Consider the following 56,303-nt stretch of genomic DNA (forward strand, 5'->3'; position numbering starts at 1 on the left):
ATGGAGTGGGTGGCGAACGCCATCTGCGACTGGTGGTCGATCAGGATCAGGGTGTGGTCGGTCGGGGTCAGCAGTCGCTTGCCGGGAGTCGGGGTGGCGGTGGGCATCGGAGGGGTTCCTGTGGCGAACGGGGACGGGGTGGCGCCGGGATCTTTCGGCGAATCGCCCATGTCGACGGCTGCCGGATTGCGCCGGCGGGCCTTCGCTACACGATGCAGGCAGCGCGCGCGGATGGATTGGATGCGCGTGCTGTATGCGCATCGACCCGCGATGCGACACGTCGGCGGCGGCGTGCCGCAAACCGCAGCGCCGGGTACAGCGTCGGCGTGCAGAGGCAGTCGCCGGCGGCGAAGCGCCCCGGCGACTGCCCGGTGGCCCTGCGGAACACCCGGGTGAAATGGCTCTGATCGAAGAACCCCAGGGTCGTGGCGATGCGGCTCAGGCAGGGCGCGGGCTGGCGCAGCAAGCGCTTGGCCGCTTCGATGCGCTGCAGCTTCAGGTACTGCATCGGGCTCAGGCCGGTGCGGGCGCGGAACACACGGGCGAAATGGAACCGGCTGATGCAGGCTTGCTCGGCCAGGTGTTGCAGCGAAATGGGCATGGCCAGGTGCGCGTCGACGAAGGCTTGCACGCGGGCCATCGCCGCATCGCTCAGGCCTTCGGCCGTTGCCGGCGGCGGCGCGCTGCGGCCGGGTGCGGGGAGGCGGGACTGGACGTCGGTGCGTTTCACGGCCGGCTCCTGCGGTGATCGAGGGATTGCGCGCGGCGCGAGGCCTGGCGGTCGGCGCCTATGCTCGCCACTCGCGGGCTGCGGTTGAATCCCGGATCGGGCAAGCGTCCGCTCCCTCGATCGGGGGAGGCGAGACTCACGGCCTCCGTTCCGGCAGACGCAGCACGCGCCGGCCGAACAGATGCGCATCCATCGAGTAGGCGCCCGGACCGAGCAGGCTCAACGCCAGTGCAGCCAGCGCCAGCGCCAGCGCGCCCGGCGACACGGCCCATGCGCCCAGGCACCAGCCGATGCAGATCGATGCGCCGCTCAACAGGCCCAGCCATGGCGTCAACACGCCGCCGAGCAGGCCCAGGCCGATCGCGGCGGCGAACCAGTGCAAGGTCGGGGCCGCGGTGGGCCAGTAGGCGGCCGGATCGTGCTCGTACAGGCTCAATGCCGCAGCCACGCGCAATCCGACCAAGCCCAGACCCGGGAGGCCATGCGGAAAAAGGGAATAGAGACGCTGCACGCATCGAGCCTAAGCGGACCGTGCAGATTCGGCCAACCGCGGTCGGGGCAGGCGCAACTACCTCTTCCGGGGGATGGAGGGGCGCATGAATGCCGTAAATTTGTCGCCCGAAGGTTCAGCCAGGTTTACAGACGAGGGCACTGCGTGGAGTCGAGGGCCGTGCCAGCGCGAATTTTGACCGCAGTCGCGCTTATCGCCTGGCTGGTCTGCATGCCGCGCGGCGTCTCCGCCAGGCCGCGCTTCGACGCGCCGCAGTATCACCACAGCGCCTGGAGCCTGCGCGACGGCGCGCCGGCGGATATCTGGGCGATCGCCCAGGGGCGCGACGGCTATCTCTGGCTCGGCACCGGTACCGGCCTATACCGCTTCGACGGGGTCCAGTTCGAACCCTATCGCCCGTCCGGTCCCGAGTTCGCGTCCAACAACATCACCGCCTTGACCGTCGCCGGCGACGGCAGTGTGTGGATGGGGTTTCTGATCGGCGGCGTCAGCGTCGTCCGCAACGGCCGCGTGCACCACTACGGGCCGGCCGAAGGCGCGCCGACGCAGCTGATCATGGACTTGGCCGCGGACCGCGACGGCGTGGTGTGGGCCGCCGCCGCCAGCGGTCTGGCGCGATACGAGCGCGGGAGCTGGCGCAGCATCGGCGCCGAATGGGGTTATCCGGGCCCGCGTGCGGACGCGTTGTGGCTGGATGCCCGCGGTACCTTGTGGGTCACCACCGGCACCCGGCTGGTCTACCTGCCGCGCGGCGCGCGGCGTTTCCTGGACAGCGGCGAACCGGCCGGCCTGTACGCATCCCTGGCCCAGGACCTGCAAGGCCGGATCTGGATATCCGACGGCGAGCACGGCACCCGCGCGGTCGCCGCGACCCCCGCCCTGAGCGCGCGTTTGCGGCGCACGCCCACCGCTTATGCCCGGCTGGCGCGCATGCGTGTGGATCGTCATGGCGCGTTGTGGGGCACCGACCGCAGTGGCGGCGGCGTGGTCCGGACATCGGCGTTGCCGCGTTTCGGAACCGGCTACAGTCTGCGCGCGAACGACCTGGACGCCGCCATCGGCAAGCGCAACGGCTTGACGTCCGACCGTGCGGTGCCGGTGTTCGAGGACCGCGAAGGCAACGTCTGGGTCGGCACCAATCTGGGCCTGCACCGCTTTCGCTTCAACCGCATCAACGCGCTGCCCGACGAGCGCCTGAACCAGCAGAACACCTATGCCATCGGCATCGACGGCGCCTCCGGCCGCCCGCTGGTCAGCGCCGGCGAGCAGTTGTTCCGGATCGATGCCGACGATTTGGTCCCGCTGGCGCGTTCCGGCCGCGGCGAACTGTTCGATGCGATCGCGCGCGGGGACGGCGGCCGCGCCTGGATCGCGACGCGCGCGAGCCTGTGGCGCCGCGACAACGGCGCGATGACCGCCTTGCCCGCCCCCATACCCGGCGCCGGCCCGCGTCTGCTCGCGCCCGCGCCGCACTCGCAGCTGTGGGCGATCTGGGAGCCGGGCGGGCTGCAGCACTTCGACGGCGGACATTGGCGCGCCGCGGGCGCCGGCGTGCTGCGCTGGCGCGACGCGACGGTGCTGGCCGGCGCCAGCGACGGTGCGGTCTGGATCGGCTACCCGCGCAGCGAACTGGCGCGCTGGGACGGCGTCGCCCAGCGCCGCTACGGCAGCGCCGACGGTCTGCGGATCGGCGCGCTCACCGCGATCGCCGAGCTGTCGCCGGCGCCGGGCTCGGCCGCGGGCGAGCCGGACATGCTCGTCGCCGGCGAGACCGGCCTGGCGCTGATCCGCGAGGGCCGGGTGCGGTCGTTGGCGGCGGACCGTCCGCAACGGCTGACCGGCATCACCGGCATCGTCGCCGCCGCCGACGCGGCGCTGTGGCTCAACGGCATGCGCGGCCTGGTCCGGATCGAGCGCGACGAGCTCGAACGCGCCTTGGCGAAGCCGGGCCATGCGCTGCGCACCCAGCTGTTCGACGACGACGACGGGCTGCCCGGACTGGCCCAGCAGGCGGTGGTGACGCCTTCCGCGCTGGCCACGGCGGACGGACGCCTGTGGTTCGCCACCAACCAGGGCGTGGCGACCGTGGACCCGGCGCAAGTGCGCGCCAATTCGGTGGCGCCGCCGGTGACGATCCGCGGCCTGGCCGCCAACGGCCGCCGCTACCCTCCCGGTCCCCGGCTGAAACTGCCCGAGCAAGCGCGCGATCTGCAGATCGACTACGCCTCGCTGAGCCTGAGCATGCCCAGGCGCGCGCAGTTCCGCTATCGCCTCGTCGGCCTGGACGGACGCTGGCGCGACGCCGGCAACCGGCGCCAAGCCTTCTACACCAACCTACCGCCGGGGGACTACCGCTTCGAAGTGATCGCGGCCAACGAAAGCGGGCTGTGGAACCGGCGCGCGGCGACGCAAGCCTTCTCGATCGCGCCGCGCTTCACCGAAACCTGGTGGTTCGCGATGCTGTGTGCGATGGCCGCGGCGGCGGCACTGTTCGGCGCGTACCTGCTCCGGTTGCGGCAGATTTCCGCGCGGCTTCACGCACGCCTGGAAGAGCGCCACCAGGAACGCGAGCGCATCGCCCGCGAACTGCACGACACCCTGCTGCAGAGTACCCAGGGTCTGATCCTGCGCCTGCAGGGCGTCGCCAACAAAGTCCCGCACGGCGATCCGACCCGCGCAGCGATCGAGAGCGCGCTCGATCGCGCCGACGAAGTCATCGCCGAAGCCCGCGATCGCGTGCGCGACCTGCGCGCCGGCGGCGCCGGCCTGCCGCAAGGCCTGGCCGACGCCTTCGCCTATGTCGGCGCCGAGCTGGCCGAACAGCACCCCGCCGAGTTCAAGGTGGTGGTCGAAGGCCGGCTGCCGGAGCTGGACCCCTTGCTGCGCGACGAGTTGTTCCGGATCGGCCGCGAAGCGCTCGCGAACGCCTTCCGCCATGCCCGCGCGCGGCATATCGAAGTCGAACTGGCCTGCGATCGCAAGCGCTTGCGCCTGCGGGTGCGCGACGACGGCCGCGGGATCGACGAGGCCGTCCAGCGCGCTGGCGGCCGCCCCGGGCACTGGGGCCTGTCGGGCATGCGCGAACGCGCACTCGGCGTCGGCGCGCAGTTCCGGCTCTGGAGTCGCAGCGGCGGCGGCACCGAAATCGAAGTAACGCTGCCGCTGGCGGCCTGTGCGGGACGCCGCAACACCCACTGGCGGCGCTGGCTGCGGCGGATCCGCACAGCGATCCGGAGGAACCCGACCGATGCCCCCTAGACCGACCCGAATCCTGGTAGTCGACGACCATCCGCTGCTGCGCGAAGGCATCGCCAGCGTGCTGGAGAGCGAATCGGACATGCGCATCGTGGCCGAAGCGGCCAACGGCCGCGAGGCCGTCGACGCATTTCGCGGCAGCCTGCCGGACGTGGTGCTGATGGACCTGCAGATGCCGGAACTCGACGGCGTCGCCGCGATCGAAGCGATCCGCGCCGAGTTTCCGGCCGCGCGCATCATCGTGGTGACCACCTACCGGGGCGACGCGCAGGCGGTGCGCGCGCTCAAGGCCGGGGCGCAGAGCTATCTGCTCAAGAGCTCGCTGCGCAAGGAGCTGGTCGAGACCATCCGCGCCACCCTGGCCGGGCGCCGCCGCATCCCGCCGGAGGTCGCGGCCGAGATCGCCGCGCATTCGGCCGACGCCGAGCTGACCTCGCGCGAACTCGACGTGCTCAAGGGCGTCGCCGGCGGCAACTCGAACAAACTCGTCGCCGCGCAGTTGAACGTGACCGAGGAAACGGTCAAGGCGCACATGAAGAGCATCCTCGCCAAGCTCGGCGCCAACGATCGCACGCACGCCGTCACCATCGCCTTGCGGCGCGGCATCCTGCAACTGTAACCACCGCAAGAAAGGAAATGCCGCAATGAGCCAAGCATCGACTCCGGCGCCCGCCGAAGGCCCGTGGGCGCCGCTGCGCGAGCCCGACTTCCGTGCGCTGTGGCTGGCGATCCTGGCCGGCAACATAGGCACTTGGATCCACGACGTGGCCGCGGCCTGGGTCATGGCCGAAACCACCCGATCGCCGCTGATGGTGGCCGCCGTGCAGGCGGCGACGACGCTGCCCGTGGTGGTGTTGGCCGTGATCGCAGGAACCCTGGCCGACATCGTCGATCGGCGTCGCTACCTGATCGTCGCCCAACTGTGGATGTTCGCCGCGGCAACGGTCCTGGCCCTGCTCGCCCATTTCGACCGGCTCGGCCCCTGGGGCCTGGTCGCGCTGACCTTCCTGCTCGGTTGCGGAGCGGCGATGGCGATGCCCGCGCAGCAAGCGACCACACCGGAATTGGTGCCGCGCCGCTTGCTCGGACAGGCGGTCGCGCTGGGCTCGCTGAGCATGAACATCGCCCGCGCGATCGGGCCGGCGCTGGGCGGCCTGATCGTGGCGCAGGCCGGCGCGGGCTGGGCGTTCGCGATCAATGCCGTCAGCTTCCTCGGCGTGGCCGTGGTGCTGGCGCGCTGGAAGCGCAACGCCGCGACCGCGGCCTTGCCTCCGGAGCATTTCGGCGCGGCCCTGCGGGCCGGCCTGCGCTATGCACGCCAAGCCACGGTGCTGCAGGCGGTGCTGATCAAGGCCGCCGGCTTCTTCTTCTTCGCCAGCGCGCTGACCGCGCTGCTGCCGATCGTGGTCAAGCAGGAACTGGGCGCCAGCGCCGGCACCTATGGCCTGTTGCTGGGTTGCATAGGCGCCGGCGCCATCCTGGGGGCGATCGGCTTGCCGCGCGTGCGCCGGCGGCTGGACGGCGACCGATTGGTGGCGCTGGCGACCTTCGTCTACGCCGGCTGCATGCTCGCGATGGCGCTGCTGCGCGACGTTCGCCTGCTGTATCCGCTCGCCGTCCTCAACGGGCTGGCCTGGATCAGCGTGCTGTCCTCGCTGCAGATCGCGGCCCAGATTTCGGTGCCGGCGTGGGTGCGGGCGCGCGCGTTGTCGCTGTACATCGTGGTGTTCTCCGCCGGCATGGCCGCCGGCAGCCTGGGTTGGGGAGCAATAGCCCAGCACTGGGGCAGCGATCGTGCGCTGACGATCGCAGCGGGCGGCGCAGCCGTCGCGGCGCTGGCGCTGCGGCGCTTTCGCCTCGGTGCGGCGGCGCAGCTCGACACCGCCCCCTCGGGTCATTGGCCGCAGCCGCTGCCGTTGGCCGAGATCGCGGGCGAGCGAGGTCCCGTCCTGGTCACCATCGAGTACACGGTGCGCCTGGATCGGCGCGGCGAGTTCCTCGAACTGATGGCCTCGCTGGGTCGAAGCCGCCGCCGCGACGGTGCGATCGCCTGGTCGGTAGTCGAGGACACCACGGCGCCCGGCGTGTATCTCGAGTACTTCGTCGGCAGCTCGTGGCTGGAGCACCTGCGCCTGCACGAACGCGTGACCGAGGACGAACGCAGCCTGCAGCAGCGCATCGCCGGCCTGCTGGAACCGGACTCGCGCCCGCTGGTACGCCACTTCGTGGGCGGCCCGCCCGGTGCGCCGGTGGCGCAGCCCGAGCTCGACGGCGGCCGCGCGGTCTGAACCAGCGCATCGCGGCGCCGCGATGCGGCGTCGACCTCGGCGAAGAGCTCGCGGATGCGCGCGCGGCCCGGGCGGAGTAGGAACCGGCCTGTCGCGCATCGAACGGCGAACGCCGAACGCGTTCGACGCCGCCGCGCGGGTGTTTCCGGCCCGGTCGGAGTGATAGCGTTGGGCGATCCCGGCGCCGCCCGACGACGGCATGCGCAGGATAGTGCCGGTGACGATTCCGCCCCCTCCGGATCGACCGGTCCAGCCGGCCGGCGCTGGCCGCCTGCCTGCAGACATGCGACCTTCAGAGGAACTGAGCAATGTCCGACCCCGCCAAGACGCTTTCCGACCGGCTGATCCGCAACGTTCATGAGGTTCCCCTGGAACGCTTCGTGCGCGGCTCGACGTACGCGAGCGATCGCGTGCGGATCACCGAGGGCACGGCCGCGCGCAAGCTGGCTGCGGCTTATGACGTCGTTCCGGCGGGGATGCGGGTGTGCCCTTACCACCTGCACTACGCGCAAGAAGAGATGTTCATCATCCTGGAGGGCTCAGGCACGTTGCGCGTCGCTGGCGAAATGCTCCCGGTGAAGGCCGGCGACGTCATCTGCATCCCGCCCGGGCCGGAATACCCGCACCAGCTCATCAACACGTCAGCGCAAGACCTGAAGTACATCTCGATCGGAACCACCGACGATCCGGAGATCTGCGTCTACCCCGATTCGGGCAAGTTCATGGCCGAAGCCAATCTGGGCGGCGCGGCGCCCTTCGAAGCGATCGAGCGGATCGGCGACGGCGTGGACTACTGGAGCGGAGAGATCTGATACGGCTGCGTGCAGTCGCGTCGAAGCCGGAAACGGCCGGAAGAGGGCGACCAAGCGCGCAAAAGTATCAGGGCGTCTACTGGTCCGGCGGACTAAAAAGAGGGCGGCCGGCTGGCCGCCCTCGCCATCAGCTCAAGTTCGGCAGAACAAACGCAAAGACCGCGCCCAGCGCCGTGCAGGCAGCCGCCAGCGACCACAGCGCCACGCTGGCTCGGCGCAAGCGCCGGCATGCCGCAGACAGGCCAGGGTCCAATGGACAGGGCAACGTTCGTGCCCGCAGCAACGTCGCTCCGGACACGGCCAGCATCGTCGCTGCGAGCGCGAAGACCGCCGCCTTGTGTTCGGACAGCCATACGAGCTGCGGCACCGCCGTCGCCAGCCCGGCGAGCGCGGCCCCCGCGCCCAGCGCGACCATGACCGCGGGGAGCACGCAACACACCATGGCGCCTGCGCTGGCGATCAGGGTGAGGAGCGCCATGCCGAGATTGCGGCGTAGAGGCGTTTGCGACCGGGTCTCAGTCATCGCGCTTCGCCCTCTTGCGCAGTTCGTCGAGCGAGCGTTCGGTCCGCCGGATAGCGACTACGGTGTAGCCCGAATCCTTGAGCGCTTTGCGCAATACGGCGTCGTCGATATCGACGCCGTCCCTCAGCTTCACCGCCACCAGGCGGTTCTCCAGGCTGACGAACACCGCTTCTGTCGCGGGCAGTTTCTTCAGCGTCTTCTCGATGCCCTGGGCGCAGAAACCGCACACCAGTCCATTGACGTCCATCTCGACGGTACGGGCGGCGGCGAATGGAGACGCGATCGCCAGTGCGATCGCGATGAGCAGCTTGTATCGGTTCATGAGTTGGGTTCCTGCCGAATCAGAAATTGAACATCGCCATGGCTTGGAGCTTGCCGTCGGTCGTCGCGCCGATCTCTACCCAGGCGCCCTTCTTGAAGAAGCGAACCAGGACAGCGGTTTCGGTACCGTCGAACAGGTCTCCGGTGTAGCGGCGTCCCTGGACGACGAACCAGGTGGCCAAGGTGTCGTAGTCGTGCTCGTACGGCGCCCATCCCAGTTGCAGCGTGTCGATGCGGTGCGAGAAGCGATCGCTTTCCTGCAGGTCGGAGCGGAAGGCCGCGTAGATGCGTCGGGTTTCGTAATCGACCTGCGTGCCCACGTTGCGAGCCGATGTGTCGCCGGCGAAGTCGTTCCCGGTCGCCTGGCCGAGGCCGCCCCAGACGAAGGCGTTGGCCTGGGCGCCCGGCAGGTTCCACCGCTTGACCAGCAGGTTCGCGCGCATGTAAGCGATGTGGCGCTGCTTCGATCCGTCTTCGCTGGAAAGCTCCAGCCAGCCGCCGCCTACCGAGTACCAGTAGCGCGGCGCATAGAACAGCTGAGCTTCGTTCATGGTTCCGGCACCGTACTCGGCCATGACGGTCGTGCCTTTGGCGAATGCGATCGGTTTGGCTGCCGCGACTAACGGCAATAGACCGAGCAGCGGAAGCGCTGCCCGGAACAAGAGGCGTTTCATGGTGAGTTCTCCGTGATCGCCGCGCACGGCGGCGTGCGGACGCAATGCGTCCGAGGTGGTTCGCTACGGAGAAATCAGGCGATCGGCGGCCTGAACGGGGTGGCGATCGGCTGCGTGGGGCGCCCGGGGACATTCCAGGACGCAGGCGCCATGTGCAGCGGAATGGCGGCCGCAAGCCGGGGGAACTCGAGCAGGCAGGCCGTGCCCAGGCAGGCGGACAGGTCGCACGACGCCGGCGTGCAGCAGTCGCATGGTGGATCGCGAGAGTCCGCGGCTCGCATCCCTTCGCCGCAGGGGGTGTCCGCCATCGCGACGGCAGCCGGCATGGCCGCCGCTGGATGCAGGGCGGAGTCCATTGCCTGGACCGGCGCAGCGAACGACGTGGCGATCAGAGTGATGATCACCAGCCAATGCAGCGCCTGACGGGCAAGCGGACGGAACGTCATGGCCGGATTCTAGCGCTATCGATGCGTCTCTCCACGCCATTGGTCGGGGCGTCCGGTCCATTCAGCCGGCGCCGGGCGGGGTCGTTTGCCTGTTCGACGGCGGGCCTCCAGTGACCTTGGGTTCCGGCACATGCCAACATGCCCCCGTTGGACGCCGCAAAGCATCGCGGGTATCGGCCCAGCTATCTTGGGAGCGTGCCGGCCGACAGAACCCGAAAACAGAAGAGCAATGAGCATGTTCGATGACTTGAAGTTGCAAGACGAAGTGGTGACGGGGACGTGCGCTCTTCATGGCGGCGTCCTGGACGTGGAGTTCGATCTGGAGCAAGACGGCGCCGATATCGGCGACTTCGCCGAGTTGATTTCCGCGTCCGAACGCTGGATTGCGGAATTCTCGTCGGAGACGCTGAGCAAGTTGAAGGGTGCACTGGCGAAAGAACTGACCGATTCCGCCTACGAAGGCTGGGAGGAGGGCGCAACGGATCGGGACTACGCCGGTCTGGAAAAGGAGCTGACGCTGACGAAGATCCGCTTCTTTGCCGATGAGGCCGTATCGCTGGTGTTCGTGGCGAAGCGGGAATACGCCGATATGGACATTTATTGCCAGATCGATAAGGCGTTCGAGATCGAAGACGTCATGGTGGAGTAGCGGGCGCTACCGCACCCGGACCCGGTTATCGACCGCGCGGACCCCGGCGACCAGCCAGGCGGCGTCCTCGACGGCGTTGCGGGCCCGCCAATCGGCGACCTTTCCTTTCAGCACCACCTCGCCCTGCTCGTCCACTTCCACGCGCACGCGCTCCGACTCCAGGTCGGCGCGGCGGCGCATGGCGTCCTTGATCGAACGCTTTACGTCTTCGCGGCAGCTCACGCGTCGAATCTCGATCCGGTTATCGATGGACGAAACGCCCGCCAGGCGACGCAAGTCGGTTTCCACGCGGTTGCGCTGGTACTGCCAGTCCACCATGCCGGTCAACAGCACCCGCCCCTTGTCGACTACGACGGTGACCGAATCCTTCGGCAGCGTGGCGTCCCAGGCCAGCACTTCGACGGCTCTTCTGGCGATCAATTCGTCGTCGGGACAGGTTTCCGAAGCGCAGCGCACTTCCACGTCGACGATTACGCCTCGCACGCCTCTGACCCTGGCCGCCGCGCTGGCCACGGCGTACTTGTCGGCCAGGCTGGGCACGTGGCCGGTCAGTCGGACGAAGCGGTCTTCGACGCTGACGCCGATGCCGCTGGCGTCGACCCGCGGGTCGTAGCCCAATTCCTGCAGCACGTATCTGCGCAATTTCTCGCTGTTCATGACCGCCGCCCGAGGCCAGGGACTACAGTCGACGCCGCGACCGGGGGCCGGTCGCTGACTCCGATCAAGTCCGCCCCATTCAGCTTCTGGCGATGCGAAGATCTCTTGATCCAAATCATGCTTGCTCCTCGCCGCGGGCGTGCAATGGCTACACCCCGGCCGGCACGAGGAGCGGCGTCATGTACAAGAGTCTGTTGTTGCCCCTGGTCGACCGCGACGGCGACGCCGACGCGCTGGACTTGGCCGTCCGTCTGGCGGCGCTCCACGGCGCACATCTGTCGGTGTTGGTCATGATCGATCTGCCGCCGCCGGTGGTCGATCCTTGGGGGCTGATGCCGGACCCGGTGACCGCGCAATCGCATGCCGATCTGCGCGAACGCGGCAGCGCCCGGCTGGCGGCGCTGCGCGAGCGCCTGGCCGCCGAAACGATCGATTGGGAGGCCCGCACCGTCGAAGCGATGAGCATGGGCGCGCCGCGCGCAGCGACGCGAGAAAGCTACGATTGCGATCTGGTGGTGCTCGGTGGCGCGATCGGCGATACGGTGGAGTCGGCGGTGCCCCGCGAATACTTCTCCAGCCTGCTGCTGGAGGCCGGTTGCCCGGTGCTGGTGGTGCCGCCGCGCTGCGCGGCGGAAGTGCCGACCCGGTGCATCACGATCGCCTGGCAGCCGACCCGCGAGGCAGCGCGCGCAGTCCGCGCGGCACTGCCGCTGCTTCGTGCCGCAAAGACGGTGGACGTACTGGCCATCGACGACGGCAAGACGCCCGATGCCGAACCTTCCGGACGGCGGATGATCGCTTATCTTCGCCGGCACGGCGTCGAAGCGTCTTGGGTCGCGCGTCCGGCAGGCGAAGAGACCGTCGCCACGCGAGTGCTCCAGTTCGCCCGCCACAGCCGTTCGCAGCTGCTTGTCGTCGGCGGCTACGGCCATTCGCGCCTGCGCGAATGGGCGCTCGGCGGCGTTACCCGCGAGCTGCTCATCGGCGCCGACCAGCCCGTGCTGTACGCGCATTGAGCAAGCCGGCCGCTTGAACGCCATGTCGGCCGCCGCTCCGCCGTCGTTGGTCGGCCTCGGGGTCGCCCTCGGTGTCGGCCTGTTGGTCGGACTGGAGCGCGAACGCGCGCACCGCGGACGCGCCGCACGCCAACCGGCCGGGATCCGCAGCTTCGCCCTCAGCGCGTTGATCGGCGCCACGTCGATGCAGCTGGGCGATGTCGGCCTGTTGGTGGCTGGCGCCACTGTCGGCGCGCTGATCGTCGCCGGCTACCTGAGCACACGCGAGCACGATCCGGGACTGACCACCGAAGCGGCCTGGCTGTTGACCTTTCTTATCGGCGCGCTGGCCATGCGCGCCGCAGCGGTCTCCGCCGCGCTCGGCGTGATCCTCGCGGTGCTGCTGGCCGCGCGCGAACGCCTGCACCGCTTCAGCCGGCAATGGATAGGACGCGAGGAACTGCGCGGCCTGCTGCTGTTGGCCGCTTGCGCTTTCGTCATCCTGCCGCTGTTGCCCGATCGCGCGCTGGACCCGTGGGGCGCGGTCAATCCGCATCAACTGTGGACTCTGGCGGTCGGCGTGATGACGATCAGCGCCGGCGGCTATCTGGCTACGCGCGTGCTCGGCGCCCGGGCCGGGCTGCCGATCGCCGGCCTGGCGGGCGGTTTCGTGTCCAGTACCGCCACCATCGCGGCGATGGCCGAACGCGCCCGCGCCATGCCGGCGCAGGCGCCGTTGGCGGCCAGCGCCGCGCTGATGTCGAACATAGCGACCGTACTGCAATTGGCTTTGGTGCTGGGGCTGATCTCGCCGGTCTTGCTCGCGTGGGCGGCGCCGGCTCTGGTCGGCGCGGGCCTGGCCGCGCTGGCGGCGGCCTGGCTGGCTGCACGCGCCGCCGCAACCCTGAAGGACGAGGCGGCGCCGGTCGTGGCGGGACGGCCCTACGACCTGTGGGCTGCGCTTCGAATCTCGGCGCTGCTGGCTACCGTGCTGGTGGCCGCCGCGCTTCTGCGCGCCTGGCTGGGGCCCGCAAGCCTGCCGTGGGTACTGAGCTTCGCCGGGCTGGCCGACGTGCATGCCGGAGCCGCCGCCGCGGCCCAATGGGTCGCCCAGGGCGGCGAGGCGCGCTTGGCGCATTACGGCCTGTTCGGCGCGTTCGCGGTCAACGGTGCCATGAAGTGCCTGCTCGCGCTGGCGCGCGGGGGCTCGGCATACGCATGGCGAGTGACGGCCGGCGTGTCGGCGATGCAGGCGGCTTTCGTTCTCGGCGCGGCGCTGTCGGCCTGGTGACGCATCAGCCTTTTCGCGTTCGTTCGGCGAGTTCTTCGTAGCGGCGACGGAACGCATCCAGGGACTCCTCGTCCAGTTCCTCGATGTCCATCAGCGCGTTGTTGGCTTGCTTGGTGGCGCGAATGAGTTCGTCCAGCTTGATGTGGATCGCCTCGGTGTCCCGGCTCTGAGTGTTCTGTATCAGGAACACCATCAAGAACGTGACGATGGTTGTGGCCGTGTTGATCACCAGCTGCCAGGTATCGGAGAACCCGAACAGCGGTCCGACCGCCCACCAGATGCCAATGGCCACGCCGGCCATGCCGAACGCCGCGGGCCGTCCTGCGAATCGGGCGGCGTGCTTGGCGAGACGATCGAAGGCGCGCGTCGCGGACATAAGTCGCCCTCGCCGAGTCGAGCTCGGCGCTTACAGTACGAGTTCATGAATGATCAAACTTGCGTCGCCCGGGTCGACACGGGCGCGAAACCCCAAGTGCGACGCCAGTTCGCGCATATCGGCGTTGCCGGCGAGATCCATAGAGTACATCCGGCGCAGGCCGCGGGCTCGGGCTCGTTCGGCCAGGTCTCGGACGAGTGCCGTGCCCAGGCCCTGATCCTGCCAGTCGTCGGCGACCACTACCGCGCATTCGCCGTCGACCGCGTCCGGCGACGCCATGCTGAATCGCGCCGCACCCACGATGCGTTCGGTGCCCTCGTACGATACGACCGCCACCAAGGCGGCCTCGCGCCGGGCATCTATGTTCACCAACGAATCGAGCAGCTTGTCGTCCGGCGACTTCAGCTGGGCCAGGAAGCGATGGCGGCGCGATTCATCCGACAATCCTTCGATAAAAGCGCGCTCGGCGGACCGGTCGGACGGCGCGATGTCCCGGATGCGGACGACGCGGCCGTCCCGCAGCGTTTGCGCGTGCGGCGGACCGGAGGGGCGGGAACTGTCGGAGATCTCATTCATTGCATCGGCTCCGGGATCGACAAGGCGAGCGTAGCCTCCCGCGCAGCCGTGCGATTGATCCGCGTCAAATCCGGCGCCAGTCAGTTGTGTCCCTGCTGCCGACATCGGCCCGGCCAGCGTGCCCGCGCGGGCGCCGCCCGCCGGCCGCAGCCATCGGCGAGCTATTGGCTGCTGGCCGGCTTCTGTTCGATCACGCGTTCCAGCACCAGGCTCGCGCCGGACGAGGGGGTGGCCGGCAGCTCCCGGACTTGCAAGACGTAGTCCGATCCCGGGCGGTAGTCGAATCCATGCACCTTGGCGCAGCGGCGTATCAAGCGGTTGCCCACGCGCTCCCGCACTTGGTAGTGAACGTTCTCGATGCCGACGCAATCCCGGCTTTGAACTATCTGGACCTGTTTGCCGACGCCGCTCGCGATACGCGATGCATCGTGCGCGGGAGCGCCGTCCAGCAGGATTTGCGAAAAGCAGCCGCTGCCGGACAACGCAAGCGCGGCGACGGCCAGTGTTCGGATTCCCATGATCGATCTCCCGGGGATGTGGTAAAGCTCGGATCGCCGCTTCCCATCGCATTCCTGCGGACGCCCTACTTCCCGCCACCGCTGCGGAAGATCGCGGAAAGCAGCCATATGCCCAGCAGCGAAGCGCCGACGAACCCCAGCAACCCGAACACGGGAAGCCCCAGAAAAGTCGGCCCACCCTTGACGGTCATGGCGATCGACGAGCCGACGATCAGGGCCGAAATCACCATGCTTCCGGCCAGGCGATTGGCCGAATGCGCCACTTGGCGACTGAATTCGCCGACTTCGTCGAGATCGATGCGCAGCCGCGCGTGGCCCGACTTCAAGGAGCGCATCAGCTTGCCCAGGTCGCGCGGCAGCGCAGCGATCAGGTTCGCGGCGTCCGTGATGGTGCGCGCGCCGCGTCGTGCGAGTGCGGCAGGGCCGAACTGGGCGGCGATCGCGCGGCGCAGAAACGGCCGCGCTTGGCTGGCCATGTCGAACCCCGGATCCAGCAGCCGTCCCAGGCCCTCCAAGGTCAGGCACACCTTGACCAGCAGGGCCAGATCGGCCGGCAGGGCGAGGCCGTGCCGGCGCAGTATCTGCATCGTATCCAGCAGCATGGCGGACAGATCGAGTTGCCCCAGCGGCACCCCGTAATAGCGATCGACGAACGCATCCACGTCGGCCGACAATTGCTCTTCGTCGATATCGGACCGCTGGGTCCAATCCAGCAGGGTTTCCGCGACCCGGTGCGCATCGCGTTCAACCAGGCCGAACAGCAGGCAGACGACTTCCTCTCGCCGCTGTCTCGACAACCGTCCTACCATGCCGAAATCGATCAGCGCGATGCGGCCGCCTGGGAGAACGAGAATGTTTCCGGGGTGCGGATCGGCATGGAAGAATCCGTGTTCCAGAACCATCTTCAGCACCACCTGCGCGCCGGTGCGCGCGAGCTGCATCCGATCCGCGCCGATGGCCAGCAGCCCAGGAAGATCGGCGACCGGCACGCCATCGGCGAAGTCCTGAACATTCATGTGTTCATTGGTGTAGTCCCAATGCACCTTGGGCACCAGAATCCGATCGTCGCCGGCGAAGGCCGCGCCGACGCGATCGGCATGCCGGCATTCGGAGGCCAGATTGAGTTCGTCCGTCAAGGCCTCGGCGAACTGGCGCACCACCTCGACCGGATGGAACCGGCGCGCTTCCACGAAGCGCGCTTCGATTTTCCTGGCCGCATAGCGCAACAACCTCAAGTCGGCGGCGACGATGGGCGAAATTCCGGGGCGACGGACTTTCGCCACCACGTCCCGGCCCTGCGGCAGCTTGGCCCGATGCACTTGCGCGATCGATCCCGCCGCCAACGGCGCGGGGTCGATCCACGCGAAGACGGCTTCCGGTTCCGCCCCCAGCGCCTGTGTCATTTCGGCCCGGATGGCTTCGAACGGCACGGGGGGCACGGTGCTGTGCAGGCGGCTGAACTCGGCGATCCAATCCGGCGGGAACAGATCCACGCGCGTCGCCAATACCTGGCCCAGCTTGACGAAGCTCGGTCCCATTTCCTCCATCGCGCGCCGGACCCGCGTATGCGCCGGCAAGCTCACCAGTTCTTCCAGGTGCCCCAGCGGCAGCACTCTGCCCGCTCGGGCCAGCACCCGCACGAGCCCGAGGCGTCGGGCCAAGTCGCCGAATCCGTAACGGCTCAGGATCGCTACCAGGGTCTGCAGTCGGCCCAGGTCGTGCGCTGCTACCAAGGTGTCCCACATGGCGGCGACTCCACTGCGCGGCGACGGCCTCGCGCGCGCCACCGCGCCGTCCGGCCGTCATCGCGGTCAGTTGAGCGCCGTGGCCCGGACCCGACTTTGATCTGGGTCAATTCATCGGCTGCGGGCGTTATCGTCCCCCAATCCGCCGCTCGTCCGTCGCCGGGCCGCCCTCTCGGCGGTGGGTTGACCCAGGTCAAGGCAGCCAGGCCGGCCCGCTAGAACCATGTCTGCCTGGGCTTGTCGCCGCGCGAGTCGCTGCGGGCTTGTCCGGCCCCGCGAGTCGGCCCCGACTCGTGCCGACGGGTCGGCAGCGGCGCATGCGGAGTTGCGCCCACGGCCAGGAAGCGCCCCCCCGCCGGCTTTCCGGGCGCCGTTGGCCATCCGTGGAGCGAGCATGACGATCCCTGACGCCGCCAGCGAGCCCCCCGACCCGCCAGGGCTATCCAGTGCGGAAGCGGCGCTGCGGCTGGAACGCAACGGCCCCAATCGCCTGCCGCAACCGGACCGACGCAACGGCTTGCGCATCGCTCTCGGCGTGGTCCGGGAACCGATGCTCCTGTTGTTGCTGGCCGCGGCCGGGCTGTATCTGCTGCTCGGCGATCCACGCGAGGCATCGGTGTTGCTGGCATCGGTCGGCTTGGTGATCGGCTTGACCGTGATTCAGGAGTACAGATCCGAGCGGGCGTTGCAGGCGCTGCGAGATCTCAGCAGCCCACGCGCGCGGGTACTGCGCGACGGCGATGTGCGCGTTGTGTCGTCGCAGGAATTGGTGGTCGGCGACGTCGTCGCCGTTGCGGAAGGCGACCGGGTTCCGGCCGATGCGCGGGTACTGGACGACTACGACCTGATGCTCGACGAGTCGATGCTGACCGGGGAGTCGATGCCTGTGCGACGCCAGGCCGGCCCGGCGGCCGACGTGGAGACGAACCGGATACATGCGGGCACGCTGGTCGTGCGCGGGCATGGCATGGCCGAGGTGGTCGCCACCGGGAGCGCCACGGCAATGGGCCGCATCGGCGATCAGTTGCGTTTCCAGCGCTCTCCGCCGACGCCGATGCAACTGGAAATACGCCGCGCGGTCGTGCTGTTCGCGACGCTCGGACTGCTGGTCAGCGGATTGATGACTGGCTTGTATGTCGCGATCCATGGCGGATGGCTACAGGGCCTGCTGGCCGGCGTTACGCTGGCGATGGCCAATATCCCCGAGGAGTTTCCGGTGGTGTTGACCGTATTCCTGGCGCTGGGCGGATGGCGCATGGCGCGTCGCCGAGCGCTGGTCCGCCGGGCGCCCGCCATCGAGGCGCTGGGCTCGGTGACCATTCTGTGCACGGACAAGACCGGCACCCTGACCGAGAACCGGATGTCCCTGGCCGAGTGGGTCACCGAAGACGGAGCGGCGCCGCCGGACCGCTTGTCCTCTCCCTCGCAACACCGGCTGCTGGAGATCGCCGACCGGGCGTGCCCGGATCGGCCCTTCGACCCGATGGAGCTCGCCATCCGCGCGGCCGCGACCGGACTCGGACCATCGTCGGTTCGGGTACGGATTCACGAGTACCCGTTCGGCAAGGACTTGCTCGCGACCACGCACGTCTGGGAAGACCCGTATTCCCCCGAGCTTCTGATCGCCAGCAAGGGGGCGCCGGAGACGATCGCCGCCCTATGCCGCTTGTCGCCGGAACGGACGGACGCGGTATTGCAGGCGGTCGAGCGCATGGCCGGGCGCGGCTTGCGGGTCATCGCCGTCGCCGTGGCGGCCTGGCCTCCCGGTCCGGTGGCGCTTCCATCGACGCCGCGCGACTTCCATTTCGAATGGCTAGGGCTGCTCGGCTTCGTCGACCCGCTCCGCGGCGGGGTAGCCGATGCCATCGGCCAGGCCCGCACCGCCGGCGTGCGGGTGATCATGCTGACCGGCGACCATGTGGCGACGGCGCGCGCCATCGCCGCTCAAGCCGGCATGGACCGATGCGACAGCGTCGCCCTCGGGGCCGACCTGGAGCGACTCGACGACGCTGCCGTGATGCGTTGCATCCAGGACACGGACGTTTTCGCGCGCGTCAAACCCGAGCACAAACTCCGCCTGGTCGAGGCGCTGAAGCGCGCCGGAGAAGTCGTCGCCATGACCGGCGACGGAGTCAACGACGCGCCGGCGTTGATGGCGTCCCATGTCGGCGTGGCGATGGGCGGACGCGGAACCGACGTCGCCCGGGAAGCGGCGTCGATCGTGTTGCTCGACGACGACTTCGTGACGGTGGTGCGGGCCATCCGCCAGGGACGCGTCGTCTACGACAACATCGTCCGCGCGATCCGCTACATTCTGGCCGTCCATGTGCCCATCACCGGACTGGCGTTGCTGCCCTTGCTGTTCGGCGCGGCGCCGATGCTCATGCCCCTGCACGTGGTATTCCTCGAACTGATCATCGATCCGGCGTCCACGCTGGTGTTCGAGCGCGAACCCGCCGCCCCCGGGGTCATGCGCAGACCGCCGCGCCCGCCATCGCAACGCTTGCTGGATATGCGCACATTGTTCGGTAGCCTGGGCGTAGGACTTGCGGTGTTCGCCGCCGTCGTCGCCGTCTACGTGCTGGGTCGCTCGGCGGCGCTGCCCACGTCGCAGCTCGCGGCGCTTTGTTTCACCGCATTGATCTCGGGCAACCTGGGCCTGGTCGCACTGAACTGCAGGCGCGGCGATCGCCGCTGGACCTGGCGCTCGAATCCGGCGTTCTGGACGATCGTCGCATGCGCGCTCGGTACGCTGGTTCTGATTACGCGCATCCCTTCCTTGGGCATATGGTTCCGCTTCTCGCCGCCGCCGGTGGCCGGGTCCTTGCTCGCGTTTCTGGCGCCGCTGGCGGGATTGGTCCTGATCGAGGCCGCAACCCGCGTCCTGCGGCGCCGGCGCTAGCCGGCTGCGGAGTGCGCCTGCCGGCATTCCCGAGCGATTTCCGCTGCTTCGTCCACATCGACGCGCCATACCCGCGCCCTGCTCGCGGAGGCTTCGATCCGCAGGCTGCCGCGCGAATTGGCGGCCTCGTCCAGTCCGATGCCGAGCCAAGCCAGATACGCCACGATCGCCGAACGAACCGGCGCGGAACGGGCGCCGATGCCGCCGGAGAACACCAGATGCTCGATGCCCCCCAGGCGCGTCGCCATCGCGGCGACGGCCTGCGCGATGCGCAGGGCGAATACGTCCAGCGCCAGGGCCGCGGACGGCGCGGCGGAGGCGAGCAGCCGGCGTACATCGCCTGTTTCCCCGGATATCCCGCGCAGGCCGGAACGGCGATACAACCCCTCCTGCAGACTGTCGACGGTCATGCCGTGGCGCAAGAGATACAACAGCGCGCCCGGATCCAGACTGCCGCTGCGGGTCGTCATCGGCACCCCGTCCAGCGGCGTGACGGCCATGGTGGTGTCCAGACTGTTTCCGGCACGGACCGCGCACAGACTGGCGCCGCCGCCCAAGTGGGCGAGAACGATCCGGTCGTCGCCGATTTCGCTATCGGCCCGGCTCAGTTCCCGCACCGCCGACGCGAATGCGAGCCCATGAAAGCCGTATCGTCTGACGCCCCAGGCGTGCCACTCCTGCGGTACCGGCAAACGCCGGGCGTTCTCGGGAAGGCCGCGGTGCCAGGCGGTGTCGTAAGCCGCGTATTGGCGCGTGTGCGGCCACCGCTGCGACACCGCGCGTACCAACGCCAGCGCCGGCGGCTGGTGCAGCGGCGCCAGAAGCGCAAGGCGCTGCAATCTCGCGAGTTCGGCCGCGTCGAGCGCGCGCGCTTGCACGGCGTCTCCGCCATGGACGAAGCGATGCCCCACCCAGGCCGGCCGGCCGGGAAACGCCAGCGCGTCGATCGCCGATGCGAGCCGAGCGTCCGCGTCGTCGCCGGCGGCCAACCCGACATCGATATGTCTCACCGGAACCGGACGGCGGTCCGGCTGCGGGTCGAACCCCGCGTACCACGCGGCCTTCAGCGTCGCCGAGCCCAGATTGAGCACCAAGCAGGCTTCCGAAGCGGGCCGGACCGCATTCACCCGTCCTGGCTCCACAGCACGTCCGGCGTCGCCAGTCCGCGCGTCGCGGCATATTCGGCCGGCGACAGCCATGTGGACGCCTTTCGCCCCGTCAGCCCGGTCGCAGCGGCCAAGACGTGCGCCCAAGTGCAGCGATTGGCGAACATCAGTCCGGGGGTGTCGAGCGTTCCGCCACGGTTTCGATAGCCCAGCGCCGCGGTCAGCGCCGGCCCGTCGTCGAGCCGGCGCAGCGCCCCCAGGAACGGTTCCGGGCGCATATGGGTCAAGAACACGCGCGGCCGTCCGGGTGCGAACCAGTGCCGAACCGCCTCGTCGTCGTGAACATGCTCGAGTTCCTGTTCGTCGCGCGGCGTCCTGAACCGTCCGGGCTCCCCGAGATAGATCAGGTTCGCTCGCACGTCGTATGAGCGGAGCCGGCGCCAGGCTTTGACGATCTCGTCCAACTGATAGGCGCCGGTGGCCACAAGGTCGATCTCGGCGTCGGGCACGTGTTTCAGCAGCAAGGCGCCTTCGCTGAGCAGGGACTGCGACTGGTCGCCGTCCAGCAGGACGGGCAACTCGCGTTTGGGCACGACCAGGCCCACGATGCCGCCGTGCCCGGCGTAGGCCGCCTGCAATGCCGCCTGGGCGGCGTTGGCGTCGGGCGGAAACACGACGCGCACGGTGTCCTGCATCTCGCCGAGCAGGACTTCCGACAAGGTCGGGTCTTGGTGCGATTGTTCGTTCTTCGCGTTTTCCCAGGTATGCGAGGTCATCGCCAGCGGCACCGACAACCACCCGGGCGGGCGCCCGGCCCTGCGCAATTGCCGTGCGAAGATCAGTTCCTGCCGTATCGCACCCAGCATTTTCACCGCGAATGCTTCGTAGGTGACGATCAAGTTGATGCCGCCCTTGTTGGCCAACGCCGCGCAGGCCACCGCTTCCTCGTTGAGCGCGGTGATGACGGCGCCGTCCTGGGCCTCGGCGATGCCGGCCTCGGGCGACTGCACGCGGTGCTTGAGCGCGTCGAGGGTGCGATCCAGGCGATTGCTGCGCAGCTCGTCGGGGTTGCCGACCCGGACCCGCAAGTGCGGGTTGGCTCGGACCACCGACACGAAGCACTCGTCGAGCGCGGCCATGGGCGAGACGCTCTCGCCGAGCGCGCGCCAGACGGGCGGCGGCAGTTCCGGAATCGGCACGCGACGCGTCGCCAGCGCGTGGTCGCGTTCGAGCGGACGTCCCTGCGAGCGATGATTGTTCAAGGCCACAATCGCCTGCCGCAACTCCGCCTCGGGAACTCGCAGATGCTTGCAGGCCGCATTGAAGAGGCCCCTGGAGGCCTCGTCCTTGGCTGGATTTCCCGGCAAGGGCAGATTATGCGCACGGTTGCTTCCGGCGCCGGGGAAACCGAAGCCCTTCGGCGCCTCGGCCATTCCATAGCGTATCGGCGCGCAGGTATCGAAGCCGGCGCTCGCGTAGGACGCGATCCGGGTCAGCTGCCGCAGTTCGATCTCGTGGATGCCCCAGGCGATGCTCGCCGGGTCGCGGCCGTCCAGCCCGACCGGCTCGAACCCGTTGAGGCGCAGGTGGGCGCGAAGCCAATGGCCGCCTCCTTGTTGCGCGATCTGGCTGCGCTGCTCGATGCGGCGGCCGTTCAAGATCATGATCGGAGCGATCAGCCCGCAGTCCTGCGGTCGCCACCATCGCGGCGCCCAGTCGCTGCCGCGCTGTTCCTCGAACGCGCCGTCGCTGAGAAAGGCTACGAGCCGCTCGCCGGGCAACGGGGCGTGAGCGTAGTGCAGTTCGGCGAAGCCCAGATAGCCGCCTTCCTGGAGGCTGCCGGCGGTGAAGGCATTGACGTGCGATCCCAGAGGCGACTGCGGATGCCCGTCCGGCCGGATTCGATACGAATAGAAGTCGCCGACGAAACGCGTGAGGCCGGCCTCGTCCCAGCGATAGCGCTCGGCGTGCTCGGCGCTCATGTTTCCGACGATCAGGTTGACCGCATCGATCGCCGCCACGCAATGCCCCTGGCCCATCATCCAGGCGCGGGTATGCCCGGTCAGCGCGTCGAGGGCCAGGTAGGCGACGTAAGCCGGCACCATGTTCAGCGATCCGCCGGTATGTCCCTCCGGACTGGGTTTGAAATCGGCGCCCGCCAGGTCCGAGCCGTCGAGCCTGACCCGAGCGGCGTACGTCATGTGGACGACCAGCCAGATCGCGGCGCTGGCCAGCCGATCGGCCGCCGCGAGGATTCGATAGCCCGATTCGGCGTCGGCAAGCGTCCCTTCCGCCCGCAACGATTCGACTAGCGCGTGAATGCGGACCTGGGTCAGCGGATCATGGACGATGACGCCGTACCCGGCGGCCCAGGCGGCGAAGGCCGGGTCGCTGCGTCGATACGCCGCTGCGACGGCGGCGATCTGCCGACGTTGGGGCGGGGCCAGATCCGAGCTGGCGGCACAGGCCCTGAGTACGTCGTCCGGGGTTTCGTCGTAGGTCATGGCCCGATCTCGATGGACGTTGCGGCCAGGCGCGCGGCAACCGCCGCGGCGATCGGTTCGTCCAGCCGGATGGCGTTGCTGGAATGGGGAATGCTGTCGGTACTGACAACGAGGCCTGCGCCGGCCCGATACAGGGATTCGAACGCGTCGCCGACGAACAGCGGATGGATCACCACGCAAATCGCCGGTTCGCACCTGCCGTGCAGATGCTCGAGTACCGCGCACATGGTTTTTCCCGTGGAGACGATGTCGTCGACCAGGACCGGAGTGCGGCCGCGCAGCCTCCGAACGTCGGGCAGGCTGACTTCGACGTCCGTGGGCCCATGCCGTACCTTGCGCAGCAGCTCGTACGAAGCGCCCGCTGCGGATGCCATGCGCTCCACCCACTGCGCACTCTCTTCATCCGGGCCGATCAGCAGCGGCTGTTCGACATGATCGCGAATCCAACCGGCGATCGGCGCGGCCGCGGAAACGCAATCGGCCGGTATCCGGAACACGCGGCCCAGCGCCTTGATGCGGTGCAGATGCGGATCGACGGTGACCAGCCAGTCGACGCTCTCGTCGAGGAACCGCGCGAACGCCCTGGCGCTGACGGCTTCGCCGGGATGGAACCGGCGGTCCTGGCGCATGTAGGCGAGATAAGGGGCGACCAGGCCGACGCTGCGCGCGCCCAGCTCGCGGGCGGTATCCGCCGCGAACCGCAACGCAAGCGCTTTGTCGTCGGGCCGGTTGAGGCTGGCGACCAGTACCACGTCGGCGCCGTCCACCGACGGGTCGATCGCTATCAGCGATTCGGCGTCGGGGAAGCGGGTCCACCGCAGCGTACCGACCCGGGCGCCCAGCCGCGTGGCCAAGGCGGTCGCCAAGGGCCCGTCGTCCGCCAGCGGCAACAATACGGCGCTCATTCCGGGCCGCTCCGGATCGCGAGGATATCCGCGTGGCCGGCGGCATAGTTCAGCGCATAGGCCAGTTCGCCTTCGGCCTCGGCATGGACCACGAACAACGGAGCTCCGGTGTCGATCGGGTCGCCTTCGCGCAGGGTGCAGACCACGCCAGCGGTCGGATCGTTCGGCGCGCCGGCCAATTTGGCGACCCTGGCCAGCAGGCGGTTGTTGATGCAGGCGACCCGCCCGGTCGTGGGGGATACGAACGCCCTGGCGAAACGCGCTTTGCCCGGTTCGCGAAAGCCGCCTTGCGCTTCGCAGATGGCCATGAACTTTTCCAATGCGGCGCCCGAATCCAGAGCCACCGTCGCCGCTTCCCGACCTCGCCCGGGGCGCGATTCCGGTAGCAGCTCCAATACCGCTCCGGCGATGTCCAGCGCCCGCTCGCGCAAATCGCGCGGCGCGTCGGGCGCACAGCGCAGCACCGCCAATACGTCCCGGGCTTCGAGTGCGGGACCGATGCCCCAGCCCACCGGTTGCCGACCGTCCGACAGGCGGATGCCGACCCGCAACCCCATCGCTTCGCCCACCAGCGTGAGTCGGCGGGCGATCGCATCGGCCGCGGCCGGTGTGCGGATCTTGGCCGTCGCGCCGACCGGAATGTCGATCAACACATGAGTCGAGCCGGCCGCCGCCTTCTTGGACAAGATACTGGCGACCATCTGTCCACCGCTGTCGATGTCGAGCGGGCGTTCGACCTGGATGAACATGTCGTCGGCCGGGCTCAGGCGTATCCGACCGCCCGACGCCAAGCAACCGCCTTCCCGCTCCACCACCCGGCGCAGTTCGCCCAGGTTGAGATCCACCGCGGTCATCGTCGCCATCACGTCGGCCGTGCCCGCCGGCGAGGTGATCGCGCGCGAGGATGTCTTGGGAATGCGATACCCCAGCGCCGCAACGATGGAGACGATGATCGGCGTAGTCCGGTTGCCGGGCAGGCCGCCGACGCAGTGCTTGTCCAGCACCGGCCCGGCGCCCCAATCCAGCCGGTCGCCCACCGCGACCATTGCCCGCGTCAGGGCGATGCATTCGTCCAGGTCCATGCGGTCGCCGGCGCAAGCGGTCACGAAGGCCGCCAACTCGATGTCCGACAAGCGCGCCGCCAGCACGTCCCGCAGTACGGCGGCGAAGTCCTGCTCGCCGAGGCGGGCGCCGTAGACCTTGGCCCGCAACAGACTGCAGGATTCCGCTGGGTCGGCGTGCGCGAACTCGGCCAGGGCGCCGGGTTCGGGGCGCAAAGCCTGCCACGCGGCCTCGGACAGGGCGGCTTCGTGCGCGCCGAGCCAATCGCCCGTGACGACATTCAACACCGCTACCGTGTCGCGGCCGCCGCTGCCGATCCTGACCCGGGTCAGGGCGGCGAATCCCTCGGCTCGGCAAACCGGGCAATCCCTGTGCAGGTACAGCACCGGCTGCCGGTAGGTGTCGATGCCCGCCCTGCGCACGGGCAGTCGGACCGGCGCCTCCCACGGCGAAGCGGCAACGGGACGGGGGTCGATCGCGTGCATGAGGGCGCCGAGCGATGTTTTCGTCCGAACCTACCCGCTTCGCGATCGCCGCCATTGATCCTGATCAACAACCGCGGTCGCAGCCAGGCCCGGCGAAAGCGGGGCCGAATGCGGCCCGCTTTCGAAGGAAGGCCTGGCCGAACCGCGGGGTCGCTTGCGCCCGCCGACCCCATGCGATTCGCCGGCGGGCCATTACCGAGCGGTGTAGCCTCCATCGATCACCAGGCTCGCCCCGGTGACGAACTTGGACTCGTCCGAGGCCAGATAGACCACGGCCCAGGCGATGTCGTCCGTGTCGCCGACATGCCCCAGAGGGTGAAGCCGCCCGAGCTGCTCGCGGGCCTGATCCAGGTCGTCCACGCCATTGGCGCGCAGATGGTTCACTACCATGGGCGTCCAGATATAGCCGGGATGCACGCTGTTGACTCGAATCCGATTCGGCGCGTAGAGCAACGCGTCCGTTCGGCTCATCAGCGTGACCGCACCCTTCGACGCGTGATAGGGCGGTACGTCCGGGGCGCCGACCAAGCCGTAGATGGAAGACAAGTTGACGATGCTGCCCCGGCCGGCGCGCAGCATATGGGGAATCGCGTGCTTGGTGCACAGGAACACGCCTTTCACGTTCACTGCCTGGACTTGGTCCCATTCTTCCTGGGTAATTTCGTGGGTCGGTTTGTTCACCCCCGATATGCCGGCATTGTTGATCAGCACATCGAGGCCGCCGAAGGTCTCGCCGACCGAGGCCATCGCATCCCGAACCGATCCCTCGTCGGTCACGTCGACGTGCCAGTAACGAACCTGGACTCCGCGGAATCGCAGCTCTTCCATCAGCGTATGCCCGGGCTGATCCACGACATCGAACAACGCGACGTTCGCCCCCTCTTCGGCCAGGCGCCTGGCGCACGCGCACCCGATTCCCAGGCTGGCTCCGGTGACGATGCAGACTTTGCCTTTGACGCGATTCATGTCCGCTCCTGAAATTCGCGGCGAGACTGTGCCGCTCTGCGCGACGCCCCGCCAATCGGTCATTCGAACGACTCGAGTTCGTGAACGCGCTCTCTCAACGTCATCTGACCCAGATCGCGCATTTGCGCCGACAAGGCCGCGTAAACGTCGTCGGCGGTGATGAGTCCGATCGGACGGCCGGCGCCGCCGAGAACCGGAAGGCGGCGAACGCCGCTGGAGCGCATGATGTTGACAGCCTCCGCGATATCCTGGTCGTCGCGACAGATGACGACGTCCCGGGTCATCGCATCGGCGACCGGAACCGCCTCGGCAGATGCCCCCATCGCCATCACCTTCAGCACCAGATCCCGGTCGGTCACCACCCCAAGCAAGACCGGTTCGCCGGCGAGCTCGTCGGCGACCAGCAAGGTAGCGACGTGGGCGTCTCGCATGATTTCGGCGGCTTCGCGGGCGGTCGTGCTGGGCCCGATTACATGTATTGCCTGCCGGCATATGTCACGCACTCGCATAGCAAATCTCCCGATCGCCGCTACCGAGCCAAAGGACGCGGCCGATTCGTCCTGGATGCGCCAGCGCGACGACGACCCGGCACACCTTCGGCGCACGGCGCCATGGCGCGATACCGTTGCTTGCGCTCCATCGGCGTGCCTAATCGATCGCGAGCGTAGTGACCGGCTCGGCCTGGGGCGAATTCAGGTCGACCGAAGCGCCGAATTCGGGGACGAAAGCCCTCCAGCCCAGCTCGCGTTCGATGCGTATCCGCAGCCGATCGGCTGCCTGGGGCTCGCCGTGGGTGACGAACACACCGCGAGGCGCGGCCTTCATCGTAGCGAGCCAAGCGACGATTTCCGAGGCGTCGGCATGCGCCGAGGCCGATTCGAGTTGAAGCACCTGTGCCCTGACCGCTACCTCCTGCCCGTAAATACGCACGTACTTGGCCCCTTCGGCCAGCAGAGCGCCACGCGTGCCGCCGGCCTGATATCCGCACAGCACGATTGCATTGTTGGGGTCCGGCGCGAATGCGATCAGATGATGCAGCACGCGCCCGCCCGTCGCCATTCCGCTCGCCGATACGATGACCATCGGCTCTTTGCGGCGGTTGAGCTCTTTCGACTCCTCCGGACTGTTCACGATATGCGTGTTCCTGCGCATACGGTCCAAGTCCGCGGCGTTGAGCCGAAGATGCTGCGGATACTGTGCGTACAACGCAGTGGCGTCGGTGGCCATCGGGCTGTTCAAATACACCGGAGCGGGCGGCAAATCGCCGGCGTCCTGCAATTCGGCAAGCGTGTGAAGCAGCGACTGGGCGCGCCCCACCGTAAATGCCGGAATCACGGCGACGCCCCCGCGTTGCAGCACCGGGAGCAGGGCCGTACGAAGCTCCTGACGCAAGTCCACGGCCGGATGCTCGCGGTCTCCGTAAGTCGATTCGGTGACCACCCAGTCGGTGCGATCCAGCGGCTGTGGAGCGTTCATCACAGCGTCGCAGGGGCGGCCGATGTCGCCGCTGAAAGTGATTCGTACGCCGCGATACTCCAAGCTCACCGCCGCCGCCCCCAGGATGTGGCCTTGACTCCTGAAGCTGGCTTTCAGTCCAGCGGCCGGCTCGAAAGGGTGTTCGAACTCGACGGTTCGCATCAGGCGCAAACAGGCGAGCGCGGCCGCCTCGTCGTAAAGCGGTACCGCCGGACGGTGCTTGGTGGTCTGTTTGCGATTGGCGTAGCTCGCCTCTTCCGCCAATAAACGGGCCGAGTCCGGCAGCAGTATGCCGCACAAGCGCCGGGTGGCTGGCGTGCACCAGATCGCGCCCTTGAACCCCTCATTCACCAAGCGCGGGAGATAGCCGCTGTGATCCAGGTGCGCATGTGTCAGGACAACGGAGTCGATCGAAGCGGGCTCTACCGGCAAGCGTGCCCAGTTCCTGAGCCTGAGCGCTTTGTAGCCTTGAAAAAGGCCACAGTCGACCAAAATGCGCTGCTGGCCGGCGTCGATGAGATAGCGGGACCCGGTCACCGTTTGTGTCGCGCCCAGAAATGTCAGGCGGAAACGGGCGTCGGGTGGGTTGGAGGTCGCTTCCATAGGGATTCTTCCCAGGCGGCTGAGGCACCAGCGATTCCGGAGGCCGACCGGATACCGCGGGCCTTTTGAATGCCACCACCACTTAGCTCGTTCCCGTTGGGGGCGGGCTTGATCCAGATCAAGCTTATTGCACGCGGCGGCGCCGAGCGACATCGACGCGTAGACGCGATGCGGACGAATTTCAGCGGATGTCGGGATTCGTCGTACAGGTTTTGTTGACGGCAGACGGCCGCAATGACGTCGCGAAGGGACTCAAGCTATGACGCCTTCAGAGCTGGGAAGGCGGCCTATCTTGGCAGGCGTAGGTCGCGCGCGTCGTCGTTGCCATGCCGGTGCGATCGCTTATCGGACGAATCGACGAAGATGGGCCGGCGATCATGCCCCTGTGCCGGCCGCGCTTGTTCCAGGCCGCACTGCACCGCACGCGCCGCGATGCACCACGAGACAGAACAGCGCTCCGGCCGGCGATCGGACCGTCAAGTTGCATCCAGCCGCGCCGGACAAGACGAGAAATCGCGACTCGGCGATCGCAATGTCGGCAGGACGATATCTCGCGGTTCCATCGGCTGCCGATACGTGCGAACCGCATTGAACGACCTTGCGCTATGCGCCCGCAATCGGGGATCGCTGTTGGCTGCCGTCGCGATCGCTGCGATCCGGCGTCGCCGCTAGCCCGGCCATTGCCATCGGTTCCATCGGACCACTCGCGACCCGCCCGCCAATGGCAACGTTCGACCGCGGACCCTGTGATCGCGATGGGTTCGAGGGCGCTCGGATGCGCGTAGTCGCCGTAAGCGGCGCCCGTTGAATGCTTTCTTCGGAACGCCAGAAAATTGGCGATGCCATGGCGCGCGCGAGCGGGGCGCCGATAGGCGAGCGCCGGTTTCGGGGCGGTAGCCGCTGCGGCAGGGCGTTTGCGCCGCGTATGTGGGTTCCGGGGCGGGCGACGGTGGCGGTGTCCGTTCGCTATGCTGGCCGGAAGCCGGCTGACATAGGCCGGGCCTGGGGGCGCGACTGAGCCGTCTGGAGCCGGGGACTGAATGGATCGACGCGGATTCGTCCTGGACGCGTTGTTGTTGGGAGCCGGGCTGCCGTTCTTCGCCCGCGCCGCTTTTTCCAAGTGCCCGCTTTGCGCGGGCGCGGTCGTTTCCGCCTCCGACCTGGCCGACGACTTGAGCCGGCCCAGCCGGAATCTGGACCTCTGGAGCCGGGCGGCGGATTGCCTGGCGACTGCCGACGAAGGCGGCCCGGTCTGTACCCGTTGCTGGTACGTCTTCAGGAGCGGGAACTGGAGCCGTTCATCGGAGCGGGCGGACGATTTCCATGTGCCGTTGGGCGCCGCTGTCGCGACGTTTCCGGTGCCCGAGCGGCATCGCAGCGACGGCCGCTTGATCTATCGGCAAATACTGCTGGGGGCCGACGGCAAGGGCGGGGCGGTCGAAGAGATCGCATTCTGGGCGCGCGGGTCGGTTCGCTATCGGGCGGCCATCCGACGGCACGCCGAGGTGCATGGGATGCGCCTGGAGATCGAAGCGCATCCGCGCGAGCCGGGCCAGATCCATATCGTCGCCGAGTTCGATCCGCGTCCGCAGCGGACGTCCGCCGACTAGCCCGGTGCGCGGTGGGCGCCTGCGTCGGCGCCGGGAGCTGCGAGGGCGTTGTTGCGTTCCGGAGCGGCCGCCTGTCGGCGACCGCCCGGCCGCGCCGGGACCGCGGACCAGGCGCGCGCGATCCCGGGTGCGTGCTGCTTAGCGCGGCGCGTCCTGTAGCACGATGTCGTCGAGGTAGAAGCCGGCGTTGTGATTGGCCGCTCCGCCCGAGCCCACCAGCATCACCCACACGCTTGTCGTCTGCGCAGGCGGCTGCACGTCGGCGACGACCTGGGTCCAGTCGTCGCCGGCGGCACCCAACGATACGTCGCTGAACGACGTGTCCTCGTTGCCGGTTGCCGGCGTACCGTCTTCCTTGAGCCAGCGCAGGCGCACGCGCGCGTTGGCCGGCAGCGACGGCGTGCCGGCGACGTGCTTGGTCCAGAAGCTCAGCCGCTTGGCGCTGCTGTCGGACAGGTATCCGGGGTGATTGGCGACGGTCACGCCCCAGTAGCTGTCCTCAAGGGTCACCTGCAGGCTGTGCGCGCCGCTGTGGCCGCCTGCGGCGTGGGCGACGCGGCTGCCGTACCACGCGGCCCACAGGCCGACCGAACCTTCCAGGGTCGCGGTCGCCGGGTCGAGCACGTTGAAGGCCGAGCCGTCGGTGGTGCTGCCCGCGTCCTGCAAATAGGGCGCGGCGCGCCAGGCGTTGAAGCTCATCGTTTCGCCGTAACGCTTGGCGAAACGCCATGGGCCGTAGTAGTGGTTGTTGGCGAAGCGATTGTTGTTGTTGAACATCACGTCGTTCTGCACCTGCTGCACCGTGTACGGCGACCAGCTGAGATTGTTCACGCCGGTCGCGTACAACGCATGCGCGCCGCAGAAGCCGGAGCTGCCGCACGGCACCGTCGCCGGATCGAAGTAGAACTCGTTGCCGGTCACTTCGATGTTCTTGGCGTGCCAGCGGCAGTCGCGCTGCAGAGTCGGGTCGCCGTTGATCTGGGTGTAGCAAGGATGCAGGTGGCTGACCGGGTCGGGGTACTGGGTCGGGTTCTTCGGGTCGGGACGCACGATCAGCGCCGGATGGACGAAGGGCGTGCAGTAGACCTGGCTGGTGTTGCCGTTGGAGTTGCAGAAGCGGTTGGAGCTTTCGTAGATCGACACGCCGGAGAAATTGTTCTCGAAGTAGTTGTCGTGGATGCGCAGAAGATCCGAGCCGCTGATGTCCTTGGGCAAGCGGCTGTCGCCGCCGGATTCGGACAGATAGATCGCGGGCGCGGGCGCGCCGCGATCGCTGTTGCCCGACACCCAGCCGTTGTTGATGAGCGTGTTGGCGCGGATGGTGGCGTTGTAGCTGATCTCGTACCAGATGCCGACGCCGTCGTTGTCGCGGATGTAGTTGTTCTCGAACAGGAAGTCGATGTTGTTGGTGTCGGCCCACAGTCCGGTGCCGCGGTTGTCGTGGACGTAGTTGCCGACGATCTTGGCCCCGCGCACGTCCCAGAACTTGCCGCCGCCGGTGCAGCCGCACTTGGTGCTGGCTTCCCAGTCGTCGACGTTGTTGCCGGCGATCTCGTTGTAGCTCAACTCGATGTCGACGATGGCCGAGCGGCCCGGCACCGGTTGTTCGGGCGTCGGCGGGCCGTCGCTCTGCAGCGGCCGCTTGTACATGCTGAAGCCGTATTGGCCGTTGTCCTTCAGGCAGTTGAAACGGACCTTGTTGTGGCTGCCCAGGAACACGCCGGCGCCGCGGTTGTTGGCGATGGTGTTGTACTCGATGGTCCAATGATCGCCGGCGTCGTGGTTGACCACGCCCTGGTCGAAGTTGCCGTAATCTTCGGCCGGGTCGCTGCTGTAGCGGCCGAAGTTGCGGATGGTCAGGTAGCGCACCGCGACGTTCTGCGCCGTGCTGGTGAAGGCGTAGTGATTGCGGTTCTGGCCGTCGATGATCGCGCCGGGACCGCCCAGGTAGGTGTTGCCGTCCTGGGCGATGATCTGGCTGTACTTGTCCGTGCCGAGGGTGTGCACGCCCGGCTCGAACCAGAACGTTACGCCGGCGCGGCGGAAATCGAAGCCGCTGTTGTCGCCGGCCGGAACCACGATGGCGCCCGGCGGCGGGGTGGCCGGGCCGCTCGGCATGACGCCGGCCTGGCAGTAGTTCGCCGGCGGTTCGCTCGGCCACATCAGGCCGGCATGGGCCTGGCCTTCGCTGCCGATGCGCGGCTGCGCCGCCAGGGCCGGGCCGGTCACCAGACCGCTTAACAACACGACCGGCAGCATGCGCATTGCGCGCCCGGACCGGGACGCTGAATTACGAGAGTCGATAGCCACTGCGAATATCCTGGAGGGTGACGGTGAATGCGGTCGGCGGCGATTGCACGCGAGGCGACCGCCCCGAATCCGGCTGCCACGGCCGGCGGACGGCATCCGCGAACGAGTCGCCCGGTCCGTTGGCGTACCGGACCCCGCGTTGATGCCATGCGCCGTCATGCCTTCGTAGTGGCCGCTGTCATGACATATGCAAGCTGTGATGCGCTCGCGATAAACGCCGGCTTCCGCGCGCGCCGGCGTCTTGCTGGGGCATGCGCAGCGAAGGCGGCCTGTGCGCGGCATGACGACGCGGTTGGCGTCGCCGTCGCTTGCGGTGGCCGCCGCATCGCCGGGCGGCGGTCGTTGCGTTCATCGTCGACTGCGCACCCGCGAGCAGCTTCGGCGTCGTTGCCGACGCCGCTGGCCGGCGCGGCGCTCGCCGACGGACTCGGCGCCAGCGTTCAGCGCCTCGGCCGCCGCACGCGAGCGCCGCCGCTTGCCGGGCCTGGTCGGATCCGCTCGTCCGGCCCGGCTCCGACGGCCCGTCCCGCCGCGCGCGCTACTCTATGCGCCATGGACCATGCCCCCTCCCATCCCCCGGTGCCGGACTGGCGCCGCCGCCTGTCCCTGTATTGGAAGCTGACCCGCGGCGACCGGCCGATCGGCTGGCTGCTGCTGTTGTGGCCGACCTGGTGGGGGCTGTGGATCGCCGCCGAGGGCGTGCCGCCGCTGTGGACCTGGTTCGTGTTCAGCGCCGGCGTTTGGCTGACCCGGGCCGCGGGCTGCGTGATCAACGACTACGCCGACCGCTGGCTGGACCCGCATGTGGAGCGGACCAAGCACCGGCCGCTGGCCACCGGCGAGCTGCGCGGGCGCGAGGCATTGGCGGTGTTCGCGGTGCTGATGCTGGTCGCGTTCGGCTTGGTGCTGACCCTGAACCGGTTGACCGTGCTGATGAGCTTCGTCGGCGTGGTGCTGGCGGCCAGCTATCCCTATCTCAAGCGCTACACCCATCTGCCCCAGGTCTACCTGGGCATGGCCTTCGGCTGGGGCATCCCGATGGCGTTCGCGGCGGTGCGCGGCGAGGTGCCGGCGGTGGGCTGGCTGCTGTACGTGGCCAATATCCTGTGGTCGACCGCCTACGACACCTGGTATGCGATGGTCGACCGCGAGGACGACCTGAAGATGGGTTCGAAGTCGACCGCGATCCTGTTCGGCGAGCTGGACTTGGTCGCCAACGGCGTGCTGTACGCGCTGATGCTGACCGCTTTGCTCTTGGTCGGCCAGCGCGTGGACTTGGGCCCCTGGTATTTCGGCGGCCTGGCGGTGGCGGCGGCGCTGATCGCCTACGAGTTCGTCATCGCCCGCAAGCGCGAGCGCGAGCCCTGCTTCCGCGCCTTCCTGCACAACCACTGGGTCGGGCTGACGATCTTCGCCGGGTTGGCGCTGGATTACGCCCTGCGCGCGCCGGCGGCCTGAACGCGGCGGCGAAACCGCAACCGCGGGCAACGACGGCGGCGGCGCGGCGCGCTGCAATGGCGGCTGGTTCGGTAGCCGGAGTCGCTCATGCGTTGGTGCCCCGCGGTAGTGCTGTGCCTGGCCGGCGCTTGCGCCGGTTCCGTTCGCGCCGATGAGGCGGGTCCCGCGCGGGTGCATCTGGCGCCGCCGGGCTGGGAGTCCTCGTATCACGAACTGCATTACTCGCCGGTGGTGCGGATCGGCGACCGGGTGATCGTGTCCGGCATCCCGGCCGTGGAGGGCGCGGACGACGAGGCCAAGGCGCGCTGGGCGTTCGCCGAGCTGGAGCGGCACCTGCGCAGCGCCGGTGCCGGGCTGGAGGACGTGATCGAGCTGCAGAGCTTCCACGTCGCCGCCGACCACGCCGAGTTCCGGCGCCGGATCGCGCCGGTGTTGAAGGTGCATCGCGAGTTCTTCCAGCGCCACTACCCGGCCTGGACCGCGGTCGCGACCGGCGCGCTGTACTCCAAGGACGCGAGCATGGAGTTGCGCGCGGAGGCGGTGGTCGGCTCGGGACGAAGGGCGCGGGCGGAGGTTGCGCCGCCGGTGGAGTGAGCGGGGCAGAGGCATTGGCTTCTGTTCTTGCGCCGCAGCTTGCGACTAAAGTCCAAGTGGCCCGCCCACCCCTCGCTCGGACAATGCCCGGGCCCGTCGCAGGAATCCCGCCATGCCCGCTGCCGACACCGCCGTCCACGACGGTCTGCTCGCTCGCTTCGCCCTGCGCAGCGCCGCCTGGGCCGAGCGCTGGTTTCCCGATGCCTATGTGTTCGCCGCGCTGGGCGTGGCCATCGTCGCGGTCGCGGCGATGGCCTTCGGCGCCACGCCGGCGGCGACCGCGACCGCGTTCGGCGACGGGTTCTGGAGCCTGATTCCTTTCACCATGCAGATGGCCTTCGTGGTCATCGGCGGTTATGTGGTCGCGACCGCGCCGGCGGTGGCGCGGCTCATCGACGCGCTGGCGCGGGTGCCGCGCAGCGGCCGCGGCGCGGTCTGCTACGTGGGCCTGGTGAGCATGCTGACCTCGCTGTTGAGCTGGGGCTTTTCGCTGGTGTTCGGCGGCCTGCTGGTGCGCGCATTGGCCCGGCGCGAGGACCTGGACATGGACTATCGCGCCGCCGGCGCGGCGGCTTACTTGGGCCTGGGTGCGGTGTGGGCGATGGGCTTGAGTTCGTCGGCGGCGCAACTGCAGGCCAACCCGGCCAGCATGCCGCCCGGCTTGCTGGCGATCACCGGGGTGATCCCTTTCAGCGAAACCATCTTCCTGTGGCAATCGATCGCCCTGACTGCGGCGCTGATCGCGGTGTCCCTGGCGGTCTGCTACATCACCGCGCCGCGCGGCGCCTCAGTCCGGCGCGCGCGCGATTTCGACGGCGCCGACCGCTTGGCCGAAGACGAGCGCAATGCCGCCGTGCTGCCGCCGCGCACGCGCCCCGGCGAATGGCTGGAATACAGCCCGCTGGTGACGGTCCTGCTGGCGGCGATGAGCCTGGGCTGGCTGGCCTACGAGTTCTCGGCCAAGCCCTGGGTCAGCGCGATCGCCAACCTCAACACCTACAACTTTCTGTTTCTGACCCTCGGCCTGCTGCTGCATTGGCGGCCACGCAGCTTTCTCAACGCGGTCGCGCGCGCGGTGCCGAGCACGACCGGCGTGCTGATCCAGTTCCCGCTGTACGGCGGCATCGCCAGCCTGCTGACCGCGGCCAAGGGCGCCGACGGACAGACACTCGCGCACCACCTGTCCAGCGTGTTCGTGCAGATCGCCACCGCCGACACCTTCACCCTGGTGATGGGCGCGTACTCGGCGGTGCTGGGCTTCTTCGTGCCCTCCGGGGGCGGCAAATGGATCATCGAGGCCCCTTACGTGATGCAGGCCGCGAACGATCTGCAGGTGCACCTGGGTTGGGCGGTGCAGGTCTACAACGCCGCCGAAGCGCTGCCGAACTTGATCAATCCGTTCTGGATGCTGCCCCTGCTCGGCGTGCTGGGGCTGAAGGCGCGCGACATCGTCGGCTTCACTTTCATCCAGTTGCTGGTGCACATCCCGCTGGTGCTCGGCTTGCTGTGGCTGCTCGGCCTGACGCTGAGCTACCACCCGCCCGTCATGCCCTGAGACGCGGCCGTTGCCTGTTCCGGCAGGAGCGGCGCACGCCGCGCCCACGGGACGTGCAGAAAGGCCCGCGCCGACAGCCCTCAGCGAGTAGCGAGGCCTTGGCCCATCGCGACCGCGGGCGCCGCCCGAGTCCGTCCCCGCCGAACGCGCATGGATAAAACCGCCGGCTGCCGCCGAAGCCTCGTTCCGGCGCGAACCGCACCGACCCCGTCGCCCATGTCTATAGGGCAATTCCTACCCCCGCTCGCGCCGATGCCCGACTGCGCCGGCCCGGCCTTCGCGCGATCCTGTGTCCGTGGAGAGCATCGCGAAGGAACGCCGCCGATGCCGCGCCGGAAACGGATGTCCGGCCTTCTCCACCACCCGCGCGATGCAGCGGGCTCGACGATGCGGATCCCCCGTCCGCACTCTCAGCCTCTGCGACGCCCGGGCGAGACAATAGCGGCACGGCAGGAAAGGACTCCGGCGTCGGATCGGGGTCGGGCCAGCGGACGCATCGCACCTCGTCGCGACGCATCCGCGGCCCGATCCCGGTCCGGCGGGAGCGGCGAAGGATCGCCGACCGACAACCCCCGCCCGATTCGATCAGGCGCGCAGGACGCGCCGAGCAGGGAGCGGCCGCCAAGGAGAGGCGGACGATCGGAATCGGGGTCGCGCCAGGACGGCGCGCGTGGCGGAAAGGACTCCGCCATCGGGCCGGGTGCGCGCCGGAATCGCGCCCGTGGCATCGATGCAAGGAATATCGCCATCCCCCGCCTCGCAGCGATGCGCTCCCAGGAGCCGCATCAGCGACAAGGGGAGGAGCGGCGCAAGCCGCGACCTCCAAGCGTGCAGAGAACGCCGCCGCATCGCCGCTCCCAGGAGCCGCGTCGGCTGCCGGGGGTAGGAGCGGCGCAAGCGGCGACCATGTCGCGCCGATTTCGCGCCGTAGCGACCGCGCCGCCTGCACGGTCCGAACCTTCGGCGTCCGGGCCGCGTCCGCCGCGATCCGCGGGTCCCTCGCCGCTGGGCGCAGCATCGATCGGCAGCGCAGCTGGCGTCGGTTCTGCGCCGGCCCGCCGTGGCCTACGCCGCTTCTGCTTGGTCTTCGCGGTTACAACGCGAAACTCAGATACCGCCCCTGCGCGGTCGGCGAGGTCGGGAACTCGATGCGCAAGGTCAGTCCGTCCAGCCGCTCCTTGCGCGGCAGCAGATAGGCATGGCGGAAGGCGAACGGGCGGCCGGGCAGGGCGCTGATCGGCTTGAAGTCGGCGCCGTAGCCGGTGCCGCAGGTATCGGGCAGCTTGTCGCCGCCCAGGCGCGGCAGTCCGGCGGGATTGGCCTCCCACTGGCGACCGCTCGCATCGGCGGTGCGGCCCTTGCAGCGGTCGAGGTCTTTGGCGACCGTGCCGGAGTCGGCGATCACCTCGAAGGTCGCCAGCAATACGCCGGCGTCCTTGCGCAGCGGGCCGCGCAAGCGCGGATCGCGCGGGGCCAGCGCCTGGGCGTCGACCAGGCGCCAGCGCGCGCCTTCGAAGGCGACCCATTGTCCGCGCGCGGCGACGATGGCCTGCTCGGGGTGGCGTTGCCGATACGACTGCAGCGCCTCGCGGTAGGGCACGATCATGGCCCAGGCGCCGAGCACGGCGGTGCCGAGCAGCCAGAAGGCGTTACGCCGCCACCAGCCGACCGGCGCCGGCGCCGTGCCGGCCGCTGGCGCGTCCGTGGCCGCGGCGGTTTCGTTCGTCGTCGCAGAGTTCATGGGCGCAGATCCAGTACCGGCTTGGCTTCGGCCATCAGCTTGCGGGCCTGCGCTGCGTCGATGCCGAGATCGACGTCGACCAGGCTGTCGCCGCCGTGCGGCAGCAGGCTGCCCCAAAAGAACTGCAGGTGCGCGCCTTGCAGCCGGTCGGGCGGCACTTCGAAGAACCAGGCGCCCTCCTCCGGCAGACCCGGCGCCAGCGCGCGGTCGCGCAGGTTGATCCCGTCGAGCTTGGGCCGGTCGCGGCTGGAGGCGACATAGACCAGGCCGTCGCGGGTGCGCAGTTGCGCGGTGACATAGCCCGGCTGCTGCAACGCTTCGGCCTGGCCGACCACCGACAGCCACACGCCCGGGGTGCGCAGCAGATGGTCCTCCGGCCGCGCGTAGTCGCCCTTGAGCAGATAGGCGCGGGCGACCTTGAAGCGTTTGACGTCGACCGCGAAATTGCGGCCCTGCGCGCGTACCGGCGCCGTCGCCGGCGCGCGCTGCAGCAGCGGCGCGTCGCGTTGTTCGTAGTCGGACTCGCCCTTGCGCAGGGCGACCACCGCCGCCAGCGCCAGTGCGATCCACAGCGCGTCGCGCCAGCGCCAGCGCGGCAGCCGCCGGCGCGCCGCCGCGGCGTTCGCCGTCGCCGGCGCGCTCACGGCGCCACCGCCCGGTCGCGCAGATCCTGCACCGCGATGCGGTACTTCGCCGCCGGCTTGCCCTGGACCCAGGCGCCCTCGTCGTTGAGATACGCCTTGGCCTTGTAGTCGCGCGCGAACACGCCCCAGGTTTCCTGCGGCGAATAGGCATAGCCGCGCGGCAGCGCCCAGACCAGGTCGACGCGCTGTTTCAGGCGCGGGTGCAGGTCGGCGGCGATGCTGTGGTCGTCGGCCATCAACAAGGTCTCGGCGGGAATCGGTTCGCGTTGCTTCGACAGCAGGATCAGATCCTGTTGCGGATAGCCGAAGCCGTTGATGCTGCGCCCGGTGCGGTTCTCGATCTCGACCTGCAGCACCAGGTACTGTTTGTCCGGACTGAATGGGTCGACCCGGCCGCCGGGCTTGTAGCGCGCGACCCAGGCGCGCAGCGGCTTCACCGCCAGAGCGCCGCCCTGGTAACGATGGCCGGCCTTGTATTCGGGCAGCGGCTTGCTCTTGCTCTTGGCCTCGCCGAAGCCGCCCAGCGCAGCGGTCGCGGCGATCGCGACCAGGACCACGGCGGCCGCGCCCTGCCACCAGGGGTTGCGCGCCGCGCCGATCAATTCGTCCTTGTTCGCCATAAGTCTGCCCGCTGCGAGTCGCGGCACCCTAGCACAGCGCGCCCGCGATCCCGGTCACCGATTTCGCATTCTCTCGATCAGGGGCGCGACGATGCCGCAATCGTTTCGAGCTGCGCACTGACATCTGTCAGATGAATGCGATGGCTCAGGCGCAGGGCGTCGAGCAGGCCGCGATCGTGGCTGGCGACGACGAAGGCGCCGGGCCAAGCGTCCAGCAGTCCGATCAGGGCCTCGCGGCTGTCAAAGTCCAGATGATCGCTGGGTTCGTCGAGCAACAGCAACGGCGTCGGCGGAGTGCGATAGGCCGCGCCGGCCAGCGCGGCGCGCATGCGCTCGCCGGCCGAGAGCGTGGCCATCGGCTGCCGCGCGCGATCGCCGGGCAGGCCGAGCAGGGCCAGGCGGGTGGCCAGCGCGGCACGCGCTTCGGCATCGGCGTCGCCGCCGCCGATCCAGGCCAGTACGCCCGTGTCGGTCGGCAACAGGCGCAGGTCTTGATCCAACCACAGTGCCGGCACCGCCGCGCGGGCCTGGCCGGCCGCAAGCGGGCCGAGTCCGGCCAGCGCGCGCAACAGCGTGGTCTTGCCGCTGCCGTTGCGTCCGCTCAAGCCGATCCGCACCGGACCGTCCAGCACTGCGCTCAGCGACTGCCGCGGCTGGGCCCGGCAGGGATGCGCGGCGGCGAATTCGAGCGTGCGGCGCCCGGCCGGCTGGCGCGCCGCGGTGCCGAGGAACACCGGCGCGGCGGCGGTGTCGGCTCGCGCATGGGCCTCGCTTACGGCGCTGCCGCGCTGGTTCAGGCGTTCGCGCAGTGCGGCGCGGCGACTTCCCAGATGACGCTCGGCCGTGTTCTGGCTGAAGTCGAGCAGCAGCTTGGACTGATTGGCCTGTGCGCCGGCGCGCCGGCCGCGTGCCGCGCGCCGGTCCAGCGCCTCGCGCTGGCGCACTTGATCGCGGCGTTCGCGACGCAGCGCCAGGCGCGCGGCGTCCAACGCGTCGAGCCCGGCACGGCGTCGGCGTTGGCGCTGATCGAGGTAGCGGCTCAGGCCGCCGCGGTGCTCGATCGCGCCCTCGGGGGCGAGCTCGAGGATGCGTTCGGCGTCGTTCAACCAGGCCGGATCGTGGCTGACCGCGAGCACCGCCGCAGAGCCGCCGCTGTAGCGCTGGAACCAATACGCCGAGGCATCGGCATCCAGATGCCGGCTGGGCTCGTCGAGCAGGACGACGGCGGCATCGGCGAGCCAGGCGCCGAGCAGGCGCAACTGCTGGCGTTGGCCGCCGGACAGGCGGCGTGGGTCGTGTTGCAACGACAAGCCGCTCAGGCCGATTTCGTCCAGGGACCGGGCCAGACGCTCGCGCAGATCCCAGCGGTCGGCCAGCTGGACCAGGTCTTCGCCGCTGCCGAGGCCGGCGGCGAGCCGGTCCAGGGCGGCCAGCGCCGGCGCGACGCCGAGCAAGCCGGCGACGCTGCCGGCCGAAGCCTCGCCGGCTTCGGTGGGCAAATGGACGAGCGTGCCGCGGCGTTCGATCCGGCCCTGGGCCGGCGCGGCGATGCCGGCCAGCGCGGCCAGCAGGGTCGATTTGCCCGCGCCGTTGCGGCCGACGAGGGCGGTGTAGCCGCGGCGCAGGCTCAGGTCGAGGTTCTGAAACAGGATGCGGCCGTCGTCGAGGACGGCGGACAGGCCGAAGGCCTGCAATCGGACCGGGTCCGAGGCGGGAAGGGCGGGCATGGAGGCTCCGGCGATGCGACGGGCAGGGCAACGGCACGCGGGCGCGCGGCGCTTGCGAAGGCGGCGTATCGGTTCAGAGCTCCATGACACTCCACTCGGTGGGCTGCCCGGGATTGTAGCGGCCCGCACCCGCGGGCGCTGAACGTCGGCTGGCGCGGTTCAGGCCGGCTGGTCGGGAATCAGCGCGCTTTCCAGCCGGGCGATGCAGTCCTTCAGCCACAGCTTGCGTTTCTTCAAGCGCTTGACCGTCAGCTCGTCGGCCTGCGGGTCCAGGCTCAGGCGTTCGATGGCCGCGTCGAGGTCGCGATGTTCCAGGCGCAGCTCGGCCAGCTGGCGGGCGATCTCGGCGGCATCGGTGCTGGCGGTCATATGCCCCAGCTTAACGCGCCGCCCGAGCGGGCGTCATCGCCTGCGGCGCGGCGACCGGTGCGGGGGCGTTCACCGCCCCTTGGCGTAGAATCGTCGGCCTCATGAACACCGTCCTGCCCCTGGCCGAACCCATCCGCCGCGCCCGCCCCGGCGCCGCCCCCGCCGCCGACGGCGAACGCCTGGCCACTCGCCTGCGCCATCAGGTCGGCCGCGCCATCGCCGATTTCGGCATGATCGAAGACGGCGACAAGGTCATGGTCTGCCTGTCCGGCGGCAAGGACAGCTACACCCTGCTCGACCTCCTGCTGCAGCTGCAGAAGAAAGCGCCGGTGAAGTTCGAGCTGGTCGCGGTCAACCTCGACCAGAAGCAGCCCGGCTTCCCCGAGCACGTGCTGCCGCAGTACCTGGAATCGATCGGGGTGGCCTACAAGATCCTCGAGCAGGACACCTACTCGGTGGTGACCCGGGTCGTGCCGGAAGGCAAGACCATGTGCTCGCTGTGTTCGCGGCTGCGGCGCGGCGCGCTGTACACCTACGCCGAGGAGCAGGGCTTCACCAAGATCGCGCTCGGCCACCACCGCGACGACCTGGTCGCGACCTTCTTCCTCAACCTGTTCTTCCACGCCAAGCTCAGCGGCATGCCGCCCAAGCTGCTGTCCGACGACGGCAAGCATGTGGTGATCCGGCCGCTGGCCTACGTGCGCGAGGACGACATCGTCGATTACGCGGCGATCAAGCAATTCCCGATCATCCCCTGCAACCTGTGCGGCTCGCAGGAAAACCTGCAGCGCAAGCAGGTCAAGCGGATGATGGACGCTTGGGAACGCGAGACGCCCGGCCGCATCGAGACGATCTCGCGCGCGCTCGGCGACATCCGGCCGTCGCAGCTCAGCGATCCGAAGCTGTTCGATTTCCTCGGCCTGGGCAAGGCCGGCGCGCCGCTCGCCCCGGCGCCGGTATGGCTGGACGATACGCCCGACGAAACGCCCGGCAAGATGGCGCCCGCCGCCGTGTAACCGGCTGCCGCGTCTTTCGTACGCCGACGCGCCCGCGCCGGCCCGCTTCGGTTGCGCGCTGTCCGCCGCCGAATTCCCATCCCGAATCCCCCATCCCGGTCCCGCATGTTCTTTCGCAACCTGACGTTCTTCCGCTTTCCCACCAGCCACGACTTCAGCGAACTCGACAAGGGCCTGGAAGAGTGCCGGCTCAAGCCGGTCGGCCCGCTCGAGCTGTCCTCGCGCGGCTTCATTTCGCCGTTCGGCCGCGACGCCGAGGACGCGGTGATGAGCAACCGCATCGGCGACGCGATCTGGATCACCTCCGGCGGCGAAGACCGGCTGCTGCCGGGGGCGGTGGTCAACGACATGCTGGCCAAGAAACTGGCCGAGATCGAACAGAAGGAAGGGCGCAAGCCCGGCGGGCGTACCCGCAAGCGGCTCAAGGACGAGTTGATCGTCGATCTGCTGCCGCGCGCCTTCGTCAAGCCCAGCCGCACCGACGCGATGATCGATCTCGAGCACGGCCTGGTGATCGTCGACACTTCCAGCCGCAAGACCGGCGAGAACGTCATCAGCGAGATCCGCCGCGCCATGGGCAGCCTGCCGGCGCTGCCGCTGAACGCCGAAATCGCGCCGCGTTCGGTGCTGACCGGCTGGGTCGCCGGCGAAGAGATGCCCGACGGGCTCAGCCTCGGCGACGAATGCGAGCTGCGCGACCCGGTCGACCAGGGCGCGGTGGTCAAATGCCAGCGCCAGGAGCTGGAAAGCGACGAGATCGCCAAGCACCTGGAAACCGGCAAGCAGGTCACCCGCCTGGCCCTGACTTTGGACGACCACGTCTCCTTCGTGCTCGGCGAAGATCTGGTGGTGCGCAAGTTCAAGCTGCTCGACGGCGCCGTCGACCAGCTCGAGCACTCCGAAGGCGACGGCTTGCGCGCCGAACTCGACGCCCGTTTCGCCCTGATGAGCGGCGAAGTCAAGCGCTTGTTCAAGGTGCTGGAGCCGGCGTTGAAGTTGTCCAAGGTCGAAGGCTGAGACCCTCGCGGCCCGCGCTGCGACTCGCGGCTGCGGGCGCAGCCGCGCGCCGATGCGCTCCGCGTTCGCCCGCGCACGACCCCGGCGGGCCCCGCTCCCGCGCACGGCCGGCGTGTTGGAACGCGCGATCGCCTCGCATTCCGACCTCCGCCGCCGCGCGCGATGCTGGCTCGCCCCTTTCCCGCGTGCGGGAGCGGGATTGGGGGGAGGGCTCCATCCGGGGGCGCGCGGCGCGAGGGCGCCGGCGTCGCCCGCCGGTCGCCTTCAGGCGCTATCCTCGGCCGATGACGGCTCCGTCCTCGTGAGCAACTTGTTGCTGCGCCTGCTGACCGGCAAGCCGCCGGCCTCGCCGCGCACGGTCTCGCGCGAGACCGTCGCGATCGAGCTCGGCAACGGCCGCCGGATCGAGGTCTTGCGCGTGCGCGACCCGCGCGCGCGGCGGATCCGGCTCAGCGTCGACGAACGCGGCCCGCGCCTGACCCTGCCGTTGCGCGCCAGCGACATCGCCGGCCAGCGCTTCGTGATCGAACACGGCGACTGGCTGCTGGCGCAGATGGCGTTGGCCGACAGCGGCGCACAGCCGCTGCAGCCGCATGCCGACGCGAGCGTGCCCCTGCGCGGCCGCGACTGGCCGGTGCGCTGGCGCAGCGCGCGCGCGCTGCGCGTGGAGCTGGCCGAGGACGCGCTGGTCATCGCGGTGCCCGACACGCTCAAGCCGGCCGCGCTGCCGCGCGCGCTGCGCGATTTCTACGAAGGCCAGGCGCGTGCCGACGTCGGCCGCTGGTTGCCCAAGTACTTGTCGGGCTTGCCGCGCGCGCCGTCGCGCCTGCGCTACCGGGTGATGTCCTCGCAATGGGGCTCGCTGGCGCCGGACGGCGCGCTGTCGCTGGACCTGTCGTTGGTGCTGGCCCCGCCGGCCGCGTTCGAATACGTGCTGGTGCACGAACTGTGCCACCTGATCCATGCCGATCACTCGCGCGCGTTCTGGCGCGAAGTCGAAGCGCGCTGTCCGGACTGGCGCGAACAGCGCGACTACTTCCGCGCCTCCGGCCGCAGCCTCAAGGCCGGCTTGCGGCGCTTGATCGCCGCGCAGTAGGTCGGGCGCGCGCTGCGCTGCGCCGGTTGCGATGACCCGCTCTTCGGCCGCTGCGAAAAACCGCGTAGCGTCCCGCGCCGCCGCCTCAACCCGCCAGAAACTCCCGGAACCGTTCCCCGATCGGCCCCGGCTGCTCCATATGCAGATGATGTGTCCCCGCCAGCACGTGCATTTCGCCGCGCGCGAGCAGGCCGGCGCGTTCGCGGCGCAGCGCGTCGGGCATGTAGGCCTGGGCCGGGTCGGCCCAGACCATGCAGGTCGGGCATTCGATCGCGCCGATCAGCGCGCGCATCTGCGCTTCGCTCATGCGCAGCGCGGCGGTCAGGGTCAGGCGCGGATCGCTGCGCCAGACATAGCCCTGGCGCTGCGCGCCCTGCGCAGGCGCGACGCCGCGCTCGACCAGCAGCCGGGCGACGCGTTCGCTGAGGTCGTTGGCGGCCATCCGCACGCGCACGGCCGTGGCGATGTCGTCGAACACCCGCAACTGCTTGCCGGCCAGCGCGGCCTGGCCGGCGAAGGCCTCGCGCAGGCGGGTGGCGACGCGTTCTTCCGGCTCCGACAGCGAACCCAGCGCCTCGACCAGCAGCAGTTTGTCGATTCGCTGCGGCAAGGCTGCGGCGAGCACGCTGGAAGTCGCGCCGCCGAGCGAATGGCCGAGCAGGTGGAAGCGGTCCCAACCCAGTGCGTCGGCCACCGACAAGGCCGCGCGCGCCGCGGTCACCAGGGTGTACTCGGCCGCCGCCGGCAGATGCGCGCTGGCGCCGTGCCCGGGCAGGTCCGGCGCGACCAAGTCGTAGCCTTCGAACCACGGCGCCAGCGGTACGAAGCTGGCGGCGTTGTCCAGCCAGCCGTGCAGCGCCAGCACCTTGGGCGCGCCGATGCGGCCGTTGCGCAGCCCGGCCAGGCGGCCGAAAGCGGTATCGACGACGAATTCCTGCATCGCGGCCATCAGGTCCAGGCGTCCAGTTCGCGCCGGGCGATGCCGGCCAGGGCCGACGCGTGCGCCGGCGAGTCGTTCAGGCAGGGGATGTAGCGCAGTTCGCCGCCGCGCGCGGCGAAGTCCGCGGCCAGCATGATCGCCACTTCCTCCAGGGTCTCCAGGCAGTCCACGGCGAAGCCCGGCGCGACCACGTCGACCTTGCGCACGCCGCGCGCCGCCAGCGCATCCAAGGTGTCGCTGGTGGCCGGTTCGAGCCAGCGTTCGCGGCCGAAGCGCGATTGGTAGCTCAGGCTCCAGGCCCCGTCGGACAGGCCCAGCGCATGGGCGATCGCGCGCGCGCCGGCTTCGCACTGGCGCGGGTAGGGGTCGCCGGCATCGGCGAAGCGCTGCGGCAGGCCGTGGAACGAGAACAGCAGATGTTCGCCCTCGCCGTGGTGCTGGCGGTGGCGATGGATCGAATCGGCGACCGCGCCGACCCAGGCCGGGTCGGCGTGGTAGTCGTGCAACAGGCGCGTTTCCAGGCCGGTCGCGGCCTGCAGCACGTCGCCGACCGAAGCGGTGGTCGAGGTCGAGTACTGCGGGTACAGCGGCAGCGCCAGCACCCGGCGCACGCCCTGCTCGCGCAGCCCGGCCAGCAACTGCTTCCACGAGGGTTGGCCGTAGCGCATCGCGTGCAGCACCCGCGCCTGCGGCAGCTCGCGCTGCACCGCCTCGGCCAGCCGGCGGGTGTGCACCGCCAGCGGCGAGCCCTCCGGCAGCCAGATGCTGGCGTACTTGTGCGCGACCTTGCCGCTGCGCAGCGGCAGGATGGCGAAATGCAGCAGCGGGCACCACAGCCAGCGGCTGAGGTCGACCACCCGGTGGTCGTGCAGGAATTCGGACAGGTAGCGCCGCACCGCAGCGGTGTTGGGCGCGTCGGGGGTGCCGAGATTGACCAGCACCACCGCGGTGTCGGCGGCGGCGCTGGCGTCGGCGGTGCTGGCATGAGCGGGCATCGGCATAGGATGACATCCGCGGGTGCGGCCACGGAATCTTTGCCGGATCGAATGTTTCGATCGCAGCGATAGATGGGGCCGGTACGGCGCGGAATTCCTCCGGCCGACGCCTATTCGCCCGGCAACGCTGTGTCGCAGCGGCGCCGGCGATGGCGCGACCGGGGCCACGCTCCGGCCGCGCGCGGATCGGCGATCCTGTGCACCGCGAGTGCCCGCCACGCGTTCGTCGTCTTCGCCGGCCCGGCCCTGTCCGACGGTTGCGCCCCCGGCTGGAGCCCGCATGAATCTTTTTCGTTCCCGCCCGATCCGTTTTTTCGCGTCCTGGTTCGCGGCCGCAGTGTCGTTGGCGCCGCCGGCCGCCGCGCAGCAGGTGTCCGACCGCGACTACCGGCCGCCGATCGCGCGACCGGCCTATGCCGCCGGCGCCGGTCCGCGCCTGTGCCTGGACGAGGGGCATCACAATTTCCATACCCTGGACGGCCGTTACTGGAGCTTCGGCGAGCTGTTGCGCCGCGACGGCTACGCGTTGCAGCCGCTGCGTGCGCGGCTGAGCGCGGCGTCGCTGCGGGATTGCTCGATCCTGGTGATCGCCAACGCCCAGCCCGGCGACGCGGACTGGAGCGACTACCCCACGCCGACGCCGTCGGCGTTCGATGCCGGCGAGGTGCGCGCGGTGCGGCGCTGGGTCGAACGCGGCGGGCGCTTGTGGCTGATCGCCGACCACATGCCGCTGGCCGGCGCCGCGGCGAGCCTGGCGCGTGCGTTCGGGGTCGAGTTCCTCGACGGCTTCGCCAGGCCCGGCTTCGATGCCGATCCGCAGCGGCGCGCGGCGCTGTTCCAGCGCCCGACCGTGTTCCGGCGCGGCGACGGCAGCCTGGCCGCGCATGCGGTAACGCGCGGCGGCGCCCCCGGCGAGGCGGTCGAGCAAGTGCGCAGCTTCACCGGCCAGGCCTTTCGCCTGCCGCCGCAGGCCGAACCGGTGTTGACCCTGCCGCCGGGCTACGTGTCGTTGCAGCCGGCCAAAGCCTGGCGATTCGACGCCGACACGCCGCGGGTCGAGGTCGGCGGCTGGTCGCAGGGCGCCGTGCTGCGGCTGGGCCGCGGCCGCGCTGCGTTCTTCGGCGAGGCTGCGATGTTCAGCGCGCAGCGGCAAGGCGCGCAAGGCAAGCCGATGGGCATGAACGCGCCGGGTGCGGAGCGCAATTACCAGCTCGCGCTCAACATCGCGCACTGGCTGTCGGGGCGGCTGGATGCGCCGCCTGCGGCCGGCGGCGCAGTTCCGTAGCGATTCATCGCCGCGCCGCTAGCCTCAGGCCGATGCCGGAGGCGGCGTCCTTGCTTACCATGGGCGCCGCACGCCGTTTTCTTTCTTTCGTACGTTTCGTACGCCCCGCCGGAGTCCGCCATGTCCCGTTCGCTGCCCCGCGCCCTCAGCCTGAGCCTCGCCCTGAGCCTGGGGCTCGCCGCCACCTCCGCCGTGGCCGGCGAGACCGAGGACCAGCGCGCCCGCGATGCGGTGCGTGTGCTCGCCGACATCCAGCAGATTCCCGAGTCCTCGATTCCCGACAAGCTGTTCGACGAGGCCCGCGCGATAGTGGTGGTGCCCGACACGCTGAAGATCGGCCTGGTGGTCGGCGGCCGCCGCGGCCATGGCCTGGTCTCGGTCAAGAACCCCGACGGCACCTGGTCCAACCCCAGCTTCGTCAAGCTCACCGGCGGCAGCGTCGGCTTCCAGGCCGGCGTGCAGTCCTCCGACATCGTATTGGTGTTCCGCGGCGCGCGCGGCCTGGATTCGATCGTCAACGGCAAGGTCACCCTGGGCGCCGACGCCAGCGTCGCCGCCGGCCCCGTCGGGCGCACCGCCGCCGCCGCCACCGACGGCCAGCTCAAGGCCGAGATCTGGTCGTGGTCGCGCGCGCGCGGCCTGTTCGCCGGCATCGCCCTCGACGGCGCCGCGCTGTCGATCGACGACGACGCCAACCAGGCGGTGTACGGCGAAGGCAGCACGCCGCGGATGATCTTCGAAGGCCGCGCGGCCGGGCAGCCCTCGACCGCGGTGGTGGACTTCCGCGACCGCCTGGAGGAGGCCAGCGCCACCGCGCGCGCCAATCGCAGCGCCGAGGATCAGCGGCCGGCGTTGGGCGCCACGGTCTACCCCGAATCCGGCGCGGCGCCGGTCGCGCCGCGCGCACCGGCGCGCGAGCGCCTGGCCCCGGCCCAGCCGGCGCAGCCCGCCGAGCCGGGCCAGCCGCAGCCGTTCGAAACCGTGCCGGCCAATCCGGCCAAGGTCGAACCGCTGCCCTGAACCGCGCCGCGGGCGTGACTGACGGCCTATTGCAACGAAAACCCCGCAATTGCGCGCTGCGCGCGGTCTGTGCTGTCGCCGAGGTTGCGGTATCCTCGGACTCCCGGGTCGTGCGCAGCGATCGCCCGGCCGCGGGGCGTTCGCCGGCCCGCCGGTTTCAGGGCCAGGCCGCCGCCGTTCCGGTTCATCTACAGGTTCCTACAGGACACCGCCATGGGCAGCATGAGTTGGATTCACTGGGTCGTCGTCCTGCTGATCGTCGTTCTCGTGTTCGGCACCAAACGCCTGGGCAACATCGGCAAAGACGTCGGCGAAGCCGTCAAGGGCTTCAAGAAGGGCATGCAGGACGACGACAAGCCGTCCGCGCAGCTCGGCGACGAAAGCCGCCGCAACGACAGCAACGCCGCCTCGCGCAACGACGAGCACACCCCGCGCTGACGCCGCGGCGCCGACGCTTCCGCCCCCGCCCGGCTTTACCGCATGTTCGACATAGGCTTCTCTGAAGTCTTCGTGATCGCGATCGTCGCTTTGATCGTGCTCGGACCCGAGCGCCTGCCCAAGGCAGCGCGCTTCGCCGGCCTGTGGGTGCGGCGCGCGCGCGCGCAGTGGTACTCGGTCAAGTCCGAGCTCGAGAACGAGCTCGCCGACGAAGAGCTCAAGCGCAGCCTGCGCCAGGCCCAGTCCGACCTGCGCGACGCCCAGGCCCAGCTGCGCGACAGCGGCCAGGCGATGCGCAACGAGGTCGACGAGCTCAACCGCCGCATCGCCGCGCCGGCCGGTGCCGGCGCGACGCAAGCGCCGGCGGCCGAAGTTCCGCCGGACGATGCCGCGCCCGCCAGCGCGCCGCCGGAGCCGGCGCGCGACGATGCGGCGAACGTCGCCGCCGGCGACACGCCGTTGCCGACCCACGACGCATCGTCGTCGTTCGATCACGGCCACGCCGGCGCGGCCTTGCCCGACTACCGCCCCCGCAGCCCGAGCACGACTTCCGACGATGAGCGACGCTGATCTTCCGCCGCACGGCGACGCCGGCGACGCGACGGCCGAGCCGCGTCTGCTCGACCATCTGATCGAACTGCGCGCGCGCCTGCTGCGCGGCGTGGTCGGCCTGATCGTGGTGTTCCTCGGCCTGTTGCCGTTCGCCAACAAGCTCTACCACTACCTGGCCACGCCGCTGCTGGCCAAGCTGCCCGCCGGCAGCCAGCTGATCGCGGTCGAGGTCGCTTCGCCGTTCTCGGCGCCGATCAAGCTGGCCTTCTTCGCCGCGCTGATGATCTCGATGCCATGGCTGCTGTACCAGGCCTGGGCCTTCGTCGCGCCCGGGCTGTACAAGCGCGAGAAGCGCCTGGCCCTGCCGCTGCTGGTGTCGGCGCTGTCGCTGTTCTACATCGGCTGCGCGTTCGCGTTCTTCCTGGTGCTGCCGTCGGTGTTCGGCTTCCTGGTCAAGGTCACCCCGAGCGGGGTGGCGATGATGACCGACATCAACGCCTACCTGGATTTCGTCCTGATCCTGTTCCTGGCCTTCGGCATCAGCTTCGAAGTGCCGGTGGCGCTGGTGATCCTGTCCCTGCTCGGCTGGGTGACCCCGGCCCAGCTCAAGGAAGGGCGCGGTTACGCGGTGGTCGGTATCTTCATCATCGCCGCGGTGATCACCCCGCCCGACGTGGTCTCGCAGCTGATGCTGGCGATTCCGATGTGCGTGCTCTACGAACTCGGGATCATCGCCTCCAGGTGGGTCGCCTCCGACCGCGACCGCAGCGAAGCCGGCGACGCGCCCGGTTCATGACCGCGCCGGCCGGATTCTGGCCGCGCTATGCGGCCTGGTCGCTGGATGCGGCCGTCGTCGCCGCGGCGACGACGGTGCTGGGCGCGCCGTTATGGAGCGGATATTGCGAGGCGATGCGCCGCGGCTGGGCCGCGATCGGCCGCCGCACGGCGCAGATCATGGCCGACTCGGCGTTGGCCGATCTGAATTTCGCCGGCTTTTTTCGCCGTCTGTTGGCCGATCCGGCGCTGCACGCCGCCCTCGGCGAGGTCGGCGTCGCCTTCGGCGCCCTGCTGCTGGGCTGGCTGCTGGCCTATGCCGCGCTCGGCGCGGTCTACGAGGTGGCCTGCGTCGCCGGCCCGTGGCGGGCCACGCCGGGCAAGCGCGCGCTGGGCCTGCGCGTGGCCGCCGCCGACGGCGGCCGGCTCGGCGCCGGCCGCGCGGCCTTGCGCTACCTCGGCGGTGCGTTGTCCTGGCTGACCCTCAACATCGGCCATCTGGTCGCGGTGGCCAAGCCCGAGCAGCGCGCCCTGCACGACCGCCTGGCCGGGGCGCGGGTCGACTGCATCGACGCGCGCGGCATGCCGGCCTGGGCCTGGGCCTGGATCGGCCTGCAGCTTTTGGCCGCGCTGGCGGCCACGGCGTGGCTGAGCCTGGCGTTGCAGGCGGCGCTGGAGGCCGCGCTGGATCCGGGCATGCTGTGATTCGGGATTCGGGATTGGCAAGAGCGGCGATGCCGCCGTTGTAGGAGCGGCGTGAGCCGCGACCGCGACTTCGCGATTACGACGCGACCGGCCGCAGCGCGTCGCGGCTCACGCCGCTCCTACAGAAGCGGCGCCACGGCAGCCTGTCGTCAGGCCTCGAACTGGCCCGGGCGTGGCGTCGATGCGGCCGCGGCGGCGGCATCGGCTTCGTGGCCGAACACATCGCGCCAGGCGAAATAGCAGGTACCGCACAGCACCACCAGCACGGTCGCGCCGTAGGCGATCAACAGCACCATCGCCAGCAGCGAGCCGACCGCGGGGTGCAGCAGCGAACCGATCTGGGTCGCGACCATCGCCACCAGGGCGACGATCAGGCCGGAGATCATCACCGCGGCCATGAACAGCATCGCCGCCAGCAGGTAGGCGCCCAGGTTCCACAGCGAGGCGCCCAGGCTGCGCTTGACCGCCTCCGACAGGCCCAGGCCGGAGAACATGATCAGCGGCACCGCGATCAGCAGAATCGCGTTGGTGAAGTAGTTCGACAGCAGCTGCACCAGCATCATCAGGCCCGGATGCTCGGGCTCCGGCGGCGTCGCCACCCGGCCGCTGAGCGCATCGCGCAGCATTTCCAGATACTGCGACCAGTAGTCCTGGCCGGCCAGCCACACCACCAGCGCGCCGCTGATCAGGGTCAGCGCGATCTGGATCAGGCCCACGCCGGCCAGCGCCGACAGCTTGTGCTGGCGCAGCGGCGCGAACAGGTCGCGGGCGCGGGTCGGGCGCCCGGCCTCGGCTTCGCGGATCACGTGCATCAGCCCGGCCAACAGCACCGGCAGGGCCAGCACCAGCAGCACGAACATCGGAATCAGCGCGGTCGCTATCCCGCTCATGTCCGGGTCGGCGCTGCCGGCCAGGCTGCGCGCCGGCGTCGCCAGCAGCACCGCGAGCAGGTACAGCACGGCCATGAACAGCACCGCGGCGCCGAAGATCGCACGCGGGTTGCGAGCGCCCAGGTTGACCGCGCGCAGCAGCCATTGCACGCCGTGGCTCAGCGGCACCTTGCGTATCGGTTGGGTCATCGGTTCGGTCCCGGGGCGGGGCCCCTCGGTTGGAGCGCGCCCCGGCCGGGGCGCGCGATAAGGCGGAGAACACGGCGGCTCAGCGTCCGTGCAGGGCGCGGGCGTGGCCGACGAAGCGGCGCAGCACGCGCCGCGCATGCGGGGTCGCGCTCACCGCGCCGGCGATCGACTTCGGGCAATGGCCCTCGGTGCGCAGCGCGTCCTGTCGCGCACGTACGTAGCCGCGCATGTGGGTGGCGCTGAACTCGGGGTGGAACTGCACCCCCCAGGCGCGCTCGCCCCAGCGGAACGCATGGCAGGCATCGTGCGCCGAGCGCGCCAGCACGGTCGCGCCCTCGGGCGCGCGCAGCACGGTCTGCAGGTGGGTGGCCTGGGCCGGAAACTGCGCCGGCAGGCCGCCGAACAGCGGGTCTTCGCCGGCGCTGGGGTGCAGCTCCAGCGCGATCGTGCCCATCTCGCGCCCGCCCGGGTGATCGCCGACCTCGCCGCCGAGCGCGTGCGCCAGCAATTGGTGGCCGTAGCAGATGCCGAACAGCGGCAGGCGCGCGTGCGCGGCCTCGCGCAGCCACTGCGCGCTGCGTTCGCTCCACTCGGCGCGGTCGGTGACCATCGCGCCGGAGCCGGTGACGATCGCCCCGGCGAACCCTTCGCGGCTGGGCAGCGGCTCGCCGTGCTCGACATTGACCACGACGGCCTCGTCGCGGCTCAGGCCGGCGGCGACGCGGATCCAGTGCGGAAAGCCGCGATGGCGGCGCATGGAGGCGACCGGCTGGCCGGTCTCGAGGATCAGGAAGGGCGGATTCACGATCGGGCGGCGAGTGGGGGAGGCGCTGCGAAAACCGGGCCGGACCGTCGATCTGCGAGCCCGTCCAAAGCCCGGTATTGACAGGCTCGCGGGCCCGCCCGGCGGGGCTCGCCGTATACTAACCCGCTTTGCTGCACTGCGATGAGACCATGGACGCCAGCGACGCACCGACCCCGGTTCAGGGCCAGGACCCGACCCCCCAAGGCCTGACGTTCCAGGCCATGATCCAGCGCCTGAACGCCTATTGGGCCGAACAGGGCTGCGTGCTGATCCAGCCGCTGGACCTGGAAGTGGGCGCCGGCACCTTCCACCCGGCGACCTTCCTGCGCGCGCTGGGCCCGGAGCCGTGGAACGCCGCCTACGTCCAGCCCAGCCGCCGCCCGACCGACGGCCGCTACGGCGAGAACCCGAACCGCCTGCAGCGCTACTACCAGTACCAGGTGGCGATGAAGCCCAGCCCCGACAACATCGTCGAGCTGTACTTCGACTCGCTCAAGGCGCTCGGCGTCGACCCGCGCGTGCACGACCTGCGCCTGGTCGAGGACAACTGGGAATCGCCGACCCTCGGCGCCTGGGGCCTGGGCTGGGAGGTCTGGCTCAACGGCATGGAAGTCACCCAGTTCACCTATTTCCAGCAGGCCGGCGGCCTGGAGTGCAAGCCGGTGCTCGGCGAGATCACCTACGGCCTCGAGCGTCTGTGCATGTACCTGCAGAACGTCGACAACGTCTACGATCTGGTTTGGACCTACGGCCCGGACGGCACCCCGGTGACCTACGGCGACGTCTACCACCAGAACGAAGTCGAGCAGAGCGCGTACAACTTCGAGCACGCCGACGTGGCCGAGCTGTTCCACCGCTTCGACGCCTGCGAGAAGGAAGCCGCGAAGCTGATCGAGCTCGGCCTGCCGCTGCCGGCCTACGACCAGGTGTGCAAGGCCAGCCACAGCTTCAACCTGCTCGACGCGCGCCGCGCGATCAGCGTGACCGAGCGCCAGCGCTACATCCTGCGCGTGCGCAAGATCGCCCAGGGCGTGGCCGAGGCCTATTACGCGCAGCGCGAGAAGCTCGGTTTCCCGGGCCTCAAGCAGCCCAAGGCCGCTGCCTGACCCGATTCGCCCCTCTCCCGCCCGCGGGAGAGGGCCGGGGTGAAGGCGCCCCGACTCCGCACGCAACACCCCACATTTCCGGCGCCGTCCGCAGGACGCGCAGCGACAGCGCAAAGGCCACCGCATGAGCACGACCCAACCTCTCCTGATCGAACTCGGCACCGAGGAATTGCCGGTCAAGGCCCTGCCGGGCCTGGCCCAGGCCTTCTTCGACGGCGTCCTCGACGGCCTGCACAAGCGCGGCATCGGTTTCGAGCGCGACGGCGCCAAGCCGCTGTACACCCCGCGCCGCCTCGCTGTGCGGCTGAACGCGGTGCAGACGCAGCAGCCGGAGCAGAAGAGCGAAGTGCTCGGCCCCTATCTCAACATCGCCCTCGACGGCGACGGCCAGCCGACCAAGGCGCTGCAGGGCTTCGCCGCCAAGGCCGGGATCGACTGGACCGCGCTGGAGCGCACCAGCGACGCCAAGGGCGAGCGCTTCGTCCACCGCGCGGTCAAGCCCGGCGCCGACACCGCCAGCTTGCTGCCGGAGATCGTGCGCGAGGCGCTGGCGGCGATGCCGATTCCCAAGCCGATGCGCTGGGGCGACCACGACTATGGTTTCGCCCGCCCGGCGCACTGGCTGGTGCTGCTGTTCGGCAAGGACGTGGTGCCGGCGCAGGTGCTGGGCATCGCCAGCGACCGCATGAGCCGCGGCCATCGCTTCATGCACGACAAGCCGGTGTGGTTCAGCGCGCCGGAGGACTATGTCGAATCGCTGCGCAGCGCGCAGGTGCTGGTCGATCCGGACGAGCGCCGCGAGCGCATCGTGCGCGAAGTCGAACAGGCCGCGCGCGGCGCCGGCGGCGTCGCCCGCATCGACGAAGGCATCCTGGAAGAGGTCAACGGCCTGACCGAATGGCCGGTGGCGATCGCCTGCGGCTTCGAGCGCGAATTCCTGCGCGTGCCGCAGGAGGCGTTGATCGCGACCATGGAAGCCAACCAGAAATTCTTCCCGGTGCTCGACGGCGAAGGCCACCTGACCGAGCGCTTCATCGGCGTCGCCAACATCGTCAGCCGCGACGAGAACGAAGTGCGCAAGGGCTACGAGCGGGTGATCCGGCCGCGCTTCGCCGACGCCAAGTTCTTCTACGACGAAGACCTCAAGCAGGGGCTGGCGTCGATGGGCGAGGGCCTGAAGACGGTCAAGTACCAGGACAAGCTGGGCAGCGTGGCCGACAAGGTCGCGCGCGTCGCCGCGCTGGCCGAAGCGATCGCGCCGGCGGCCGGCGTCGACCCCGCACTGGCCAAGCGCGCCGCGTTGCTGTCGAAGAACGACCTGCAGTCGCGCATGGTCAACGAATTCCCGGAGTTGCAGGGCATCGCCGGCCGCTACTACGCCCTGGCCGCGGACGAGAGCGCCGAAGTCGCCGCCGCGATCGACGAGGCCTACATGCCGCGCTTCGCCGGCGACGCGATCGCGCCGTCGAAGCTGGGCCAGGTGGTGGCCATCGCCGAGCGTCTGGACACCCTGGCCGGCGGCTTCGCCGCGGGCCTGAAGCCGACCGGCAACAAGGACCCCTTCTCGCTGCGCCGCAACGCCCTCGGCCTGGCGCGGACGATCATCGAATCGCAGTTGTCGGTTTCGCTGGACGCACTGTTCGCCAAGGCCAGCGCCGCGGTGGTGCCGGTGGTGCATGCCTACCTGGAAAGCATCGAGTCGCCGAAGAAGCGCAAAGACGAAGAGGCGCGCGTGCATCCGTTCCTGCCTGCGGCCGACGGCGGCAACGGCGTCGAGTTCGCGATCGATCTCAACGACTTCACCCGCGAGCGGCTGCGCAGTTACTACGCCGACGTGGGCGTGACCCATCCGCAATTCGAATCCGTCCTCGAACGCGGGTCCTCGGACCTGTTCGATTTCGATCGCCGGGTCCAGGCCATCGTCGAATTCGCCAAACTCCCCGAGGCCGAAGCCCTGGCCGCCGCCAACAAGCGCAGCCGCAACATCCTCAAGAAGATCGAAGGCGCGTTGCCGGAGGCCATCGACGCGGCGCTGTTCGCCGAGCCGGCCGAGCGCGAGCTGGCCGAAGCGGTTGACGCGGCGGCGGCGGACACCGATGCGCTGCTGGCCCAGCGCGACTACGTCGCCGTGCTCGGCCGCCTGGCCCGGCTGCGGCCGCAGGTCGACGCCTTCTTCGACCAGGTGATGGTCAACGTCGATGACGCGGCCGTGCGCAACAACCGCCTGGCCCTGCTCAAGCGCCTGTCCGACCGCCTCGGCAGCGTCGCCGCGATCGAACATCTGTCGATCTGAGCCGCGCCGCTCCCGGGCAGGAGCGGCGTCCCACGGGATTTCCTGCGGTCGCCAGCCGCGACCGCGCTGCGAGCGATCGCGGCGCGGTCTGCGGGCGTGGGCGCGTTCGCATCGACCGTCACATCTGGCACAGATGCGGCGTTCGTTTCGATAAAGCGCGTGGGCCTCACGTGCCCTT

52 protein-coding genes (1 of these 52 running past the window's edge) are annotated in these 56,303 nt (G+C 69.6%); 23 read left to right on the top strand and 29 right to left on the bottom strand.

Features of this window, described 5'->3' with window-relative positions; translation table 11 throughout:
* The 3 genes from V2J18_RS00590 to V2J18_RS00600 all read right to left on the bottom strand — a co-directional run.
* Positions 1-107 carry the start of a hydrolase gene (locus tag V2J18_RS00590; protein ID WP_064746998.1) on the bottom strand. It extends 550 nt beyond the left edge of the window, so the window shows 107 of its 657 coding nt (coding positions 1-107); its start codon is at positions 105-107; its stop codon lies off the left edge, out of view.
* Positions 108-205: 98 nt separating this feature from the next.
* Entirely contained in the window at positions 206-730 is a 525-nt protein-coding gene (locus tag V2J18_RS00595) for a helix-turn-helix domain-containing protein (protein ID WP_075575023.1), read from the bottom strand.
* Between the two features lie 136 nt (positions 731-866).
* A complete protein-coding gene (locus tag V2J18_RS00600) occupies positions 867-1,178 on the bottom strand; it encodes a hypothetical protein (RefSeq protein WP_336130578.1) in 312 nt (103 codons plus the stop codon).
* 222 nt (positions 1,179-1,400) lie between these two features.
* Here V2J18_RS00600 and V2J18_RS00605 point away from each other — a divergent pair, with 222 nt between their 5' ends.
* The 4 genes from V2J18_RS00605 to V2J18_RS00620 all read left to right on the top strand — a co-directional run bounded on the left by V2J18_RS00605 (position 1,401) and on the right by V2J18_RS00620 (position 7,596).
* Positions 1,401-4,499: a sensor histidine kinase gene (locus V2J18_RS00605; protein ID WP_336130579.1), complete on the top strand. Its 3,099-nt coding sequence runs from the start codon at positions 1,401-1,403 to the stop codon at positions 4,497-4,499.
* Positions 4,489-5,115 carry a response regulator gene (locus V2J18_RS00610; RefSeq protein ID WP_064747001.1) on the top strand — a complete coding sequence of 209 codons (627 nt, stop codon included), beginning with the start codon at positions 4,489-4,491 and terminating at the stop codon, positions 5,113-5,115. Before V2J18_RS00605 ends, V2J18_RS00610 begins: the two co-directional genes overlap by 11 nt.
* Positions 5,116-5,140: 25 nt before the next feature.
* Positions 5,141-6,784 carry an MFS transporter gene (locus tag V2J18_RS00615; protein WP_336130580.1) on the top strand — a complete coding sequence of 548 codons (1,644 nt, stop codon included), beginning with the start codon at positions 5,141-5,143 and terminating at the stop codon, positions 6,782-6,784.
* A 308-nt stretch (positions 6,785-7,092) separates the two neighbouring features.
* On the top strand, positions 7,093-7,596 hold the full coding sequence (locus V2J18_RS00620) for a cupin domain-containing protein (protein ID WP_336130582.1): 504 nt from the start codon (positions 7,093-7,095) through the stop codon (positions 7,594-7,596).
* A 127-nt stretch (positions 7,597-7,723) separates the two neighbouring features.
* Here the strand turns inward: V2J18_RS00620 and V2J18_RS00625 are convergent, their stop codons facing one another.
* The 4 genes from V2J18_RS00625 to V2J18_RS00640 form a co-directional block, all read right to left on the bottom strand.
* Positions 7,724-8,074 (bottom strand): hypothetical protein, encoded by a 351-nt coding sequence (locus V2J18_RS00625; protein ID WP_261370030.1) that lies wholly within the window; start codon positions 8,072-8,074, stop codon positions 7,724-7,726.
* Positions 8,075-8,111: 37 nt separating this feature from the next.
* Positions 8,112-8,441 carry a heavy-metal-associated domain-containing protein gene (locus V2J18_RS00630; protein ID WP_064747005.1) on the bottom strand — a complete coding sequence of 110 codons (330 nt, stop codon included), beginning with the start codon at positions 8,439-8,441 and terminating at the stop codon, positions 8,112-8,114.
* A gap of 19 nt (positions 8,442-8,460) precedes the next feature.
* On the bottom strand, positions 8,461-9,114 hold the full coding sequence (locus V2J18_RS00635; RefSeq protein ID WP_064747021.1) for a hypothetical protein: 654 nt from the start codon (positions 9,112-9,114) through the stop codon (positions 8,461-8,463).
* A 74-nt stretch (positions 9,115-9,188) separates the two neighbouring features.
* Positions 9,189-9,560, bottom strand: a complete 372-nt coding sequence (locus V2J18_RS00640; RefSeq protein WP_336130584.1) for a hypothetical protein — start codon at positions 9,558-9,560, stop codon at positions 9,189-9,191.
* A 229-nt stretch (positions 9,561-9,789) separates the two neighbouring features.
* Here V2J18_RS00640 and V2J18_RS00645 point away from each other — a divergent pair, with 229 nt between their 5' ends.
* Positions 9,790-10,209 carry a hypothetical protein gene (locus tag V2J18_RS00645; protein WP_336130585.1) on the top strand — a complete coding sequence of 140 codons (420 nt, stop codon included), beginning with the start codon at positions 9,790-9,792 and terminating at the stop codon, positions 10,207-10,209.
* A gap of 6 nt (positions 10,210-10,215) precedes the next feature.
* Here V2J18_RS00645 and V2J18_RS00650 read toward each other — a convergent pair whose 3' ends face one another.
* On the bottom strand, positions 10,216-10,866 hold the full coding sequence (locus tag V2J18_RS00650; protein WP_336130586.1) for a BON domain-containing protein: 651 nt from the start codon (positions 10,864-10,866) through the stop codon (positions 10,216-10,218).
* A 179-nt stretch (positions 10,867-11,045) separates the two neighbouring features.
* On the opposite strand from V2J18_RS00650, the gene V2J18_RS00655 reads away from it, so the two are divergent.
* Both V2J18_RS00655 and V2J18_RS00660 read left to right on the top strand, forming a co-directional pair.
* Positions 11,046-11,882, top strand: coding sequence for a universal stress protein (locus tag V2J18_RS00655; protein WP_336130587.1), 837 nt, complete (start codon positions 11,046-11,048; stop codon positions 11,880-11,882).
* A 22-nt stretch (positions 11,883-11,904) separates the two neighbouring features.
* Entirely contained in the window at positions 11,905-13,152 is a 1,248-nt protein-coding gene (locus V2J18_RS00660; RefSeq protein ID WP_336133027.1) for an MgtC/SapB family protein, read from the top strand.
* 4 nt (positions 13,153-13,156) lie between these two features.
* Here the strand turns inward: V2J18_RS00660 and V2J18_RS00665 are convergent, their stop codons facing one another.
* From V2J18_RS00665 to V2J18_RS00680, 4 genes are all read right to left on the bottom strand, one after another.
* Entirely contained in the window at positions 13,157-13,528 is a 372-nt protein-coding gene (locus V2J18_RS00665; RefSeq protein WP_064747011.1) for a low affinity iron permease family protein, read from the bottom strand.
* Positions 13,529-13,558: 30 nt separating this feature from the next.
* Positions 13,559-14,104: a GNAT family N-acetyltransferase gene (locus V2J18_RS00670; protein WP_336130590.1), complete on the bottom strand. Its 546-nt coding sequence runs from the start codon at positions 14,102-14,104 to the stop codon at positions 13,559-13,561.
* A gap of 161 nt (positions 14,105-14,265) precedes the next feature.
* Positions 14,266-14,622 carry a hypothetical protein gene (locus V2J18_RS00675; protein ID WP_336130591.1) on the bottom strand — a complete coding sequence of 119 codons (357 nt, stop codon included), beginning with the start codon at positions 14,620-14,622 and terminating at the stop codon, positions 14,266-14,268.
* Positions 14,623-14,687: 65 nt separating this feature from the next.
* A complete protein-coding gene (locus tag V2J18_RS00680) occupies positions 14,688-16,367 on the bottom strand; it encodes an ABC1 kinase family protein (protein ID WP_336130592.1) in 1,680 nt (559 codons plus the stop codon).
* A 394-nt stretch (positions 16,368-16,761) separates the two neighbouring features.
* On the opposite strand from V2J18_RS00680, the gene V2J18_RS00685 reads away from it, so the two are divergent.
* Positions 16,762-19,269 carry a cation-translocating P-type ATPase gene (locus tag V2J18_RS00685; protein WP_336130593.1) on the top strand — a complete coding sequence of 836 codons (2,508 nt, stop codon included), beginning with the start codon at positions 16,762-16,764 and terminating at the stop codon, positions 19,267-19,269.
* On the opposite strand, the gene V2J18_RS00690 is transcribed toward V2J18_RS00685, so the two are convergent.
* The 7 genes from V2J18_RS00690 to V2J18_RS00720 all read right to left on the bottom strand — a co-directional run bounded on the left by V2J18_RS00690 (position 19,266) and on the right by V2J18_RS00720 (position 28,376).
* Positions 19,266-20,360 (bottom strand): acetate kinase, encoded by a 1,095-nt coding sequence (locus V2J18_RS00690; RefSeq protein WP_336133028.1) that lies wholly within the window; start codon positions 20,358-20,360, stop codon positions 19,266-19,268. The two genes, V2J18_RS00685 and V2J18_RS00690, sit on opposite strands and share 4 nt — an antisense overlap.
* Positions 20,361-20,392: 32 nt before the next feature.
* Positions 20,393-22,879 carry a phosphoketolase family protein gene (locus V2J18_RS00695; protein WP_336130594.1) on the bottom strand — a complete coding sequence of 829 codons (2,487 nt, stop codon included), beginning with the start codon at positions 22,877-22,879 and terminating at the stop codon, positions 20,393-20,395.
* A complete protein-coding gene (locus V2J18_RS00700; RefSeq protein WP_336130595.1) occupies positions 22,876-23,784 on the bottom strand; it encodes a ribose-phosphate diphosphokinase in 909 nt (302 codons plus the stop codon). The genes V2J18_RS00695 and V2J18_RS00700 overlap by 4 nt, the downstream gene beginning before the upstream one ends.
* Positions 23,781-25,268: a thymidine phosphorylase family protein gene (locus V2J18_RS00705; protein WP_336130596.1), complete on the bottom strand. Its 1,488-nt coding sequence runs from the start codon at positions 25,266-25,268 to the stop codon at positions 23,781-23,783. Before V2J18_RS00705 ends, V2J18_RS00700 begins: the two co-directional genes overlap by 4 nt.
* Positions 25,269-25,523: 255 nt before the next feature.
* Complete coding sequence (locus V2J18_RS00710) at positions 25,524-26,297, bottom strand: SDR family NAD(P)-dependent oxidoreductase (RefSeq protein ID WP_336130597.1); 774 nt, start codon at positions 26,295-26,297, stop codon at positions 25,524-25,526.
* A 59-nt stretch (positions 26,298-26,356) separates the two neighbouring features.
* A complete protein-coding gene (locus tag V2J18_RS00715) occupies positions 26,357-26,806 on the bottom strand; it encodes a CBS domain-containing protein (protein ID WP_336130598.1) in 450 nt (149 codons plus the stop codon).
* Between the two features lie 139 nt (positions 26,807-26,945).
* Positions 26,946-28,376, bottom strand: coding sequence for an MBL fold metallo-hydrolase RNA specificity domain-containing protein (locus V2J18_RS00720; protein WP_336130599.1), 1,431 nt, complete (start codon positions 28,374-28,376; stop codon positions 26,946-26,948).
* Between the two features lie 1,040 nt (positions 28,377-29,416).
* On the opposite strand from V2J18_RS00720, the gene V2J18_RS00725 reads away from it, so the two are divergent.
* The gene (locus V2J18_RS00725) at positions 29,417-29,986 is read left to right on the top strand and encodes a hypothetical protein (RefSeq protein WP_336130600.1); all 570 of its coding nucleotides are present in this window, start codon (positions 29,417-29,419) and stop codon (positions 29,984-29,986) included.
* Positions 29,987-30,124: 138 nt separating this feature from the next.
* Here V2J18_RS00725 and V2J18_RS00730 read toward each other — a convergent pair whose 3' ends face one another.
* Positions 30,125-32,251, bottom strand: coding sequence for a right-handed parallel beta-helix repeat-containing protein (locus V2J18_RS00730; protein ID WP_336130601.1), 2,127 nt, complete (start codon positions 32,249-32,251; stop codon positions 30,125-30,127).
* Between the two features lie 597 nt (positions 32,252-32,848).
* Here V2J18_RS00730 and ubiA point away from each other — a divergent pair.
* The 3 genes from ubiA (at position 32,849) to V2J18_RS00745 (ending at position 35,903) form a co-directional block, all read left to right on the top strand.
* Positions 32,849-33,754, top strand: coding sequence for a 4-hydroxybenzoate octaprenyltransferase (gene ubiA / locus V2J18_RS00735; RefSeq protein ID WP_336130602.1), 906 nt, complete (start codon positions 32,849-32,851; stop codon positions 33,752-33,754).
* Between the two features lie 87 nt (positions 33,755-33,841).
* Positions 33,842-34,348, top strand: a complete 507-nt coding sequence (locus tag V2J18_RS00740; RefSeq protein WP_079248082.1) for a Rid family hydrolase — start codon at positions 33,842-33,844, stop codon at positions 34,346-34,348.
* Between the two features lie 112 nt (positions 34,349-34,460).
* A complete protein-coding gene (locus V2J18_RS00745; RefSeq protein ID WP_336130603.1) occupies positions 34,461-35,903 on the top strand; it encodes a short-chain fatty acid transporter in 1,443 nt (480 codons plus the stop codon).
* A gap of 1,093 nt (positions 35,904-36,996) precedes the next feature.
* Here the strand turns inward: V2J18_RS00745 and V2J18_RS00750 are convergent.
* The 5 genes from V2J18_RS00750 to V2J18_RS00770 all read right to left on the bottom strand — a co-directional run bounded on the left by V2J18_RS00750 (position 36,997) and on the right by V2J18_RS00770 (position 41,004).
* Complete coding sequence (locus V2J18_RS00750) at positions 36,997-37,644, bottom strand: hypothetical protein (protein ID WP_336130604.1); 648 nt, start codon at positions 37,642-37,644, stop codon at positions 36,997-36,999.
* Positions 37,641-38,288 (bottom strand): hypothetical protein, encoded by a 648-nt coding sequence (locus tag V2J18_RS00755; RefSeq protein ID WP_336130605.1) that lies wholly within the window; start codon positions 38,286-38,288, stop codon positions 37,641-37,643. The genes V2J18_RS00750 and V2J18_RS00755 overlap by 4 nt, the downstream gene beginning before the upstream one ends.
* The gene (locus tag V2J18_RS00760; RefSeq protein ID WP_064747123.1) at positions 38,285-38,908 is read right to left on the bottom strand and encodes a hypothetical protein; all 624 of its coding nucleotides are present in this window, start codon (positions 38,906-38,908) and stop codon (positions 38,285-38,287) included. The genes V2J18_RS00755 and V2J18_RS00760 overlap by 4 nt, the downstream gene beginning before the upstream one ends.
* A gap of 77 nt (positions 38,909-38,985) precedes the next feature.
* Positions 38,986-40,635 carry an ATP-binding cassette domain-containing protein gene (locus tag V2J18_RS00765; RefSeq protein ID WP_336130606.1) on the bottom strand — a complete coding sequence of 550 codons (1,650 nt, stop codon included), beginning with the start codon at positions 40,633-40,635 and terminating at the stop codon, positions 38,986-38,988.
* A gap of 159 nt (positions 40,636-40,794) precedes the next feature.
* Entirely contained in the window at positions 40,795-41,004 is a 210-nt protein-coding gene (locus V2J18_RS00770; RefSeq protein WP_064747121.1) for a YdcH family protein, read from the bottom strand.
* A 101-nt stretch (positions 41,005-41,105) separates the two neighbouring features.
* Here V2J18_RS00770 and ttcA point away from each other — a divergent pair, with 101 nt between their 5' ends.
* From ttcA to V2J18_RS00785, 3 genes are all read left to right on the top strand, one after another.
* Complete coding sequence (gene ttcA / locus V2J18_RS00775; protein WP_064747120.1) at positions 41,106-42,020, top strand: tRNA 2-thiocytidine(32) synthetase TtcA; 915 nt, start codon at positions 41,106-41,108, stop codon at positions 42,018-42,020.
* 105 nt (positions 42,021-42,125) lie between these two features.
* The gene (locus V2J18_RS00780; RefSeq protein ID WP_336130607.1) at positions 42,126-43,037 is read left to right on the top strand and encodes a recombination-associated protein RdgC; all 912 of its coding nucleotides are present in this window, start codon (positions 42,126-42,128) and stop codon (positions 43,035-43,037) included.
* Positions 43,038-43,338: 301 nt separating this feature from the next.
* Complete coding sequence (locus tag V2J18_RS00785) at positions 43,339-44,133, top strand: M48 family metallopeptidase (RefSeq protein WP_336130608.1); 795 nt, start codon at positions 43,339-43,341, stop codon at positions 44,131-44,133.
* Between the two features lie 85 nt (positions 44,134-44,218).
* Here the strand turns inward: V2J18_RS00785 and V2J18_RS00790 are convergent, their stop codons facing one another.
* Entirely contained in the window at positions 44,219-45,073 is an 855-nt protein-coding gene (locus V2J18_RS00790; RefSeq protein ID WP_336130609.1) for an alpha/beta fold hydrolase, read from the bottom strand.
* An 8-nt stretch (positions 45,074-45,081) separates the two neighbouring features.
* A complete protein-coding gene (gene hemH, locus V2J18_RS00795; protein WP_336133030.1) occupies positions 45,082-46,068 on the bottom strand; it encodes a ferrochelatase in 987 nt (328 codons plus the stop codon).
* Positions 46,069-46,348: 280 nt separating this feature from the next.
* Between hemH and V2J18_RS00800 the strand changes: the two genes are divergently transcribed.
* From V2J18_RS00800 to V2J18_RS00825, 6 genes are all read left to right on the top strand, one after another.
* Positions 46,349-47,353, top strand: a complete 1,005-nt coding sequence (locus tag V2J18_RS00800; protein WP_336130610.1) for a DUF4350 domain-containing protein — start codon at positions 46,349-46,351, stop codon at positions 47,351-47,353.
* 132 nt (positions 47,354-47,485) lie between these two features.
* Positions 47,486-48,373, top strand: coding sequence for a lipid-binding SYLF domain-containing protein (locus V2J18_RS00805; protein WP_075575116.1), 888 nt, complete (start codon positions 47,486-47,488; stop codon positions 48,371-48,373).
* 213 nt (positions 48,374-48,586) lie between these two features.
* Complete coding sequence (tatA, locus tag V2J18_RS00810; RefSeq protein WP_336130611.1) at positions 48,587-48,811, top strand: Sec-independent protein translocase subunit TatA; 225 nt, start codon at positions 48,587-48,589, stop codon at positions 48,809-48,811.
* Positions 48,812-48,853: 42 nt separating this feature from the next.
* Complete coding sequence (gene tatB / locus V2J18_RS00815; RefSeq protein WP_064747997.1) at positions 48,854-49,381, top strand: Sec-independent protein translocase protein TatB; 528 nt, start codon at positions 48,854-48,856, stop codon at positions 49,379-49,381.
* Positions 49,368-50,159 carry a twin-arginine translocase subunit TatC gene (tatC, locus tag V2J18_RS00820; RefSeq protein ID WP_064747996.1) on the top strand — a complete coding sequence of 264 codons (792 nt, stop codon included), beginning with the start codon at positions 49,368-49,370 and terminating at the stop codon, positions 50,157-50,159. The genes tatB and tatC overlap by 14 nt, the downstream gene beginning before the upstream one ends.
* A complete protein-coding gene (locus V2J18_RS00825) occupies positions 50,156-50,842 on the top strand; it encodes an RDD family protein (RefSeq protein WP_064747995.1) in 687 nt (228 codons plus the stop codon). The genes tatC and V2J18_RS00825 overlap by 4 nt, the downstream gene beginning before the upstream one ends.
* Positions 50,843-50,991: 149 nt before the next feature.
* Here the strand turns inward: V2J18_RS00825 and V2J18_RS00830 are convergent, their stop codons facing one another.
* Together V2J18_RS00830 and V2J18_RS00835 are read right to left on the bottom strand one after the other, a co-directional pair.
* Complete coding sequence (locus V2J18_RS00830) at positions 50,992-51,921, bottom strand: BPSS1780 family membrane protein (RefSeq protein ID WP_336130612.1); 930 nt, start codon at positions 51,919-51,921, stop codon at positions 50,992-50,994.
* A 79-nt stretch (positions 51,922-52,000) separates the two neighbouring features.
* On the bottom strand, positions 52,001-52,726 hold the full coding sequence (locus V2J18_RS00835; protein ID WP_075575115.1) for a glutamine amidotransferase: 726 nt from the start codon (positions 52,724-52,726) through the stop codon (positions 52,001-52,003).
* 149 nt (positions 52,727-52,875) lie between these two features.
* Between V2J18_RS00835 and glyQ the strand changes: the two genes are divergently transcribed.
* Complete coding sequence (gene glyQ, locus V2J18_RS00840) at positions 52,876-53,832, top strand: glycine--tRNA ligase subunit alpha (protein WP_064747993.1); 957 nt, start codon at positions 52,876-52,878, stop codon at positions 53,830-53,832.
* Positions 53,833-53,956: 124 nt separating this feature from the next.
* Positions 53,957-56,125: a glycine--tRNA ligase subunit beta gene (gene glyS / locus V2J18_RS00845; RefSeq protein ID WP_336130613.1), complete on the top strand. Its 2,169-nt coding sequence runs from the start codon at positions 53,957-53,959 to the stop codon at positions 56,123-56,125.
* Positions 56,126-56,303 lie beyond the last annotated feature (178 nt).

It is taken from the genome of Lysobacter firmicutimachus, assembly GCF_037027445.1.
In the GTDB taxonomy this organism is placed as follows: domain Bacteria; phylum Pseudomonadota; class Gammaproteobacteria; order Xanthomonadales; family Xanthomonadaceae; genus Lysobacter; species Lysobacter firmicutimachus.

Coding starts and splice junctions, on each gene's coding strand:
- ubiA (WP_336130602.1), top strand. CDS start 32,849: ATGGACCATGCCCCCTCCCATCCCCCGGTGCCGGACTGGCGCCGCCGC.
- V2J18_RS00825 (WP_064747995.1), top strand. CDS start 50,156: ATGACCGCGCCGGCCGGATTCTGGCCGCGCTATGCGGCCTGGTCGCTG.
- tatA (WP_336130611.1), top strand. CDS start 48,587: ATGGGCAGCATGAGTTGGATTCACTGGGTCGTCGTCCTGCTGATCGTC.
- V2J18_RS00750 (WP_336130604.1), bottom strand. CDS start 37,644: ATGAACTCTGCGACGACGAACGAAACCGCCGCGGCCACGGACGCGCCA.
- V2J18_RS00745 (WP_336130603.1), top strand. CDS start 34,461: ATGCCCGCTGCCGACACCGCCGTCCACGACGGTCTGCTCGCTCGCTTC.
- V2J18_RS00680 (WP_336130592.1), bottom strand. CDS start 16,367: ATGTGGGACACCTTGGTAGCAGCGCACGACCTGGGCCGACTGCAGACC.
- V2J18_RS00720 (WP_336130599.1), bottom strand. CDS start 28,376: ATGGAAGCGACCTCCAACCCACCCGACGCCCGTTTCCGCCTGACATTT.
- V2J18_RS00635 (WP_064747021.1), bottom strand. CDS start 9,114: ATGAAACGCCTCTTGTTCCGGGCAGCGCTTCCGCTGCTCGGTCTATTG.
- V2J18_RS00640 (WP_336130584.1), bottom strand. CDS start 9,560: ATGACGTTCCGTCCGCTTGCCCGTCAGGCGCTGCATTGGCTGGTGATC.
- tatB (WP_064747997.1), top strand. CDS start 48,854: ATGTTCGACATAGGCTTCTCTGAAGTCTTCGTGATCGCGATCGTCGCT.
- V2J18_RS00660 (WP_336133027.1), top strand. CDS start 11,905: ATGTCGGCCGCCGCTCCGCCGTCGTTGGTCGGCCTCGGGGTCGCCCTC.
- V2J18_RS00655 (WP_336130587.1), top strand. CDS start 11,046: ATGTACAAGAGTCTGTTGTTGCCCCTGGTCGACCGCGACGGCGACGCC.
- V2J18_RS00700 (WP_336130595.1), bottom strand. CDS start 23,784: ATGAGCGCCGTATTGTTGCCGCTGGCGGACGACGGGCCCTTGGCGACC.
- V2J18_RS00730 (WP_336130601.1), bottom strand. CDS start 32,251: ATGCGCATGCTGCCGGTCGTGTTGTTAAGCGGTCTGGTGACCGGCCCG.
- V2J18_RS00670 (WP_336130590.1), bottom strand. CDS start 14,104: ATGAATGAGATCTCCGACAGTTCCCGCCCCTCCGGTCCGCCGCACGCG.
- V2J18_RS00665 (WP_064747011.1), bottom strand. CDS start 13,528: ATGTCCGCGACGCGCGCCTTCGATCGTCTCGCCAAGCACGCCGCCCGA.
- V2J18_RS00715 (WP_336130598.1), bottom strand. CDS start 26,806: ATGCGAGTGCGTGACATATGCCGGCAGGCAATACATGTAATCGGGCCC.
- V2J18_RS00790 (WP_336130609.1), bottom strand. CDS start 45,073: ATGCAGGAATTCGTCGTCGATACCGCTTTCGGCCGCCTGGCCGGGCTG.
- V2J18_RS00780 (WP_336130607.1), top strand. CDS start 42,126: ATGTTCTTTCGCAACCTGACGTTCTTCCGCTTTCCCACCAGCCACGAC.
- V2J18_RS00625 (WP_261370030.1), bottom strand. CDS start 8,074: ATGGCGCTCCTCACCCTGATCGCCAGCGCAGGCGCCATGGTGTGTTGC.
- glyS (WP_336130613.1), top strand. CDS start 53,957: ATGAGCACGACCCAACCTCTCCTGATCGAACTCGGCACCGAGGAATTG.
- V2J18_RS00725 (WP_336130600.1), top strand. CDS start 29,417: ATGGATCGACGCGGATTCGTCCTGGACGCGTTGTTGTTGGGAGCCGGG.
- V2J18_RS00695 (WP_336130594.1), bottom strand. CDS start 22,879: ATGACCTACGACGAAACCCCGGACGACGTACTCAGGGCCTGTGCCGCC.
- V2J18_RS00710 (WP_336130597.1), bottom strand. CDS start 26,297: ATGAATCGCGTCAAAGGCAAAGTCTGCATCGTCACCGGAGCCAGCCTG.
- V2J18_RS00650 (WP_336130586.1), bottom strand. CDS start 10,866: ATGAACAGCGAGAAATTGCGCAGATACGTGCTGCAGGAATTGGGCTAC.
- V2J18_RS00800 (WP_336130610.1), top strand. CDS start 46,349: ATGAATCTTTTTCGTTCCCGCCCGATCCGTTTTTTCGCGTCCTGGTTC.
- V2J18_RS00675 (WP_336130591.1), bottom strand. CDS start 14,622: ATGGGAATCCGAACACTGGCCGTCGCCGCGCTTGCGTTGTCCGGCAGC.
- V2J18_RS00685 (WP_336130593.1), top strand. CDS start 16,762: ATGACGATCCCTGACGCCGCCAGCGAGCCCCCCGACCCGCCAGGGCTA.
- V2J18_RS00770 (WP_064747121.1), bottom strand. CDS start 41,004: ATGACCGCCAGCACCGATGCCGCCGAGATCGCCCGCCAGCTGGCCGAG.
- V2J18_RS00610 (WP_064747001.1), top strand. CDS start 4,489: ATGCCCCCTAGACCGACCCGAATCCTGGTAGTCGACGACCATCCGCTG.
- ttcA (WP_064747120.1), top strand. CDS start 41,106: ATGAACACCGTCCTGCCCCTGGCCGAACCCATCCGCCGCGCCCGCCCC.
- V2J18_RS00760 (WP_064747123.1), bottom strand. CDS start 38,908: ATGGCGAACAAGGACGAATTGATCGGCGCGGCGCGCAACCCCTGGTGG.
- V2J18_RS00740 (WP_079248082.1), top strand. CDS start 33,842: ATGCGTTGGTGCCCCGCGGTAGTGCTGTGCCTGGCCGGCGCTTGCGCC.
- V2J18_RS00830 (WP_336130612.1), bottom strand. CDS start 51,921: ATGACCCAACCGATACGCAAGGTGCCGCTGAGCCACGGCGTGCAATGG.
- V2J18_RS00765 (WP_336130606.1), bottom strand. CDS start 40,635: ATGCCCGCCCTTCCCGCCTCGGACCCGGTCCGATTGCAGGCCTTCGGC.
- V2J18_RS00620 (WP_336130582.1), top strand. CDS start 7,093: ATGTCCGACCCCGCCAAGACGCTTTCCGACCGGCTGATCCGCAACGTT.
- V2J18_RS00645 (WP_336130585.1), top strand. CDS start 9,790: ATGAGCATGTTCGATGACTTGAAGTTGCAAGACGAAGTGGTGACGGGG.
- V2J18_RS00615 (WP_336130580.1), top strand. CDS start 5,141: ATGAGCCAAGCATCGACTCCGGCGCCCGCCGAAGGCCCGTGGGCGCCG.
- V2J18_RS00630 (WP_064747005.1), bottom strand. CDS start 8,441: ATGAACCGATACAAGCTGCTCATCGCGATCGCACTGGCGATCGCGTCT.
- hemH (WP_336133030.1), bottom strand. CDS start 46,068: ATGCCCGCTCATGCCAGCACCGCCGACGCCAGCGCCGCCGCCGACACC.
- tatC (WP_064747996.1), top strand. CDS start 49,368: ATGAGCGACGCTGATCTTCCGCCGCACGGCGACGCCGGCGACGCGACG.
- glyQ (WP_064747993.1), top strand. CDS start 52,876: ATGGACGCCAGCGACGCACCGACCCCGGTTCAGGGCCAGGACCCGACC.